Here is a 57,671-nt window from a genome sequence, read left to right as displayed (position 1 = left end):
AGTACTGCTGAAAAAGGAAATCACCGGCTTCCTGCTCAACCGCATCCAGGGTGCGGTGCTCAACGAAGCGCTGAATTTGTACGAAAACGGCTACGCCTCCGCCGAAGATTTGGACAAGGTATTAAAGGATGGTCTGGGTCTGCGCTGGTCTTTCATGGGCCCGTTCGAAACCATCGACCTCAATGCCCCTGAAGGCGTAATCGACTATGCGAAACGTTATGGCCACACCTACCGTGATGTCGCCAAGACACAGTTGCCGAATGAATGGAATGCAGAGACGCTGAAAGAGATTGAAGGAGAACGACGCGAGGTACTGCGTGCAGATCAGCTGGAAGAAAGATCGCGCTGGCGTGACAACCGCTTGATGGGATTGGTGGCGCACAAGAGGAAGCAACCGACCTAAGACAATGCAGGAGATAGTTTCGCCTGGTCACGCCGATGGATCCCAGCGTTCGTTGAGACGACAGACTAGTCAGCGACGAAAATCGTCTAACAGCGCGACGCCGAAGGCGAGCCACCCCAGGCAAAGCGAAGCGAGCCGGTCTCGAAGTCCGCTTGAGAGTAGCCGGTGACGGCAGGTGCAAATCGGAAAAAGAAGGGAAAAATGTCTGAGCGCAGCGAGTTGTTTTCCCTTCCCGATTTGTGCCTGACGGCGCCGGGAACCCCGAAGGGGCTACGACCCAGCGGCCGCCTTCTTTTGCTTACTTTTCTTGGCGGAGCAAGAAAAGTGAGCGGCTGCCGGGCCGCCCCCGGCAAAGGTTGATCGAAGAAAGAACAGAGTCAGTAATAACCAACTGCAAGCCGGAACAACGAACGCCACTGGGTCCTGACTTTCGTCAGGACGACATAGAAATAAAGAATTACAGAGATACAGACAAGCACCACAAACCAACAATCACCAGGAGAACCAAATGAGCAAACCCAAAAAAGTCATCATCACCTGCGCCGTCACCGGCGCCATCCACACCCCCTCCATGTCCCCCTACCTGCCCGTCACGCCGGACGAAATCCGCGACGCCGCACTAGGAGCAGCCGAAGCCGGCGCCGCCATCGTCCACCTGCACGCCCGCGACCCGCAAAACGGCAAGCCAACACAAGACCCGGCAGAATTCCGCAAATTCCTGCCGCAGATCAAAGCCAAATCCAACGTCGTCATCAACCTCACGACCGGCGGCGCCCCCACCATGGGCGTGGAAGAACGCCTGCAACCGGCACTGCAACTCAAGCCTGAAGTCGCCTCCCTCAACATGGGCTCGATGAACTTCGGCCTGTACGAAATGCTGCACCGTTTCAAAGACTTCAAATACGACTGGGAAAAGCCTTACCTCGCCGAATCCGACGACCGCATCTTCCGCAACACCTTCAAGGACATCGCCTACATCCTCGAATCGTGCAGCGCCAATCAGACCCGCTTCGAAATCGAATGCTATGACATCGGCCATCTCTACACCGCCGCCCACTTCATCGATCGCGGCCTGATCAAACCACCTTTCCTGATTCAGTCGGTGTTCGGCCTGCGTGGCGGCATCGGCAACGATGTGGAAGACGTGATGCACATGAAGCGCACTGCCGACCGCCTGTTCGGCGATGACTACTTCTGGTCGGTGCTGGGCGCCGGACGTGGACAAATCCCTATCGCGACGATGTCGGCTGCCATCGGCGGCCATACCCGCGTCGGCCTGGAAGATTCGCTGTGGGACGGACCGGGCAAGCTGGCGGAAAGCAACGCGGCCCAGGTCAAACGCATCCGCACCGTGATCGAAGCCCTGTCTCTTGAAGTGGCGACACCCGACGATGCCCGTGAAATGCTCAAGCTCAAGGGCGGCAATAACGTCGCGTTTTAATTGAGGTTTCACGTCCGCTTTTTTGCTGACGATCAAAACGTCCCAGATCATTTCGTCAGCGGCCTCCTACACGCCTTGTAGGAGCCATTTTCCTTTTTATCTCCCGCGGCGCTTCACGATTTTGTGAGCGCCGTTTTTTTTCATTTTCTTTCGCTGTCAGCTTTCGTTTTGATTAAAAGACGATGGTTTCAGATAGCCGTCATTTCGCTACACGTTCGGCGCCACACCGCCTGACAAGTTGTCAGGAATTAAAAACGAGTCAGCCCACCAAGCTCTTGCTTGCGGAACATCATCCGCATCTACCCTGTCGAACCTTCAGTAAAAAACATCACCTGTGTCGCCACGATCCTTCACCGGCAATCTCGGGCAACACAGGCGGACCCCAGGCAACATGGCGCCACGCCGTGTGCTAACCCAGCCCAGGTGAACAATGAAAAAAGAAAATCCGCCACCCAGCACTCCCGATGAAAAAGTAGCATCACGTCGTGGTTTCCTTTTCAAAACCATCGCCATCGTACCGGCGGCATCGGCACTGACCACCGCGAGTTTCGTTCCTGCTATCGGCCAGACACCCGCAGGCGCAGCGGCAGCATCCGGCGCGACCAATGCCAACTTTCAACCGCGTTTCTTCAACGCCGACGAATGGACGTTCATCAAGGCTGCCGTTGATCGCTTGATCCCCGCCGACAACGAAGGCCCCGGCGCACTGGAACTGAATGTGCCGGCCTTCATTGACGGTCAGATGGAGTCGGGTTTCGGCCATGCCTCCAACTGGTATATGCAAGGGCCATTCAAGGGCGATGCCTCACCACTATTCGGCTATCAGGCCAGCATGCCGCCGCGTGAGCTGTACCGCTCGGGCATTGCCGCTCTCACCGCTTACTGCCGTAAAAATTTCGCCGGCAAGACTTTCGATCAGCTTGCCCCTAACGATCAGGAGCAATTGTTCAAAGACATGGACGGCGGCAAGGTGCAGTTCGAGTCGGTGTCGGCGCAATGGTTTTTCACCTTCCTGCTGCAAAACACCAAAGAGGGCTATCTCTCCGACCCGATCCATGGCGGCAACAAGGACATGGCGGCCTGGAAGATGATCGGATTCCCCGGCGCACGCGCTGACTTTCTCGATTTTGTCGGACCGTCGGACAAGGTGTATCCCTACGGGCCAGTGAGCATCGGTGGCAAGCAAAGCTGACCAATCCAGAACGCCGGAAGAACAAAACAACATCGCAATCCGAGGAACAAGAAAATGGCTGATATCACCAAACCAAAAGTCAATGTCGTGCTGGTCGGCATGGGCTGGACCGGCTCCATCATGGGGATGGAACTGACTGACGCAGGCCTGACCGTCGTCGGCCTGGAGCGCGGCGAAAACCGTGACACCAATCCCGATTTCGCCTATCCCAAAATCGCCGACGAGCTGACCTATGCGGTGCGCTACAAGCTCATGCAGAACCTGTCGAAGGAAACCGTGACGGTGCGCCATTCGATCAACGACGACGCACTGCCGTACCGGCAACTGGGTTCCTTCCTGCTGGGCGATGGTGTCGGTGGCGCCGGTGTGCACTGGAACGGCATGACCTGGCGCGCCTATGACGCTGAACTGCAAATCCGCACTCACTACGAACAGCGCTACGGCAAACGTTTCATCCCGGTCGACATGACGATTCAGGACTGGCCGATGACCTATGCCGAGCTGGAACCGTTTTACGATCGCTTCGAATACATCGCCGGCGTCTCCGGCAAGGCAGGCAACATCAACGGCCAGATCATCGAAGGCGGCAATCCCTTTGAAGCACCGCGCAAGCGCGACTATCCGGTGCCGGCGCTGAAGGACAACGCCCCCGCCAACCTGTTCGCCAAGGCCGCGCGCGAAGTCGGCTACCATCCGTTTCCGATTCCTGCGGCCAATGCATCGCAGGCTTATCAGAACCCGTACGGCATGCAGCTCGGCCCCTGCAACTTCTGCGGTTACTGCGAACGCTTCGGCTGCTACATGTATTCCAAGGCGTCGCCTCAAACCTGTATCCTGCCGGCGCTGCTGAAGAAACCCAACTTCGAGTTGCGCGACAAATCCTATGTCACCAAGGTCAACCTCGACAGCGATGGCAAGCACGCCAGCGGCGTCACCTATATCGATGGACAAGGCCGCTCGGTCGAGCAACCTGCCGACATCGTGATCCTGTGCGCCTACCAGATGCACAACGTGCGCCTGCTGCTGTTGTCCGGCATCGGCAAACCGTATGACCCCAAGACCGGCGAAGGCGTGGTCGGCAAGAACTACGCGTACCAAAAGAACAGCTCGGTATCGGTCTTCTTCGACAAGGACGTGGCGATCAATCCGTTCATCGGTGCGGGTTCCGGCGGCCAGGTGTTCGATGACTTCAATGGTGACAACTTCGACCACGGCCCGCACAACTTCGTCGGCGGCGCCTATGTCAGCGCGATGGTCACCGGCGGCCGGCCGATCGGACAATCGATGGTGCCGGACGGCACGCCTAAGTGGGGCAGCCAATGGAAAAAAGCGCTGAAGGATAACTACCTGCATTCCTTCAATATCGGTACCGAAGGCTCGGTCATGGCCAACCGCGAAAACTATCTCGATCTCGACCCGACCTACAAGGACGTCTATGGCGTGCCGCTCTTGCGCATGACCTACGACTGGAAAGACAACGAAGTGCGCATGTCGCAGTTCGTCACCGAAAAAGCCGCACTGGTCGCCAAAGCCATGAACCCGAAAGCCTTCACGCCGCACCCGCCTAAATTCGGCGATCACTACGACGTACGACCGTACCAGACCACGCACACCACCGGCGGCGCCATCTGCGGCGACAAGCCAAGCAACAGCGTGATCAATAAATACCTGCAATGCTGGGACGTGCACAACGTCTTCGTGATGGGCGCCAGCGCCTTCCCGCAAAACTGGGCCTACAACCCGACCGGCATGGTCGGCGCACTGGCTTACTGGTCGGCTGCCGCGATCCGCGAACGCTATCTGAAAAACCCCGGCCCGCTGGTGCAAGCATGAGCGCCCGCTTCTTCGGGCAGGTGTTGTTTGCAAGCTCGGTTGCAGCAACGCTGAGCGTGTCTGGCCAAGCATCTGCGCAAACAGTCAATCCCACACCGTCGACGCCCCAGCCTGAGCAGATCCAGCGCGGCGAATATCTCGCCCGCGCCGGCGACTGCATGGCCTGTCACACGGTCAAAGGCAAGGCACCCTTCACCGGCGGGCTGGCGATGAACACGCCGTTCGGCACCATCTATTCCACCAACATCACGCCGGACAAGCAGACCGGCATCGGCAACTACAGCTACGACGATTTCTCTTCTGCACTGCGCAAGGGCAAGCGCAAGGACGGCAGCCGCCTGTATCCGGCGATGCCGTATACCTCGTTTGCCAAACTCAGCGACGAAGACGTCTCTGCGTTGTACGCCTATTTCACGCAGGGCGTGAAGCCAGTGCAGCAAGACAATCCAAAGACGGCGCTGCCCTTCCCGTTCAACATGCGCATCCTGATGGCGGGATGGGACATGCTGTTCTTCAGCGACAAACCCTTCAAGGCTGACACCACGCAGAGCGTCAACTGGAACCGCGGCGCCTATCTGGTGCAAGGCTTGGGCCACTGCGGTGCCTGCCACACGCCGCACGGACGCCTCGGTCAGGAGCAATCGCTGGACGGCGGCAGCGACAGCTTCCTCGCCGGCTACACGCTGGACAACTGGCACGCACCGAGCCTGCGCAACGACAAGGACGGACTGGGACGCTGGAGCCAGCAGCAAATCGCCACCTACCTGCGCACTGGTCGCTCAGAGGACGGCGCAGCCTTTGGCGCGATGAGCCAGGTCATCAATGACAGCACGCAGTATCTGAACACCGCCGACTTGCAGGCAATCGCTGAATATCTCAGCAGCTTGCCCGGCAAAAAGTCAGGTAATGCCATGGCCGGCAATACGAAAGCTGCCGCCGCATCCAATGCTGCCGGCGCAGATCAACCAGCCACGCTGGAACTGCGATCAGGCAAGCTGCAGACTGCCGGTGCGACGGTGTATCTCAACAACTGCAACGCCTGCCATCGCTCGGACGGTACCGGCGCAATGAAGGCCTTTCCGGCGCTGGGCAAGAACGCAGTCGTCAATGTCGACGACCCGACCTCACTGATTCATATCGTGCTGGCGGGTAGCGCGATGCCTTCCACCAAGTCGGATCCTTCGGCGATGGGGATGCCTGGATTCGGGTGGCGCCTGAGTGATCAGGAAGTTGCGGAGGTGGTGAGTTTTGTTCGTGGGAATTGGGGGAATCACGGAGGTGTTGTGACTGCTGATCAGGTGACTGCTGTGAGGAAGGCTACGCAGAAGTAAGCTTTAGTTTTTGTGTTTTGTTCCGACTTTGCTTTTCGGTTGCTTCAGCTTTTCTTTCTTCGATCACGCGTGCCGGGGGTAGCCCGGCAAGGTCGTCCGAAGAAAGAAAAGCATCAGCTACAAACAAACCGAGTCCAGCCAAGACGCCTCCCAAAAACAAAGCTGCCTCCCAAATAAGTTACAATCCCCCTCATTCCATCAGCACCAACCCCCATGCGCCAATACCTCGATTTCATGCGCCATGTCTACGAACATGGCACCGAAAAAACCGACCGCACCGGCACCGGTACCCGTTCTGTCTTCGGCCACCAGATGCGCTTCAACCTGCAGGAAGGCTTCCCCCTCCTGACCACCAAGAAGCTGCATATCAAGTCCATCGTCCATGAACTGATCTGGTTCCTGGCCGGCTCGACCAACATTGCTTATCTGAAAGAAAACGGCGTCAAGATCTGGGATGAATGGGCAGATCCGGAAGGCAATCTGGGGCCAATTTATGGCTACCAATGGCGCTCCTGGCCTGCACCGAACGGCGAGCATATCGACCAGATCGCACAAGTCGTCAGCCAGATCAAGAACAACCCGGATTCGCGCCGCCTGATCGTGTCGGCGTGGAACGTGGCCGACATCCCGCAGATGAAGTTGCCGCCTTGTCATGCGTTCTTCCAGTTTTATGTGGCCGACGGCAAGCTGTCTTGCCAACTGTATCAGCGCAGCGCCGATATCTTCCTGGGCGTGCCTTTCAATATCGCATCCTACGCGTTGCTGACGCACATGGTCGCGCAACAGACCGGCCTCGATGTGGGTGACTTTGTCTGGACCGGCGGTGACTGCCACCTTTACTCCAACCACATGGAACAGGTGCAGGAACAACTTGCCCGCACGCCAGGCCCGTTGCCAAAATTGCAAATCAATCGCAAGCCGGAAAGCATCTTCGACTATCAATTCGATGACTTTGAAATCACCGGCTATGAAGCACAGGCGCACATCAAGGCACCGGTCGCCGTCTGACGCGTTCAACTGCTCTGCCAACACGCCTGCCCGTTCGCAGGCGTTTTTTTTCGCCTGCGGAAAATATAGCAGCGGAAACTACACCCGCTGTCTTTAAATCAAATTGGTGCTTAGCTCGGGCCTGTTAACAATCAACTTGCGAGTGCGAACGCGCGGCAGGCGTTGACTGCCTAGGCGCAGCGACGCGACATAGCGGTGCTATCGAAGTTGCAAGCCCTTGGAGCTGCAACAACGGCAAGCGGTGCCTGTAGCCGTTCCCGGAGGGAACGCACCTCGCAAATTGATTGCTAACAGGCCCTAAGTTGTAATAGTTATTTCACTTACCGCAGCGCAGCATCTATAGTGCATCGAGAGACATTCAAAAGGATTCCGTCATGCGCAACCTTCCGAAATCAATTTCCTTTCTGACATCGCTCGTGGTGATTGCCGTGCTGGCGCTGCCCGGCTTACCGCAGTGGGATGCCTTTGCGTTTGCCGCAGCAGTGGCGATGGCGGGATTGGGATTGCTGTATCCGTGGGCCTTGTCCCGTGAACAAACGGAGGCCGGTCACGAGGTGCAGCGTGCTATGCAAGAGGTTGATGTCGGACCGGCCACGACTGCCATCCTGTTCTAAGCTTTTTCAGTATCGTCTGTTGCCGGTATGAGTCCCTGAATATCAGGAAGCAGCGCCAGCCTTCTCAAGCGTGCCGCCGGAACCCGTTGCCGGATTGCCGCTGGGCACATCATCTTTCCATCCTCCACCCAAGGCCTTGTAGAGCGAGACCGTTGCCTGCAGACGTTGCAACTTGATCTGCCCCAGCTGGTTCTGCGCTTCCGAGAGTATCCGTTGCGTGTCCAGCACCACCATCAAATCTTCGGCGCCGACGCGATAGCGAATTTCGGATAATTCAAACGCAAAGCGCGCCTGGTCGACTTCCTGATTTTTGAGGCGGTAGCGTTCTTCCAGACTGCGAATTGCACCCAGCGATTTTTCCACTTCCGACAAGCTGCTGACAACTGCCGAACGGTAGACCTGCACCAGCTCCTGCTTTTGAGCAATCGCCAGATCGCGCTGGCTGCTCAGGCGGCCTGCATCAAAAATCGGTGCGGTCAATGATGCCCCAAGATTGGCCAGCAGATTAGGGCCGTCGAACAATGACAACAAGGCATTGCTTTGCGCGCCGGTAGAACCGGTCAGGCGGATACTCGGAAACAAGGCTGCGCGTGCGACGGCGACGTTGGCATTGGCTTCAGCCAGACGTGCTTCGGCGCGGCGAATGTCAGGACGGCGCGTCAACAATTCTGACGGCAAACCGGGGGCGATCTTCGGCATCTGGATCGCAGCCAACCCCTTTTCATTGACGACAAAGCTTTGCGGCGGGCGACCGAGCAAGGTCGCCAATGCAGTCTGAGCGTCGCGCTCTTGCTGCATCAGATCGGGGATCGCAGCCTGTTGATTCGCCAGCGCGGAACGCTGGCGCGCAAGATCAAGCGGCGATGCAGCGCCCGCGCGGCTTTGCGACTCAACCAACTTCAACACGCGCTGGGCGTTGGCAACGTTTTGCTGGGCGATTTGCAACCGGTCACGCAGCGACAACACTTGCAGAAACGTTGAGACGATACCGCTGGTGACGGTCAGCGCGACGGTTTCGCGATCGTAGATATTGGCACGCAACGAGGCTTCGGCGGCAGCAAGGCCGGCTTTATTCTTGCCCCAGAAATCGACTTCGTAGTTGATCTCCAACATGCCGCTGGCAGAAGTCGTTGCAGTGCCACCGCTCAATGGCAGACTACGGTTGGCACTGGAGGCGATGTCGGCATCCGGCAACAGCGGCGCGCCGGCGATACGGGCGTTGGCTTCTGCCTGGCGTATGCGCGACATGGCGGCGGCGATTTCAAAATTGTTATTCTGCCCTTCGATGACCAGGCTGCTCAACTCCGCGCTGCCGAACTGCTTCCACCAATCGGCGTCGAGAGCGATCTGCTGCGCACTGTCGGCCCCGGCCGAAGATGGAGAAACGGAAGGATCGCTCCACTGCTTCGGCACGTCCACTTTTTGCACAGGCTCGACGTCCACCTGGGTCACGGCGCAACCGGCCAACATCACGGCCATGACGGCGGCGCTGATTGGCTTCATCGAATAATCACCGGAGAAAAACGCCATGAAAAACCTGTAGCAAGAATGAGAGCTATAAGAGCTGAAAAAACTAACCGGCCTTGTCGCCGGTACGTGTCGTGGATGCTGCTGCCGGTGATGCAGGCAACAATACCTGCTCCCCCTCTGCCAACCCGGAAATAACCTGCGCCTTGTCGGCGTTACGGATACCGATCCTGACATCGCGCGTTTCGAGCTTCCCGTCAGCGTGCAATATCTTCAGCTTTTGCATGCCTTTGTTGTCCGGCTTGACCACCAGCGACGCAGGAATCGTCACCGCGCGCTCCACTCTGGACAGCACGAAGAAAACATCCGCCGTCATACCCGCCATCAATTCACGGCTGGGGTTGGCGACGTCAAACAAGACCGTGTAAAACGCTTTCTTGCCTTGCCTGCCGGAATCGTCCGCGGGCAGCAGCATGATCTGCCGCAGCTTGCCTGCCCAACGTTTTCCTGGATAGCCGGGAGTGCTGAAATACGCGGTCATGCCCTTGTGCAGTTGCGTGACGTCCTCCTCAGCCACACGTGCCTGCACACTCATCTTGCTCAGATCCGAGATGCGCATGAGAACATCCTGATTTGCAGACAAGGCTTGGCCGATACGCGCCGACAAGGCCACCACAGTACCGCTGATGGGGGCGACGATCTTGGTCTGCTTTTGTACCGCTTCGTCTTCCTTCATGGTCGCATCGAGCTGTTGGATCTGTGCGTTGATGGCATCGACTTTGGCCGCGGCGGAATACATACCCATGCGGCTGGATTCGAAGGCTTCTTCGCGTGTGGCGTTCTCTGCCTTCAACTGAGTCTGACGCTGAAATTGCAACTGGGCGAAATCGAGCTGGGCATTTTGTCCCGCCAGTTCGGCCTTGAGGCGCGCCATCTGAGCACGGTTGTTTTCGGCACGGCCGGCCTGCACCACGGGCGAGATAGCAACCAGCAATTTGCCTTCCTTGACCGTTTCACCGATACCAACATAAACGTCCGAAATCTGACCGGTGACCTTGGTGCCGACGTCGACATAACTCTGCATGGCGACGTTGCCGGTGGCGTTGACGACTTGCTCGATGTCGGCGCGTTCGGCGATGACGGTTTCCAGCCTGACCGGCACCGGTTGCGGGTGACGCTGACGGTAACCGTACCAGCCCACCACACCGGCAGCCACCACCAACAATAAAGCCAGCGCGCTCCAGCCGCGGCGAATCAGCTTGCGCCGACGCTGATCGGGTACCGCCGCCGGATCGGCCAGGTGGCGATTTTCTGCGGTCATATCGGACATGTCTTCCACGTCGTCTCTCCTCATTTCGCCGCCATCCAGGATGAGTGCCGCGTCGGTTGACTCCAGACTGCCAGATGCAGCTCCGACAACAGGCGCGGATCATCCAGCAACGTGTGCTTCTGCTTCTCGGTCAAAACGCCGGGACCGCGACGCAATGCCTGCAGCACCAGCGAATCGCCCGCGCCGCGACTGACTGCCGGCATGCGCGGATGACCATGCGCGCTGGCGCACACCAGTGCATTGACGGACGGATCAACGACGGCATCGATAAAGCCCGGCAACGGCGCGGTCGCATTCAGATGCGAAACGGTGTCGCGCAACTCGCGTGGCGCATCGACTTCTTCCGGAATCGAGAACAGTTTGGAACGGCGGAACAGACGCCCGAAGGACACGCGACTCGACAGCACCGACAGCGGCACTGACAAAGCCAGCGAACCGGCGATCGGCATCAGCCACCAGATGAACGAGGGATTGAGCCAGTACACCACCGCACCCCACGCAACACCGAGTACCGAATGTACGCCGTGGCGGCGGAAGGCCTCACCCCAGCCGGTTTCATTGTCGGCGCGCGGCGGCGACTTCCAGCTCAAGGCCCAGCCGAGGAAAGCGCCAAGCACAAAGCGTGTATGGAACAGCATGCGCACCGGCGCCAGCATCATCGAGAACAGCAATTCGATGAACATGCTCAGCGTCACGCGCACGGCACCACCGTAGCCTTTTGCCCCCTTGGCGATGATGAGCAGCACGCTGAGAATCTTCGGCAGGAACAAGATCGTTGCTGTGGCCGACACCAGCGCCAGGGCCTTCTCGGGATGCCACTCAGGCCAGATTGGGAACAACTGGCGCGGCTCGACGAAGTATTGCGGATCGATCAGCGTATGGGTTGCCAGCAGCACCGTCGACAGTGCCAGGAACAAGGCCCACAACGGTGCCGACAAGTAAGCCATCACACCGGTGACAAACACGGCACGATGCACGATGTGCATGCCGCGCGCGAGGAACAGGCGGAAGTTCATCAGATTGCCCTGGCACCAGCGACGATCGCGGCTGAGCTCGTCGAGCAGGTTGGGCGGCATTTCTTCATAGCTGCCGTCGAGGTCATAAGCGATCCACACCGACCAGCCGGCGCGACGCATGAGCGAGGCTTCGACAAAGTCATGCGAGAGAATCGGCCCCGACAGATTACCGTCGCCAGGCAACGGCGCCAGCGCGCAATGCTTCATGAACGGCTCAAGGCGAATGATGGCGTTGTGGCCCCAATAATGCGACTCACCCAGCTGCCAGTAATGCAAGCCGGCAGTGAACAAGGGGCCGTAGACACGCGTCGAGAATTGCTGGATACGCGCATACAACGTATCGCGTCCGGCAGCGCGCGGCGCCGTCTGGATGATGCCCGCACTCGGATGGGTTTCCATGAGGCGCACCAGTGTCGACAGGCATTGACCGCTCATCACGCTATCGGCATCGAGTACCAGCATGTAACGATAATCAGCACCCCAGCGGCGGCAGAAGTCATCGATGTTGCCGCTCTTGCGTTTGACGCGGCGACGGCGATGACGATAAAAGATGCGGCCGAATCCGCCGACGTCCTTGCACAGATTGGCCCAGGCTTGCGTCTCGGCGGCGCAGATGTCGGACTCGCCGCTGTCGCTGAGAACGAAGAAATCGAAACGGTCGAGATCGCCGTGGCGTTCCACCGATTCATAGGTCGCACGCAAACCGGCAAACACGCGCGCCACGTCTTCGTTGCAGATCGGCATGACGATGGCGGTGCGTGCTCCCGGTGCAATCCATTTAGGCCCGGCTTGTTCGTGCGAGATCAGATAAGGATCGTCGCCGCGCATGAGCACGAGGAAACCCGTCATGGCCGTCCAGAAACCCGCCGACACCCAGCAAAACAGCAAGGCGAACAAGGCCAGCACCACCATCTCCAGCGGTTTCTCGCCGTGATAGGGCAAGACGTCGCTCATAAAATAGGTTGCCAGCGCGCTTTGCATCAGCATCAGGATCAGCAACACAATGCGGCGCACGTTGCCGCTGTGCGTCCAGTAGCCGCGTGGATCGGGTGAATCAGGCAAGTCCAGCGTGTCTTCGATGAAGACCGGTTCTTTTGGCGGCAGGCCCTTGCGACGGGCAGCGCGCTGCTCGAACTTGCGCGTGGCTTCTTCCACCCAACGTGAGAGCGGATTGAGCGTGCCCCATGGACGCGGAACCATGGATTTGCGATTGATGGGAGGTGCGACCTTGAGATCGTCGCCGGGGCCGGGGACAGCTGTGCTGTTTGCCGGGACCTTTGTGGCGATGGCATTGACAGCCGCTTGCGGGTACAGCAGTTCAAGGCGCGCAGCAACCGAGTCGTGCGCGGGATTATCGGATGCGTTTCTGGATAGATTTACAGATCGATTTACAGACGCGCCGGACAAGCCACGCTCGCCCGCCAGCAGTCCATGCAGATCGCGCATGGCGTCGCCGGAATCCAACTCGCCCGCACGGGCGGCCAGATCCTGGCGCTGCTCAGGCGTCAGCGGCAGGCGGTCGAGATAGCGCTCCAGTCGTTGCGATGTTTCAGAGGCTTGCCTCAGTTGGGGGGTAATATGTAGCTCCACGTTTCAGACAGGGTTGCGCCGGGGCCGTTTTGCGCAGCGTTCCTCAGGAATCCACGCAGTTCGACCGGCTTGTTATCTTCATTGCGGCGCAATTTCAACTCCATGCGCCAGCCGCCGGAGACGTCATTGCGGCGGGTCGTCACGCTGACCACCTTGCCGTTGCCGTCACTCTCCACTGTCCCCTCCACCCTGGCATTGGCCGGCAGTTTCTTGAGTGCCGTGCCGTCGAAGTCTATTGACATGCCTATCGTATCGTCGCTCTTGGCGCGGTAGCCGTGACCGAAGCGCGTTTGCGCAACCCAGGCCAGCGGCGGTTTCTTTTCTGCATCTTTTTGCCAGTACATCTTGTACTCGACGTTGAACGGCTGACCTTGCTTGGGCATGCTGTTCGGCATCCAGTAGGCAACGATGTTGTCGTTGGTCTCGTCCGGTGTCGGGATCTGCACCAGCTCAACCCGGCCCGCGCCCCACTTGCCCTTCGGCTCGATCCATGTGCTTGGACGCGCTTCGTAGTGATAGTCCAGATCTTCATAGCTGGAAAACTGGCGATCTCGTTGCATCAGACCGAAACCGAGCGGATTGTCGAGACTGAAGGCCGTCACCAGCAAGCGCTTCGGATTAACCAGCGGACGCCAGATCCATTCGCCGGTGCCGGACTGAATCGACAAGCCGTCGGAATCATGTACTTCCGGACGGAAATCATCCGCAGGACCGTTCTGATTCTCACCGAAGAAGAACATGCTGGTCAGCGGCGCAATGCCGAGCTTGGTGACGTTGGCGCGCAAATACAGCTGCGCCTTGACGTCGATCGTCGTGTCCACGCCGGGACGCAGAACAAAACGATAAGCGCCGGTCGCACGCGGCGAGTCCAGCAACGCATAGATCGTCAACTCCTTGTCACCCGGGTTCGGCCTGCTCAGCCAGAACTCGGTAAAGCGCGGAAACTCCTCGCCCGAATACAGCGCCGTATCGATCGCCAGACCGCGCGCCGAGATACCGTAACCCTGGCCCTTGCCCATGGCGCGGAAATAGCTCGCACCGAGGAAGGTCAGGACGTCGTCCTTTTCCTTGGCCGAATTGACCGGATAGCGGATGCGGAATCCGGCAAAGCCGATGTTGCGCACACGGCGCGCATCGATGCGCGTATGGCTGTAATCGAACAAACCCGAATTGAACGCGATCTCGCGCACGCCGCCTCCGACGATTTCATTGACGCGCACCGGCTCGACGTAAGCGCCGCCCTGATGAACAAAAGACAATTCAAACGGCAGCTTCTCTGGACGCCAATAGGCGCGGTCTTGCTTGAAATGCAGCTGATTGGCCTGCTCGTAGCTGAGATCCTTGATTTCCTTCGGCAGCTTGTCGGCGGGCTTTTTGTACGACTTGCCGGCCAGCGCCTTGGCGCGCACGGCAACGTCGTTGAAGTCGAACGCCGCTGCGTTGTTTCCATAAAAAGCCAGCAGCGCGGTCAGCGCAACCGGCAAGAGTGCTTGAACAGCCTGCCCCACGAGACGGGACGGAGACGAGATGGCAGCGGCTTTCAGAGCGCCGCGCCGATACAAAGATAAAAACATTGGATTTCCGTCTGACATGCAGTTTTTCTTATCCGATAACGCCCCTCCGGCATTTCGAAAGATGGCGTAGTTTACCCAATGTTGCGCAAGTTGGCCCAAGAGTTGAGCTGAAGAACTTTCGCTACGCCCTCTTGAAATCCTCGAAACGCCATGGCGGCGCAGCATATGACAATTTCTCGACAGTTGCTGAAAAGAACCATCGCTGGCGGAGTGCTGGCCAGGTTCTTTGCTTACCGGGGATACCTCTATAAGGGCAATTCCTTCCCAGAAAGTTCCATGACGGCCGGGCTGTCCTGTAACATGACGCCCTCAGAACCTGTTCAAGGCGGTGCGGCGCAACACGATGCCCGCCAACTTCCGGCAATCCTACACAAGTATCGGCATGTCACCTACACCTTCCGCCTCCGGCGCACTGTGCGTCATCGTCGCCACCGACAACAAACACGGCATCGGCATCAACAACACCCTGCCCTGGCATTTACCGGAAGATCTGGCGCATTTCAAGCGCACGACCTCCGGCCATCCGATCATCATGGGCCGCAAGACCTTCGACTCCATCGGACGTCCCCTGCCGAATCGCCGTAATATCGTCATCACGCGCAATCGCGAGTGGTCGCATGCCGGCGTTGAAACAGTATCATCTTTGCAAGATGCGGCGGCATTGGTGGCAGGCACTGACTCCTTCATCATCGGCGGCGCCCAGATCTACGCCGAATCGCTGCCGCTGGCCACACGCCTGATCGTCACCGAAATCGGCAAAAGCTTCGACTGCGACGCTTTCTTTCCGGCCATCGATCACCAGCTGTGGCAAGAGGTGGCGCGTGAAACCCACCGCTCCGAAAGTCAGGAATTTGACTACGCATTTGTGACATACGAAAGACGCTGAACGCGTCAGGGCAGTTTTTGTTGTTTTTCCCTGATTTTCGGCTAAATCGGTTTTAGTTTTCGCCCCATCATTTCTCGATTTCTGCGAAAATTCGGCTTCTTTTTTGGAACCTGTCTCCTCAGCTTTCTAGCCGCAATCCGGCACGACGGCTTGACTAACAGGTTCATGAAGGTTCTGCTAGGCTGGAAGCCGTATGAAATCCATCGCGCTTCCCTATTTGCAGCGACATTGTTTGACCGGCTTGTCCCGATACACTGAAGACAGCCGTCCGAGCGCGTAAGCTTTTCGCCCAGGCGCGGTGTTAACTGAACGCATGATCACCACCCCACATGCGCTCTCCTGGAGAACCTATGAAATTCCGTTTCCCCATCGTCATCATCGACGAAGATTTCCGTTCTGAAAACACTTCCGGTCTGGGCATTCGCGCCCTGGCCGACGCCATCAAGGAAGAAGGCATGGAAGTGCTGGGCGTGACCAGTTACGGCGACCTGTCGCAGTTCGCGCAGCAACAATCGCGTGCGTCCGCCTTCATCCTGTCGATCGACGATGAAGAATTCGGCGCCGGCTCGTCCGAAGAAACCGATTTCGCGCTGAAATCCCTGCGCGCCTTCGTCAGCGAAATCCGCCACAAGAACGCCGACATCCCGATTTATCTGTACGGTGAAACCCGCACCTCGCGCGATATCCCCAACGACATCCTGCGCGAACTGCACGGCTTCATCCACATGTTCGAAGACACGCCAGAATTCGTGGCGCGCCACATCATCCGCGAAGCCAAGTCTTACCTTGACGGCCTGGCGCCGCCATTCTTCCGCGCGCTGGTGCACTACGCGCAGGACGGTTCGTATTCATGGCACTGCCCGGGACACTCGGGTGGCGTGGCTTTCCTGAAGTCGCCGATCGGCCAGATGTTCCACCAATTCTTCGGTGAGAACATGTTGCGCGCCGACGTCTGCAACGCCGTGGAAGAACTCGGCCAGCTGCTCGACCACACCGGCCCGGTTGCCGATTCGGAACGCAACGCTGCGCGCATCTTCAACGCCGACCACTGCTATTTCGTCACCAACGGAACCTCGACGTCCAACAAGATGGTCTGGCACTCGACGGTTGCGCCAGGCGACATCGTGGTCGTCGATCGCAACTGCCACAAGTCCATCCTGCACTCCATCATCATGACCGGCGCGATTCCCGTCTTCCTGATGCCGACGCGTAACCACCTCGGCATCATCGGACCGATCCCGCTGGAAGAGTTCACGATGGAAAGCATCCGTCGCAAAATCGAAGCCAACCCGTTCGCGCGCGAAGCCGTGAACAAGAAGCCACGCATCCTGACCATCACGCAATCGACCTACGACGGCGTGGTCTACAACGTCGAGACTTTGAAAGAAATGCTCGACGGCGAAATCGACACCCTGCACTTCGACGAAGCCTGGCTGCCGCACGCAACTTTCCATGACTTCTACAAAGACATGCACGCCATCGGCAAGGATAGGCCGCGCGCCAAGAAGTCGATGATCTTTTCGACGCAATCGACCCACAAGCTGCTGGCCGGTTTGTCGCAGGCGTCGCAGATTCTGGTGCGCGAATCTGAAACCGTGCAGCTGGATCAGGACGCCTTCAACGAAGCCTTCCTGATGCACACCTCGACCTCGCCGCAATACTCGATCATCGCCTCGTGCGACGTTGCTGCTGCAATGATGGAAGCACCGGGCGGCACCGCGCTGGTAGAAGAAAGTATTCTGGAAGCGCTGGATTTCCGCCGCGCCATGAAGAAGATTGACCAGGAATTCGGTCAGGACTGGTGGTTCCAGGTGTGGGGCCCGAACAGCTTCTCCGCCGACGGTATCGGCGAGCGCGAAGACTGGGTCATCAAAGCGGAAGACGACTGGCACGGTTTTGGTAATCTGGCTCCAGGCTTCAACATGCTCGACCCGATCAAGGCGACCATCGTTACTCCCGGCTTGTCGCTCGACGGCAAATTCGGCGAGAACGGCATCCCTGCATCGATCGTCACCAAGTACCTGGCGGAACACGGCGTTATCGTCGAAAAATGCGGTCTGTATTCCTTCTTCATCATGTTCACTATCGGCATCACCAAGGGCCGCTGGAACACGCTGGTGACAGCGCTGCAGCAGTTCAAGGACGACTACGACAAGAACCAGCCGATCTGGCGCATCCTGCCCGAGTTCGCCGCCGCGAACCAGGGCCGCAACGCGCGCTACGAGCGTCTGGGCCTGCGCGACCTGTGCCAGCAAATCCACGAAACCTATCGTGCCTACGACGTCGCGCGTCTGACGACAGAGATGTACCTGTCCGACATGCAACCGGCGATGAAGCCATCCGATGCGTTCTCGAAAATGGCTCACCGCGAAATCGACCGCGTGCCGCTGGACGAACTCGAAGGCCGCGTCACCTCAATCCTGTTGACGCCTTACCCACCGGGCATCCCGCTGCTGATCCCGGGAGAAATCTTCAACAAGACCATCGTCGACTACCTGAAGTTTGCGCGTGATTTCAATGAGAAATTCCCGGGATTCGAAACCGACGTGCACGGCCTGGTAAAACGCGAAGTGGACGGCCGCCGCGATTATTTTGTGGATTGCGTGCGTCAATAAACGCTATTTCTGGCATGCGTAAAAAAAGCCGATCCGGAGAAAACGGATCGGCTTTTTTATTGCCGGAATGACTTCAGCAACAGTCGTGCTTTACCGCAAGAAAATCATCCCAGCCGCCGCTCCGCCGAACAACAACCACAGCGGATGAATCTTGGTCTTGATCGAGATGGCGGCTGTTGCCGCCGTAATCACAGCAAGGATGCCGTTGGTGACCGATGCGTGTGCGATCAGCGCAGCGCTGGCGGCGACCAGACCGGCCGTCACCGGCAACAGGCCGGATTGGACATGACGGCGCCATGGTTTGTCTTTGAAGCGCTCCCACACATGCAGCATCACGATGGTCACCAGCGACGAAGGGCCGAACTTGGCCAGCGTCGTCACCAGCATGCCGTAGAAACCGGCCACGTGCCAGCCGACCAGCGTCACGATCATCAGGTTGGGGCCGGGTGCTGCCTGACCCAAGGCGAACAAAGCGCTGAAATCTTCCGCCGTCATCCAGTGATGGACTTCCACCACCTGGCGTTGCATCTCAGGGAGGATAGTGTTGCCGCCGCCGAATGCCAGCACCGACAGTTCGGAAAAAATCATGGCAAGTGCAATCAGGGTTTCGCTCATTTTGCGGCTCCCTTTTCGGCGTTAGTTTTTGCGGCCTTCTTGTCTGCGAACTTCGCGGTGATGACCACGCTCACCGGCGTCATCACCAGCATGGTCCAGAGCAGAGGAATACGCAGCCAGGCGATGGCGATGAAGCAGACGGTGGCCAGCGCAGCCAGCACCAGGTTCTTGCGCAGCGGCAGTGCGATCTTGACTGCCATCTGAATCAGCAAGCCGGCAGCCGCAGCAGCCAGCCCGGCAAACAGATGTTTGATATTGGGATCGTGCTGGTAATGCTGATAGAGGATGCCGAGCATGATCACCACCATGGACGGCACGGCGATCAGGCCGAAGATAGCCGACACGGCGCCCTTGACACCCCGAAAGCGCATGCCGAGGGCCACCGACAGGTTGATGATATTGCCGCCCGGCAGGAACTGACAGAGGCCAAGCAACTCCACGAATTCGGCTTCGGTCAGCCAGCGATGGCGTTCGACGACCATGCGATGCGCCAGTGGCAACGCGCCGCCGAAGGCCGTCATGCCGAGGCCGAGAAAGCCGAGAAACAGGTCTTTCGACGTGGGGATCACCCGGCCGGAGGCACGATCGTCGTGACCATCCATGGCGCTGGTTGTAGACCTTGTTGCTGCTGTGGAATCTGGTGGAATATTTTGGTTGTGCATGATGGTTCGCCTTCGCTGCGGGGACTTGTGCCGCGACAAACGAAAGGCTACTCTTGCAGAGTTATTTTGTCTAATATATGGCAAGTACCATATCCATATTTAAATCATATGTCATCCATCGACTTGCGCCTGCTGCGCTACTTCATCGCCGTCGCCGAAGAGGGTCATCTGACCAAGGCCGCACAACGCATCGGCATCCAACAACCGCCGCTGAGCCAGCAGATACGGGCACTGGAAAATGAGCTGGGCGTGACCTTGTTCAATCGCCTGCCGCGCGGCATGGAATTGACCGAAAGCGGCCATGCCCTGCTCATCGATGCGCGCATTATTTTGTCTCAGGTCGATTCGACCGTTGCGGGCGTGCGACGGATTGCACGCGGTGAGTTGGGGCGTATCGCGGTTGGTTTTACCGAGTCAGCGTCGCTGCATCCCTTCGTACCGACCGTAATCCGCGCCTTCCGCGACGTCGCGCCTGATGTGGCGCTGACGGTGGAAGAAAGCAGCACCACCGATCTGGTGGCGCTATTGAGTCAGAACCGGATCGACGTGGCCTTCATCCGCTCCCCGGTAGGCGACGTCAGCGATATCACTATCGAAATGATGATGGTCGAACAGATGATCGTCGCCCTGCCTTCGGGACATCCGCTGGTGCGCAACAAGCGGCGCAAGAGTGTGCCACTGGCGGCACTTGCGGAAGAAATCTTCGTCCTCAACCGCCGGCCCAGCGGACCGGGCCTGTACGACACCATCATCGCGGCCTGTCGCGCCGCCGGCTTCAGTCCGCGCGTGGAGCAGGAGGCACGCAAGAACCTGTCGACGCTGAGCCTGGTGGCAGCCGGTCTCGGTATCTCCATCATCCCGGCATCGATGCGCCACGTCGAACTGGAATCCGTCGCCTACCTGAACATCGAAGATGCTCCCGACCTGAAAGCGCCATTGCATCTGGCCTATCGCGACAACGATCAGTCAGGCGCGGTAAAACGCTTTATCGGTGAAGCCAGAAAGTGTGCAAAGGCGAGCAAGAAGCTAGGTACGACCTGACAGCACGACCGGCATGCGCCAATGAAAACAGCCGCATGTCCTGAGAACATACGGCTGTTTTTTGATCGAGTCAATTCTCTGAATCGACTCAGGTCTTCGGCAAGGTCACGCCATGCTGGCCCTGGTATTTGCCGCCGCGATCCTTGTAGGAAGTCTCGCAAATCTCGTCGCTTTCGAAGAACAGCACCTGCGCGCAGCCTTCACCGGCGTAGATCTTGGCCGGCAGCGGCGTGGTGTTGGAAAACTCCAGCGTGACGTAGCCTTCCCATTCGGGTTCGAAAGGCGTGACGTTGACGATGATGCCGCAACGCGCGTAGGTCGACTTGCCAAGGCAAATGGTCAACACGCTGCGCGGGATGCGGAAGTATTCCACGGTGCGCGCCAAGGCGAACGAGTTCGGTGGAATGATGCAAACGTCGCCATGAAAATCGACGAAGGATTTTTCATCGAAATTCTTGGGATCGACAATGGTCGAGTTGATGTTGGTAAAGATCTTGAATTCGTTGGCGCAGCGAATATCGTAGCCATACGACGAGGTCCCGTAGGACACGATCTTCTGGCCATTGGCCTCACGGACCTGACCGGGTTCGAAGGGTTCGATCATGCCTTCGCTTTCCGCCATGCGACGGATCCATTTGTCGGATTTGATTGCCATTGTCTTTTTGTAAATGAATTGCGATAAAAGTGCTGCAATTTTACGCTAAATGCAGCATCGTTCCCTCAAACCTGCTGTCGGCAGGCAATATTCCGTCGCGATCCTGCCTAGCGTTGCATGGTTTCCCATACTTTTTGCAGGCGCTTGACCGAAACGGGCATTGGCGTACGCAACTCCTGCGCGTACAGCGACACCCGCAATTCTTCCAGTAACCAGCGGAATTCAAGCATCTTCGGATCGTTGGCGCCGCGATCCTTTTGCGCGCGCTGCCACGGTGCGGCGACCTGCATCCACTCGGACAGCAGACGCGTGTCGCGGGTCGGATCGGCGCGCAGTTTTTCCAGCCGGACATTGACCGCCTTCAAGTAGCGCGGGAAATGCATCAGGTTGTTGTAGTCGTTGTCTGCGATGAAGCGCTTGCCGACCAGGTTTTGCAACTGCGACTGGATGTCGGCCGAGGCCTGGGCGTGCGCCTTGATGGTTTGCAGCTTCTTCGGCAGCGTGTAGTACTCGGCCAATACCAGTCCGGCCAGCCGCGCGAGTTCATTGACCAGCAGACCAAAGCGCGCTTTGCCCTCTTCCTTGCGGCGATTGAATTCATCGGCGTTGCGCGGCAACGGCTCTTGCATGAAGGCGCGCTCCAGACCTGCGAACAGGATCTGATCGCGCAATTCTTCCTGCGAACCCAGCGCCATGAACTGCATTCCCATTTGTTGCAAGCCGGGAATGTTCTTTTCCTGATACTTGAGCTGCTCTTTCAACTGCAACGCAAACAAGCGGCGCAGGCCGGCGAAATGCTGGCGCGCGGCATCGGTGGGATCGTCGAAGACTTCAAGATCGCAATGCGTCTTCTTGTCGACCAGCGCCGGGAAGCCGATCAGCGTTTGCGACTTTCCTGGGCCACCTCGCTGAATCTCCAGCAGTTCAGGTAACTCGCCGAAGGTCCAGTTGGTGAGATTGCCGTATTCAGAGACCGACGCTGCGCCGGCACTCGAACTTGCCGTCGGCGCTGCCTTGGCAGCCGCCGGTTTGTCCGCAGCAGGCGACGCAGTAGCGGAGGCTGTCGGCGTAGCGATACCGGTAATCGCAGTCTGTTCGGCCAGCTTTTGAAACTGTTCACGCGCCTGACCGCCGAACTCGGCTTGCAGACTGCCAAGATTGCGGCCCATTTCCAGCTGACGGCCATGTTCATCGATGATCTTGAAGTTCATCGCGTGATGCGCAGGCAAGGTCTCTTGCTTGAAGTCTGTCGTCTTCACCATGATCGTGATCTGCTCGCGGATATCGGCGATCAGGGCATCGATCAAATCTCCTTTGCCGAACAGATGGCGCTCATCCATGCGCTCACAGAAACCGGCGGCGTAGTCCGGCAACGGCACGCAATGTCGGCGCAATTTTTGCGGCAGCGACTTGAGCAGAAGATGGACTTTTTCCTTGAGCATGCCGGGCACCAGCCATTCGCAGCGTGCGGCCGAGACTTGGTTCAATGCGTACAGCGGCACAGTCAGCGTGACACCGTCGCGCGGCGTGCCGGGCTCAAAATGGTAAGACAGTGCCATGCTCAAACCCGCCACCGTCATGGTCTTGGGGAATAGCTCGGTGGTCACGCCCGCGGCTTCGTGACGCATGAGGTCGTCGCGGTTCAGGAACAGCATTTTGGAATCTGCAGCAGTGGCGTCCTTGTGCCACTTCTCAAAACCAATGCCGTTGCAGACGTCTGCCGGAATCAGCTTGTCGTAGAACGCCGCGATCAGTTCGTCATCCACCAGGACGTCGAGGCGGCGCGATTTGTGTTCAAGGTTTTCGATCTCGCGTACCAGCTTCTGGTTGTGCGCAAAGAACGGCGCGCGCGTCTCGAAGTCACCGCCGACCAGCGCATCGCGGATGAAGATTTCACGTGCTTCCTGCGGATTGATCAGGCCGAAGTTGATACGGCGCTGGCTGTACACCACGAGGCCGTACAAGGTCGCACGTTCAGATGCTGTCACTTGAGCGCTGCGCTTTTCCCAGCGCGGTTCGCCCCAGGATTTCTTGAGCAGGTGACCGCCTACGCGCTCCAGCCATTCCGGTTGAATCTGCGCGACGCAACGCGCATACAGGCGCGAGGTATCAACCAGCTCAGCGGCAACGATCCACTTGCCTGCTTTTTTCTGCAGGCTGGAACCAGGCCAGATGTGGAACTTGATACCGCGCGCGCCGAGGTAGTGTGAATCCTCATCAGACTTGAAACCGACGTTGCCTAGCAAGCCGGTCAGCAAAGCGGTATGCAATTGTTCGTTGGTCGCCGGCGCTTCGTTCATGCGCCAGCCCTGCTCGCGCACGATGGTCAGCAATTGCGAATGCACATCGCGCCACTCACGCAGACGCAGCTGCGACAGGAAGTTGGCGCGGCAATGGTCTTGCAGCTGGCGATTGGATTTTTTGTGCTCGATGGCTTCTTCGAACCACTTCCAGATCTTGAGGTAACTCTGGAATTCGGATTTCTCGTCAGCGAATTTCTTGTGTGCCTGGTCGGCGGCGTTCTGCGCTTCCATCGGGCGGTCGCGCGGATCCTGTACCGATAACGCCGAGGCAATGATCAGCAATTCGGACAGACAGGCGTTCTCGCGTCCGGCCAGAATCATGCGGCCCACACGCGGATCGAGCGGCAGCTTGGCGAGCTGATTGCCCAGCGGTGTCAATTGGTTGAATTCGTCAACCGCGCCCAGTTCTTGCAGCAACTGGTAACCGTCGGCAATCGCGCGGCCCAGCGGTGGCTCAATGAAGGGGAAGGTCTCGACATCGGCAAGATGCAGCGACTTCATCCGCAGGATGACTGATGCCAACGACGAGCGGAGGATTTCCGGCTCGGTGAATTTGGGACGTTGCAGATAATCCTGCTCGTCGTACAGGCGAATACAGACGCCCGCAGCAACACGGCCGCAACGGCCGGCGCGCTGATTGGCGGCAGATTGCGCGACTGCTTCGATCTGCAGCTGCTCGACCTTGTTGCGGTAGCTGTAGCGCTTTACGCGCGCCAGACCGGCATCGACCACATAGCGGATGCCCGGTACGGTCAGCGAGGTTTCGGCGACGTTGGTCGCCAGCACGATGCGGCGCGCATTGCTGGATTTGAAGACACGCTCCTGCTCTTGCGCCGACAAGCGCGCGAACAAGGGCAGGATTTCCACATGCGGCGGATGGTGCTTGCGCAGCGCTTCGGCGGCATCGCGGATTTCACGTTCGCCGGGCAAGAACACCAGCACGTCGCCGGAGCCGATGCGCGCCAACTCGTCGACGGCGTCAACCACGGCGTCCATCAGGTCGCGCTGTTCGCGGTCCTTTTGCGCTTGCGTTGCACGGCCTTCGGCCCGTGCACGCGCGTTGACCACTTCCGGGGCAAGGTTTAGGTTGCTGCGGTCGGCATTGTCGACCGGACGATAACGAATCTCGACCGGATACAAGCGGCCCGAGACTTCAATCACCGGTGCCGGCTTGAGCTCGCCGTTGACCTCTTTGCCGAAGTGACGCGCAAAACGGTCGGCGTCAATGGTCGCCGAGGTGATGATGACCTTCAGGTCGGGACGCTTCGGCAACAGTTGCTTCAGGTAGCCGAGCAGGAAGTCGATGTTGAGGCTGCGTTCATGCGCCTCATCGATGATGATGGTGTCGTACTGGCGCAGCAGCGGATCGGTCTGCGTCTCCGCCAGCAAAATGCCGTCGGTCATCAGCTTGACCCACGCGCCCTTGGTCAGCGTGTCGTTGAAGCGCACCTTGAAGCCGACGTGTTCGCCCGGCGGTGTACCGAGTTCCTGCGCGATGCGCTTGGCAGTCGACGACGCGGCGATACGACGTGGTTGGGTGTGGCCGATCAGGCCCTTTTCGCCGCGACCGAGTTGCAGACAAATTTTTGGCAACTGCGTGGTCTTGCCGGAACCGGTCTCACCGCTGACGATGATGACCTGATTGGCTTGCAAGGCCTCGGCGATCTCCTGACGACGGCCGGAAACCGGCAGCTCTTCAGGGAAGGTAATCTCGGGCAGCGGGTTGCGCACCGGTGGTGCTGGTGGGGCAGATGGTGCAGACTGCGCGCGTTCAGGACGTTGCTGATTGCGTTGCCCTCGCTGAGCAGGCGCGCCTGGCTGGCCTTGCTGCTTAGACTGACCTTTTGGCTGCCCCTGCTCTGGCTGACCTGCAGCGCGCTCGGGGCGACGGGCTTCCTTGCTTGGCGAAGGGGACGGATTTTGGGGGGGTGGATTCGTGACTGACATGACAGGCGGGATTATACCTGCCGCAGCAGCTTCCTTGTGGCTTCGCAGCGGTGTTGCAATCCAGTCCGGGTACAGTCTGCGCCTGCATGGAGCCGCACCACATTCGTCATGGATGGTTAGAACTCATTTCATAAATAGCGGCGAGTGCGAACGATCCTGTTTGGGATGTAGTGCAAGGCGCGTCGCGCAGCCAAGGGTGGGTTCCCTTGGCAAGCGGCGCGACGCGTCACGCGCCTTGCCAGTGCCCTTTCTGGTGCAAACGCATCTCACCGCTATTTATGAAATGAGTTCTATAATGCGCAACATGGAAAATGACACCGATTACGCCAGTTTCGTGGCGTGGCTGCGCTCCGTCGCACCTTATGTACATGCTTTTCGCGGCAAGACCTTTGTGGTCGCCTTTCCGGGCGAACTGGTAACGGCAGGCGGCTTGGCCGTTCTGGCGCAAGACTTGTCGTTGCTGCATGCCCTCGGCATCCGCGTCGTCGTGGTACACGGCTCACGACCCCAGGTCGAAGAGCAACTGGCGCTGCGTAACGTGGAAGCCCGCTTCCACAACGGCCTGCGCATTACCGACCCGGCTGCGCTGGAATGCGCCAAGGAAGCCGCCGGCGAACTGCGCCTGGATATTGAAGCCGCCTTCAGCCAAGGCTTGCCGAATACGCCGATGGCGCATGCGGCTATCCGTGTCATTTCCGGCAACTTTGTGACGGCGCGTCCAATGGGCGTGATTGACGGCGCCGACCTGCAACTGACCGGCATCGTCCGTAAGGTCGCGGCCGACGCCATCCATCCGATTCTCAACGCAGGCGGCATCGTGCTGCTGTCGCCGCTGGGCTTCTCGCCGACCGGCGAAGCGTTCAATCTGGCGATGGAAGACGTGGCGGTAACAGCCGCCATCGCCCTGCGCGCCGAGAAACTGATTTTCCTGAGCGAAACACCGCTGATGCACGATGCCGCCGGCACTGACATCCGCGAGTTGTCGTCGCACCAGGCCGAAGCCGTGCTGCTGGCCAACTTCCTGCCGCCGGACGCCGCCTTCTACCTGAAGAACGCCGTCAAGGCCTGTAACGCCGGCGTGTCGCGCGCGCACATCGTGCCGTTCGCCACCGATGGATCGGTGCTGCTGGAGCTGTTTACCCATGATGGTATCGGCACCATGATCACCTATGAGAACCTCGAAAGCCTGCGCGAAGCCACGATTGAAGACGTCGGCGGCATCCTCAAGCTGATCGAACCGCTGGAAGCCGACGGCACGCTGGTCAAGCGCGGCCGCGAACTGATCGAGCGCGAGATCCATTACTTCTCGGTGATCGAGCATGACAACGTGATCTTTGGCTGTGCGGCGCTCTATCCTTTCCCGAAGGAAAGAATGGGCGAAATGGCCTGCCTCACCGTCAATCCGGAAGTCCAGGCGCAAGGCGACGGCGAGCGTATCCTCAAGCACATCGAAACGCGCGCGCGCGAGTCGGGCCTGACCAAGCTGTTCGTGCTGACCACGCGCACCTCGCACTGGTTCATGCGGCGCGGCTTCGTGCTGGCGACGGTGGACGACCTGCCCAAGGACAGACAACACATGTACAACTGGCAACGCAAGTCGCTGGTGCTGATCAAGAATCTATAATGTCGGGATCAGGACGTGAGGCTGCACGTGAAATTGACATATCGTGCACTCAACCGCTGAATCTTCTTTTGAAGCGATGCGCCTCTCATGTCTGACCTGAATACATCATCAATTTACACAAGGAATCAACATGGCACGCACGATCCATTGCATCAAACTGAACAAGGAAGCCGAAGGCCTCGACTTCCCTCCGTACCCGGGCGAACTGGGCAAGCGTATTTACGAAAGCGTGTCCAAGGAAGCCTGGGCCGGATGGCTCAAACACCAGACCATGCTGGTCAATGAAAACCGCCTGATGCTGGCTGACGCACGCGCACGCAAGTACCTGGCCGTGCAGATGGAAAAGCATTTCTTCGGCGAAGGCGCCGATGCTGCGCACGGCTACGTACCGCCGCCAAGCGAATAAGACCGGGCACGCTGCCATCAGCTACCCGTGGTTCAGGCGGATCGCTACGCCTGAACCGCCGCCTTCCTCCCTCGCTGTTCTCCCTTCCGCTTCACCACGACATTCTTTCACCGGTTCCTGAGCACCACGGATTTTTTGCGCCGTTTGCAGGTCTACTCTCGTCACGCCGCTGTAAATCCGCCGTCATGCGACAATTCACAGAATACGCATCGCTGCTAACCGCCACTAACTGCTGCTGACTTTGCGTCCTCTTTTTGTGTCCCTTGATCATTCATTCAGGAAAACATGCCTCTGCTCCGTCCCGCTTCTTTTTCCCGCCGCATTGCTCGTTACACCCTTCCGCTGCTACTGACTTTTGCTGCTGCCGCCGCTGCCCAAGCACCTGCAGCGCTTCCTTCCGGCGTCACGCAAGGGCCATCCGCCGAGGGTATCAGCGAATATCGCTTCAGCAATGGCTTCAAGCTGTTGCTCATGCCTGATGCCAGCAAACCGACGGTGACCGTCAACATGACGTATCTGGTCGGCTCGCGCCAGGAAAACTACGGCGAAACCGGTATGGCACATCTGCTGGAACACCTGATGTTCAAGGGCACACCCAAGCACAGCGCGATCCCGCAAGAGTTCAGCAAGCGCGGCATGAACTTCAACGGCACCACCTCACTGGATCGCACCAACTATTACGAATTCTTCCCTGCCGGCGACGAGAACCTGCAATGGGCCATCACCATGGAAGCCGATCGCATGCTGAACTCGTTCATCGCGCGCAAGGATCTGGACAGCGAGATGACCGTCGTACGCAATGAGTTTGAAAGCGGCGAAAACTCACCCAGCTCGGTCATGGTCAAGCGCATGCAAAGCGTCGCCTTCGACTGGCACAACTACGGCAACGCCACCATCGGCAACCGCAGCGACATCGAGCACGTCAAGATCGAGAACCTGCAAGCCTTCTACCGCACCTACTATCAACCCGACAATGCGGTACTGCTGATCGCAGGCAAGTTCGATCCGACCAAGGTATTGGAATGGGTCAATCAGAGTTTCGGCAAGATGGCGAAACCAACGCGTGCCCTGCCGGATTTCTGGACGGTGGAACCGACGCAGGACGGCGAGCGCCAGTTCACCATTCGCCGCAGCGGTGACGTGCAGCTGGTCTATGTCGGCTACAAGATTCCGGCAGGCCTGCATATCGACTCGGACGCCATCGGCGTTGCAGCGGATATCCTGGCTGACACGCCGAACGGTCGCCTGCACAAGCTGCTGGTGGAGACTGGCAAGGCCAGCGCGATCATGCAATTTCAACTGGGTGGCTATGCCCCGGGATTGCAGATCATCGGCGCTGTAGTCAAGAAAGGCGAACCGCTGGAGCCGGTGCGTCAGGCATTGACGGACGCCATCGAATCCTTTGCGACAACGCCGCCGACGGAAGCCGAAATGGCGCGCGTGCGCGTCAGCAATGCCAACGCCTACGAAAAGCTGCTGAGCGATCACCAGCGCATCGGTATCGCCCTGTCCAACGTCCTGGCGCTGGGCGACTGGCGCTTGCTGTTTGCCGGCCGCGATCAGGTTGCGGCAATGACACCACAACAAGTTGCGACGGCAGCGGCGAGTTATTTCCGCCGCGACAACCGCACTGTCGGCCTGTTCGTTCCTGAAGACCAGCCGCAACGCAGCGACATCCCGGCAGCACCAAGCATCGACAGCGCGCTGAAAAACTACCAGCCGCGCGCCGCCATCGCCACCGGCGAAGCCTTTGACTCCTCGCCGGCTAATCTGGATCTGCGTACCCAGCATATCCGTATCGGCGGGCTGAAGGTCGCATTGCTGCCGAAGAAGACGCGCGGTCAGACTGTCTCGGTCAGCATGAAGCTGGACTGGGGCGATACCCAAAGCCTGTTCGGCAAGCGGACCGTCGCCGGCATGACCGGTGAAATGCTGGGACGCGGCAGCCAATCGATGACGCGCGAACAACTGGCCGATGAATTCGCCCGGCTGAAGATCAGCGGCGGCGTCTACAACTTCCAGACCACGCGCGGCAATCTCGACGCCGCCCTGCGCCTGATGGCCGACGTGCTGCAACATCCTCGCTTCGACGCCGCCGAGTTCGAACAACTGCGCAAGCAAACCCTGGTCAGCCTGGAATCCTCGCGCAACGATCCGACCTCGCGCGCACAAGAAGCGCTGGCCAAGCACTTCGATCACTACCCCGCCGGCGACTGGCGCGCAGCACGCTCGCTGGATCTTCGTATCGCCGAAGTGCAGGCGGTGTCGCTCGACGACGTCAAGGCATTCCACCGTAATTTTTACGGCGCATCCAACGGTGAAATCGCCATCGTCGGCGACTTTGACTCAGACGCTGCGGCGCGCACCATTCAGCAAAACCTGTCGAACTGGACCAGCGCGGCGCCCTATCAACGCGTCTTGCAAGACTACGCCGACATCGCGCCTGCACGCCTGATGATCAATACCCCGGACAAGGAAAACGGCACGCTCATCGCCCGCCTCAATCTCGACATGCGCGACGAAGATCCCGACTACCCGGCACTGGTTGTCGCCAACTACCTGATCGGCGGCGCCAGCCTCAAATCACGCTTGGCCGACCGTGTGCGCCAGCGTGACGGCCTGTCGTACAGCGTCAGCTCCTTCCTGTCGGTCAGCGCCATTAGCAACGCGGCGCAAATCGGCATTGGCGCCATCGCCGCCCCGCAGAATCTGGACAAGGTCGACGCCGCCATCCGCGAAGAATTGCAGCGCATGCTCAAAGACGGCTTCACACAAGAAGAACTCGACCGCGCCAAATCCGGCATCCGCCAGCAACGCGAACAGGCTCGCGCGCAAGACGACACCATCAGCAATGGCTGGGTCAATCTGCTTGATCTGGATCGCACCTATGCCTGGGCAGCGCAACTGGATCAGCGCATTGCCGCGCTGACGCTGGATCAGATCAACGATGTGGTTCGCAAGCGTCTCACGCTCGACAAAATGAGTGTCGTGATTGCGCGAGATGAGAGCAAGGCGAAGCAGCCTTAAGATTCAAGCAATCTCATCAGCCATAAAAAAAGCCGCCCAATGACAACAAGGCGGCTTTTTTCATCGACAAAGAAAACCAGAGTTCTCAGAACTCCAGCTTCTTGACACCTTCCGGCATCCCCAGCAAACAAACATTCGCTCCCTGACGCGCAAACAAGCCAACCGTCACAACACCAACGATATTATTGATTGCCGCCTCAATCTCCGCCGGCTCGGTGATGCTCAAACCCACCGCGTCCAGAATATAGCAACCGTTATCCGTCACCAATGGTTTGCCATCCTTCATCCGCAGCTTGGCCTCACAACCCAGCGCCGACAACTTGCGTGCCGCCACGCTGCTCGCCATCGGAATCACTTCCACCGGCAGCGGGAACTTGCCCAACACGTCCACCAGCTTGGAACCGTCGGCGATACACACAAACTTCTGCGCCACCGACGCCACGATCTTCTCGCGTGTCAGCGCTGCACCGCCGCCCTTGATCATCGCGCCTGCGGCGTTGATCTCGTCGGCACCGTCGATATAGACCGGCATGGTTTCCACGTCATTGAGGTCGAAGACCTTGATGCCGTGACCGCGCAGGCGCTCTGCCGTCGCTTCCGAAGAAGCCACCGCGCCCTTGATGCGATCCTTAATCTTGGCAAGTTCATCGATGAAAAAATTGGCGGTCGAACCGGTGCCGACGCCGATGATTTCACCGTCAACCACGTATTCGATGGCAGCACGTGCTACAGCTTGTTTGAGTTCGTCTTGAGTCATGACAGAGTAAGAAAAAAGTTAAAGCGAATCGGGATGAAGCTTAGTGAGAATCTTGTGCGAAATTAATGCGAGTCCTCGGGCTTTTCGTCCAGCGTCTCGAACAGGGCAATCTGTAGTCGGGAATGCAACTTGACCAGCTTGCTCCACAACAACCACAGCAACCCCGCAGCACCCAGCAGCACGAAGGCCAGCAGGTTGAGCGGCGGCAAGATGCTGGCGCTCAGGACAAAGATCAGCAACATGATACCGACAATCGACATGACCGGTATCACTTCGGCAATCACGCGCCGCGCACCCGTGGTGTACGAACCGGCGAATTCCGGCTTGACGCCGACCTCGGCCAACAGCATCGCCAGCGCCTGCAGTTTGCGGTAAGTCGCGATCAGGAAAGGCAGCGATAATACCAGAGCACCGCCCCAGATCACGGCTTTGTGGATTTGCCGGTCACTGATCCAGGCCGACAGCCAACGGCTGATGCCGTCCACGAAAAACGCGCCGGCCAGGAAAATTGCCACCACCAGCGCGATGTTCACCAGCACCTGCAACAGAATGCGCCGGATGATTTTGCTGATTTCTGCCCGTTCGCCTTGCGGCTGCAGGCTTTCCAGCCAGCCGGAATACATGCCGAGGATGCCGGAGATTTTTTTCGGCACCAGCGAGACGGCTTTGCTCGACAAGGGATCCGCCGCCTTGATCAGATACGGTGTCAGCAACGCGGTCACCGCCGACACCGCCACCACGATCGGATAGAGGAAATCGCTGGTCACCTTCAGGCTCACGCCGAGCGCGGCAATGATGAAAGAGAACTCGCCGATCTGCGCCAGCCCCATGCCCACACGCATCGGCGTACGGCCACCGTGACCGGCCAGGAAAGTACCGATGCCGCAGCTGAACAGTTTGCCGAACACCACCGCCAGCGTGATTACCAGAATAGGCAGCCAGTATTGCGCCAACACGTTTGGATCAAACAACAAGCCGATGGCGACGAAGAAGATGGCGCTGAACATGTCACGGATCGATTCAATCAGGCGTTCGATCCGATGGATCTGGCGCGATTCCGCCATGATTGCACCGACCAGGAAGGCACCCAGCGCAACGCTGTATTGCAGCTTCATCACCAGCAGGCAGAAGCCGAACAGGATGCCCAGCACGGTGACCAGCAGCATCTCATTGCTCTTGAAGCGCGCGACGTAATTGAGCAGGCGCGGAACGACCAGGATGCCGACCACCAGCGACACGATCATGAACAGCAGCAGCTTACCGACGGTATTGACCACTTCGCCGGAATCGACCGAGCCGCTGGTAGCAATACCGGACAACAAGGCAATCATGCCGATGGCGAGGATGTCTTCGACGATCAGGATACCGAAGATGATCTGGGCGAACTTCTCGTTCTTCATGCCCAGCTCATTGAGCGCCTTGACGATGATGGTGGTCGACGATACGGCCAACATAGCGCCAAGGAAAACCGCGTCCATGGTCTTCCAGCCGAAATAGATACCGATCTCGTAACCGATCCAGATCATCAGCATGATCTCGGCAACGGCTGCGACGACGGCTGTCGCGCCAACTTTAGCGAGCTTCTTGAGACTGAACTCCAGCCCCAGCGAAAACAGCAGGAAGATCACACCCAGCTCGGACAGGATGTGGACGGTCTTGTCGTCCTGGATCAGATTGAATGGCGGCGTGTGCGGGCCGATGATGACGCCGGCCACAATATAGCCGAGCACCACCGGTTGCTTGAAGCGGTTGAACACGACGGTGACGACACCAGCGATCAGCATGATCACGGCAAGGTCCTGGATAAACAGTTCAACAGCATGCATGCGTTGTATTCCCCTTTAAGGCAGGCCGACTGGCGGCTTGGTTGACGATGTATGACTGGCTTGCGGCAATTGCCGGACCAGTTTTCGGATTGGACGCACGATGTTTGCCCTCTCTGCGGCAATACGTCGATACGAGGAATGGATGAGCCCTCTTGCCGGGCCGACCAATTGATTGGCTGATTGCCCGATTGAGTTTGCTTCGTTGGTTAGCCGACGGTGGCGATGTTTTGGCCGGTGTCAGCTTGTTTCTGCAGATTCAGCTTAGTTCGGCTCGGTCAACTTATCTTCAGCGTACTGAAAGACTAGCTGCAGCCGATAGGCTACGACGATTGGATTTGGTGCATCTGCTGAATTGCTGCACCGTATCGTCGCTGGCAGGCGCAAAGTTAGCACAGACGACATGGCGTCTGCAAATTTTATCTCGATGCGGACGCAGGAAAAATATGCGGAGATGCGCGGAGATAAGCAGCTCCGGCGAGGGAAAGCGCAATTCGGATCATTGGATCCGATCTGAATACAAGGGCAGGCACAGAAAGTGCTAATAAGCCTTCTTGTTGCTTTGCCCTACTCCGGCACACGCACCTGAATTTCAGCAGCCTTTTCGTCGAACGTGATCCGTGTGGCGAATTTTGCGCGCTTCATCGGAAAACGCGACTGGAAGTGGCGGACATTGCCGGAGCCGGAAATGACACGACGCACAAACTGATAGTACGCATCCATATCGATCACATGCACCGCCAGAAAATAGTCATATTCACCCGATACGAAATAGCACTGCATCACCTCGGCCTCTTTCGCCATGCGCTGCTCGAACTCCTGCATGTGCTCGTCGGATTGATTGTTGAGCGAGATTTCAAGGAAAGCCAGCATGCCGTAGCCAAGCGCAAAGGGGTCGACCATCGCCACTTCGGCGTTGATGATGCCGGCTTCGCGCAGCTCGCGAATACGGCGCAGACAGGTCGGTTGCGAGATGTGCAATTTCTCCGCCAGGATACGGGTCGGAATCTGATTGTCTTTCTGCAGCAAGTTCAGGAGCTTGCGGTCGACCTTATCGAGCGTATGGTATTTGGGCATAAAAACGAAAGTTCAATTTTTTTCAATCAGGCACTCAAAAAGCCTTTGCAAGCTGTTTCTTATGTTGTACCGTCTGCATTATTCGGAAAACGACGTTGAATAGTACCGTGTGTTTTATAGTCTGTGAAACGTGCTTATAAAACATCTCTACACAACGTCTCTGAATAAGCAAAAATGGGCTGTTGCAAAATCGGGAGACCGGTCGCTTCGGAGGAGAACCCAAAAGATGCGCATCGACTCGGCTTTCACCAGTCGCAAATCAGTGTCATAGCAAGCGTAGTCTATTTCAATCTACAGAGGGAATTTATGAAACTCAAGAGCACAATTATTACTGGCGCAATCGCATTGGCTTTCGCTGGCTCCGCTTATTCGCAAGAAGTCATCAAGATCGCTCACGTCGGCCCTCTCTCCGGTCCTAACGCTCACATGGGCAAGGACAATGAAAACGGCGCCCGTATGGCGATCGACGAACTGAACGCCAAGGGTTTCATGATCGGCGGCAAAAAAGTCAAATTCGAACTGGTTGGTGAAGACGATGCTTCCGATCCGAAGCAAGCGACTGCCGTCGCAACCAAGCTGGTCGACCAAAAGGTCGCAGCCGTTATCGGTCACTTGAATTCCGGCACCACCATCCCTGCTTCCAAGATTTATAACGATGCAGGCATTCCACAAGTGTCGCCATCGGCTACCAATCCCAAGTACACACAACAAGGCTTCAAGACAGCATTCCGCGTTGTCGCCAACGATGCGCAACTGGGCGCCGTGCTGGGCAAATACGCTGTGACAGCACTGAAGTCCAAGAGCGTCGCCGTGATCGATGACCGTACTGCATACGGCCAAGGCGTTGCTGAAGAATTCGCCAAGGGCGCACAAGGTGCAGGTGCAACGATCGTCGGCAAGCAATTCACCAACGACAAGGCAACCGACTTCAACGCGATCCTGACTTCGATCAAGGCCAAGAAGCCTGAAGTCGTGTTCTTCGGCGGTATGGATGCTGTCGGCGGTCCAATGCTGCGTCAGATGAAACAACTGGGCATCAATGCCAAGTTCATGGGCGGCGACGGTATCTGCACCGGCTCCCTGCCAGGTCTGGCCGGCGATGGCCTGATCGATGATCAAGTCGTTTGCGCTGAAGCAGGCGGTGTGGATGAGTCCGGCAAGAAGGGCATGGACGACTTCCGCGCAGCTTACAAGAAGAAATTCGGCATCGACGTCGTCTATAACGCTGCTTACGCTTATGACGCGACAATGACTGTTGCTGACGCAATGAAGAAGGCAAACTCGGCTGAACCAGCCAAGTACCTGCCTGAACTGGCAAAGATCAGCCACAAGGGTGTAACAGGCACTATCGCCTTTGACTCCCATGGCGATATCAAGAACGGTTCGCTGACTCTGTACACATACAAGAAGGGTGAACGTACCCTGCTGGCCGTGGTCAAGTAAGCTTCCGCTTCACCATGAAGAACGCGCCTGATGAAAGTCAGGCGCGTTTTTTATTGGCCGAAAGAACGCAGGCAACAAAAAAGCGCTCAATGAGCGCTTTTTCAATTGTGCGGCAAGGTGCTTTCGTACGATTACTTCTGCGTCAGCACCCACTTCACCAGCGTACGGGCTTCCGCTTCGGAAACCTGCGCGTTGGCCGGCATCGGGATAGCACCCCAGACTCCGGAACCGCCCTTCAGCACTTTTTGCGTCAGCTTGTCTTCGGCGTCTTTCTGGCCTTTGTACTTTGTTGCCACATCCTTGAATGCCGGACCGACGATCTTGGTCTGGACCGAGTGACAGGCCATGCAATTTTTTGACTTGGCCAGATCAGCTGGCGCTGCCTGCGCGAAAGCCTGGGCAGAAAAGCCAAATGCGCCGAATGCCAACGCAGCCGAGGCGAAGAATAAATACTGTTTCATTGTTACCCTCCAAGAAGTTCTGCGTATTCTACAACTCTTTGCGAGGTCGCTTGTATGCGCTGGCGCATATAAACATCATGTTTCCGCACAGGCATTGCAGAGATAAAAGTGAGATGCATTTACGATATTATTTACGACGATGCATGCCATAAAAAAGCCGGATCACTCCGGCTTTTTCATTACTGTCAGGCGACGGATGAATACACCGATCAACCTGTGACAGCTCCCTTGCTAGCCGTCGATGCCAGCGCGGCATATTTGGCCAGCACGCCGCGGGTATAACGCGGCGCAGGCTGCTTCCAGTTGGCGCGGCGGCGTGCGATTTCTGCATCGTCGACGTTGAGCTGGATCAGCAATTGACGAGCATCGATGGTGACCGAATCGCCCTCTTCCACCAGAGCGATGACGCCGCCGACGAAAGCTTCCGGCGCGACGTGACCAACCACCATGCCCCAGGTGCCGCCCGAGAAACGACCGTCGGTGATCAGGCCGACGGATTCACCCAGGCCTTTGCCGATCAGCGCCGAAGTCGGCGCCAGCATTTCCGGCATGCCGGGTCCGCCTTTCGGGCCCAGATAACGCATCACGAGGACGTCGCCCGGCTTGATCTTGTCGGCGAGTATCGCATCCATGGCGGTGTATTCGTCTTCGAACACGCGCGCCGGTCCGGTGATGACCGGATTCTTGAGGCCGGTGATCTTGGCGACGCAGCCTTCCGGGGCCAGATTGCCCTTGAGGATGGCCAGATGGCCCTGCTTGTACAGCGCCTTGTCGATAGGACGAATGACGTCCTGATCAGCGCGCAGGTCGGGGATGTTTTCCAGTTCTTCAGCGATGGTCTTGCCGGTGATGGTCAGGCAATCGCCATGCAGCATGCCGGCTTGATGCAGTACCTTCAGCACAGCAGGAATGCCGCCGGCCTTGTGCAGGTCGGTAGCCACATATTTACCGGATGGCTTGAGGTCGCAGATGACCGGTACTTTTTGACGGATGCGCTCGAAGTCGTCGATAGTCCATTCCACTTCCGCTGCGTGGGCAATCGCCAGGAAGTGCAATACGGCGTTGGTGGAACCGCCCGTCGCCATGATCAGCGAGACGGCATTTTCGATCGACTTGCGGGTGATGATGTCGCGCGGCTTGATGTCCTTTTTGACGGCTTCTACTAGCACGCGGGCCGACTCGGCTGCGGAACCGGTTTTTTCGTCATCAGGATTGGCCATGGTTGAGGAGTAGAACAGGCCCATGCCCAGCGCCTCAAACGCCGACGACATGGTGTTGGCGGTGTACATCCCGCCGCAGGAACCCGACGATGGACAGGCATTGCGCTCGATGCCGTCGAAGTCTTCCTGCGACATGCGTCCGGCAGAGAACTCGCCAACGGCTTCGAAGGCCGAGACGATGGTGAGATCCTTGCCCTTCCAGTTGCCCGGCTTGATGGTGCCGCCGTAGACATAAATGCCCGGCACGTTGGTGCGCGCCAGCGCGATCATGCCGCCCGGCATATTCTTGTCGCAGCCGCCGATGACGACGACGCCGTCCATCCATTGGCCGTTGACCGCGGTTTCGATACAGTCGGCAATGACTTCGCGTGAAATCAACGAGTACTTCATGCCTTCCGTACCCATCGACATCCCGTCGGAGATGGTCGGCGTGCCGAATACCTGCGGGTTGGCGCCAGCCTGTTTGATGGCTGAAATCGCCACGTCAGCCAGCTTTTGCAGACCCGAGTTGCACGGCGTGATGGTGGAATGACCGTTGGCAATGCCGATCATCGGCTTGTCGAAGTCTTCCTTTTCATAGCCCAATGCGTAATACATCGAGCGGTTCGGACTACGCGAAACGCCTTGCGTAATGTTCTTTGAGCGGCGATTGAATGGCATGCTTGTCTCCTGGTTAATTCATGGAATCCCATGCGGTCCACACCAGAAACAAAGCTGGCGTGAACCTGTCCATCGACTGCGTGGACGCGGTTCTGGCTGCGGGATAGATTGCCTTGCGCAATGCCTTCTGTCAAATATATGATTCGTCATCGATTAAGACGGATTACATATGAGTGCAGATTCCAGATTGGAGTTGCGCCAGTTGCGCTACTTCGTTGCCGTTGCCGAAGAAAAACACTTTGGCCGTGCCGCCATACGCTTGCACATGACCCAGCCGCCGTTGTCGCAAACCATACAGGCACTGGAAGAAATGCTGGGCACGCCACTGTTTGCACGCACCAAACGCAGCGTGGCGCTGACGCCGGCCGGGATGGCCTTGCTGCCGGAAGCGCAGCGCCTTCTGCAACAAGCCAGCGCGCTGCCGGATCTGGCAAGGCGCGCAGCCAGCGGTGCCTCAGGTCTGCTATCACTATCGTTCATTTCCACTGCGGATTACAGTATTCTGCCGCCACTGCTACAACAATTCCGGGCGCGCTATCCGCAAGTTCAGATCGACCTGCGGGAAGCGACCACCGACGTCCAGCTGGAAGATCTGATGCAAGGCAAGATCGACGCCGGGCTTCTGTTACCGCCCCTGCCGGACAAAGCGCAGAGCGCGCTCGATTATCTGCCGCTGCTGTCCGAGCCGCTGGTGGCGGCGATTCCGAGCGGCGTGGTGCGCGGCAAGAATGCGATTGCGCTCAGAAGCATTCGGGAACTACCGCTGATCATCTTCCCGCGCCGGATTTCTCCCGCGTTCCATGACACCATCCTGAGCTGCTTCCGCGACGCTGGCGTGACGCCGGACATCGGGCAAGAAGCGATTCAGATGCAAACTATCGTCGGCCTGGTGTCGGCTGGCATGGGTATGGCACTTGTGCCACAATCCGTGTCTAACTTGCAGCGTCCCGGCGTCGATTATCGCCCGCTGACCGGCAAGGTACCGTTGATTGAAACCGGCCTGGCCTGGCGGCGCGACAGCGCTTCGCCGGTGTTGCGCGCGTTTCTCGACATGGTGGCGACACCGCCAACGTGACGCTACCGTAGTTGCTGCAGCCCCTAACATTCGTTCTGAAAGAGTTCTCATGCTGATTCACCCGATGCCCAACCCGATCGCCTTTTCCGTCGGCCCGCTGCAGGTGCACTGGTACGGCCTGATGTATTTGCTGGCGTTCGCCCAGTTCATCGCGCTGGGCCGCCTGCGCATCAAGCAACCCCACATCGCCGCCGTCGGCTGGAAGAAAGAAGACCTCGACGACATGCTGTTCTATGGTGTGCTGGGGGTGGTGATCGGCGGTCGTCTGGGCGAAGTGCTGTTCTACAACCCGAGTTATTACTTCGCCAATCCGGCCGACATCATCGCGGTGTGGAAAGGCGGCATGTCCTTTCATGGCGGCTTTCTCGGCGTGATGATTGCGATGTACATCTGGGGCCGCAAGCGCGGTCGTCATCTGATGGACATCATGGATTTCATTGCACCGATGGTGCCGCTCGGTTATGCCGCCGGCCGTCTCGGCAACTTCATCAATGCCGAACTGCCGGGCCGCGTCGCCGATCCGTCGCTGCCGTGGGCAATGATCTGGCCTAACGTCGACAACCTGCCGCGCCATCCTTCGCCGATTTATCAGATGCTAGTGGACGGCATCCTGCTGTTCATCATCCTGTGGTTCTTTTCCCGCAAGCCGCGTCCGCGCATGGCGGTGGCCGGCATGTTCTCGATGCTGTACGGTTGCGCTCGCTTCTTCACCGAATATTTCCGCACGCCGGATTACAACGTCAGCTTCGGCGGCATCACCATCTCGGCCGGGCAGATGCTGTCAGTGCCGATGATCGTTCTGGGGATTGTGCTGTTGATCATCGCGTACAAGAAAAAGAGTGCAGCAGTTTCGACTGCCTGAGCATGCTGTTGAGCGGCGACGCTATCGCCGCTCAATCAGGAAGAACACACTACAGCGATGTCGTCAGCGTCGTGAGCCAGTCGGGCGAATGATCGAGCAGAAAAACTTCCACCGACTTGTCCCATCCCGTCAGGATGAGTAGGCCGATGGCGATGAACAACACGCCCAGCGCAGCCTTCCCCCATGAACCGGCGCCTTGCAGCCGGCCACGCATCTTTAGCATCGCCTGACGTGACAGCATACCCAGCAAGGCGATCGGCAAACCCGCGCCCAACCCGAACACCGCCATCATCGCGACGATCTGCGGCAAGTCGCGTCCCTGACTGGCGAGCGTAATCGCCGCGCCCAGCGTCGGGCCGACACAAGGACTCCAGATCAGTCCGAGCAGCAAACCCACCAAAAACTGACCGCGCAATCCACCGATATTCAGCGCCGACAATATCTTGCTGCCGGCACCGCTTGCACCTGAAGTGGCAACGGCGAAGCGCTCTTGCAATTTCTTTGACAACAGCACGACGCCGATCACGATCAGGACGATCGCAGCCACCAGTTGAAAGTCGCCCTGCCCCACACCAAGACGTGCACCGGCGCTCGCCAGCACGGTACCGATGATGGCGAACGAAGCCGACATGCCCACCGCGACGGCAAACGGGCCGTAACGATGTTCATGGACGGCCGAGCCGATAATCACCGGCAACAGCGGCAACACGCAAGGCGACAAGGTCGACAGTACGCCTGCCGCCAGAGCAATGAAGTAAGAGGTGATGCCAAATTCCATGATGCTTGCTTTCAGCTCGCGATCAGAGCGCCTTGTTGATCAGGCTGTCGATGGATGCCTTGCGGGTGTCACCGGTGGAACGCCCCACTTCCTTACCGCCCTTGAAGATGATCAGCGTGCTTTGCTGCGTGACGTTAAAAGCCTTGACGATATCTTTTTGCGCGTCGAAATCGACTTCAAGGAAACTGACGTTCTTGAACGCAGGATCCTTGATCAGCGCGGAGACGATGGGATCCTGCGCCCGGCAGGTCGGACACCAGTCCGCGTGGACGTGCACGACGACCGGCTTGCCGCTCTTGTTGAGCGCGTCGAACTGCGCCTGTGTGTAATGCTGTCCGGCAGCAAAAACGGTACTGGCGACGCCTGCTTGCAGGAGTAAAAAGACGACGAGTGTTTTGAGGATTTTCATGGTGTTTCCCTTGGTTGCCTGGATGAACATGGTGCGAAGCTTGCTGAATGCCGCTTGCTTTTTGGTCGTTCGATTCCTGGAAATCTTACAGTTTGTTTGCCTGTCGTGTTTTTACGCCGCAAAAAACAAAAAAAGCACATGCATCGGATAGTCGATACATGTGCTTCCATGTTGATGTTGCGGCACTGCTTCTGATGAGAAGTCGTGCCGCTTGCCTGCTCTGGTTTAAGAACGCAGCGCGCTGGCAGCTTTGGCCAGTGCCGTAATCTTGTCCCAATCACCGGCTTCAATGGCTGCCTTCGGCGTCAGCCACGAACCGCCGACGCAGGCGACGTTCTTGCAGGCCAGAAATTGTGGTGCGGTTTCTTGCGAGATGCCACCGGTCGGGCAGAAGGTCACATCCGCCAGCGGACCGGCGATTGCATTGAGCATGCCAACACCGCCTGCAGGTACCGCCGGGAACAGTTTCAATTGACGGAAACCGGCTTCGCGCGCAGCCATCACTTCCGATGGCGTCATCACGCCCGGCAGCAACGGCAAGCCGCTGGATTTGGCAGCCGCGATCAACGCCGCTGTCAGGCCCGGCGAAACACCGAACACGGCACCCGCGTCACGCGAGGCGGCAAATTCTTCCGGGCTGGTCAAGGTGCCGACACCGACGATGGCACCCGGTACTTGCTCGGCAATCGCGCGGATTGCAGGCAGACCATGCTCAGTGCGCAGCGTCACTTCCAGCACACGGATGCCGCCGGCGACCAGCGCCTTGGCCAGCGGCACGGCGTGTTCCAGTTTGTCGATGGCGATCACAGGGATGACCGCCGAAGTACGCATGATTTCCAGGATATTCATACTGTCGCTTTCTCATTTTCCAAAACCGGCGGCAAGCCAAAGCTGGTCCCGCCCTCTTCTGCCGCACTCACATTGGCGCGGAAGACACTGAACAATTCACGGCCCATGCCGGTCTGGTTGCCCGCCAGATCGGCGGTATCCGATGTACGGGCAGCCCATTCGGCTTCCGACACCAGTGCTTCCAGGATGCCGGCCTCGGCGTCCAGACGAATCATATCGCCTGTACGCACAAAACCCAACGGTCCGCCTGCCAATACTTCCGGCGTCACGTGGATCGCTGCCGGCACCTTGCCGGATGCACCCGACATGCGGCCATCGGTTACCAAGGCGACGTGACGGCCCTTGTCTTGCAGGATACCCAGTGCCGGTGTCAGGGCGTGCAGCTCCGGCATGCCATTGGCACGCGGCCCCTGGAAGGTCAATACCGCAACGAAATCCTTGTCGAGTTCGCCTGCCTTGAAGGCCTTCATGAAAGCTTCCTGCGAGTGGAACACAATCGCCGGCGCCTGTACGGCACGATGCTCATGCTTGACGGCAGAAACCTTGATGACCGAGCGGCCCAGATTGCCTTGCAGCAGCTTGAGACCGCCGTCGGCGGAGAATGGGTTGGCAGCCGTACGCAGGACGGTGTCGTCGCCGCTATCCTTCGGCGTCGCTTTCCAGGTGACCTTGCCGTCTTCCATCAGCGGCTCAGTGCAATGTGCACGCAGGCTCTGACCCAAAATGGTCATGACGTCATCGTGCATCAAGCCTGCATCAATCAGCTCACGCAGCACGAAACCGGTGCCGCCGGCAGCATGGAAGTGATTCACGTCAGCAGTGCCGTTCGGATAAATGCGTGTGACCAGCGGAACCACCGACGACAGCTTGGAGAAATCATCCCAGTCAACGATCAGACCGGCAGCCTTGGCGATGGCGACCAGATGCAGGGTGTGGTTGGTAGAACCGCCCGTTGCCAGCAAGGCAACGATGGCATTGACGATGGATTTCTCATCAACCAGGCGGCCGACCGGTGTGTATTGCTGGCCTTGCGCCGTGATCTTCAGCGCCTGCTTGGCGGCGGCGGCGGTCAACACGTCGCGCATCGGCGTATTTGGCGTGATGAAAGCAGCGCCCGGCAGATGCAAGCCCATTGCTTCCATCAACATCTGGTTGCTGTTGGCGGTGCCGTAGAAGGTGCACGTGCCGGCATCGTGATAGGACTTGGATTCGGCTTCGAGCAATTCAGCGCGACCGATCTTGCCTTCGGTGTAGAGCTGGCGGATTTTGACCTTTTCGCTGTTGCTCATGCCACTGGTCATCGGACCTGCGGGAACAAACACGGCTGGAATGTGGCCGAAGTGCAAAGCACCGATCAGCAGACCGGGAACAATCTTGTCGCACACGCCCAGATAGAGTGCCGCGTCGAACATATTGTGCGACAGCGCTACGGCGGTGCCCATGGCAATGGCGTCGCGCGAGAACAGCGACAACTCCATGCCTGTCTGGCCCTGGGTAATACCGTCGCACATGGCCGGCACGCCACCGGCGAATTGCGCTACACCGCCCTCTTCGCGAATGGCGTCCTTGATGATCTGCGGGAAACGTTCAAAAGGTTGATGCGCCGACAACATGTCGTTGTAGGACGAGACGATCGCCACCGAAGGCGCACGATCCTGTTTCAGTTTCAGTTTGTCGTTGGCAGGGAATGCGGCGAAGCCGTGGGCAAGATTGGTACAGGATAGTGCACCGCGTTGCACCCCTTCATGACGCGCAGCATCGAGGCGCGCCAGATAGGCAGTTCGATAAGGCCGACTACGTTCGGCGATGCGTCGTGTGACGCTGGCTAAGGTAGCGTTGAGAGACATGTTGGGTTCCTGATAGCGTTAACAAATGTAATTTTACTACAAAACTTCAAATAAAACTCCGTCTTTTACCCGTTTTGTTGAGGTGCACTACAAATGAAACCAATTGCTTATTTTTCTTACCAACCTATGACAGCTGCGTTACAAGTCGATTTCAAACGCGAATGTGGCGAATCGTATTGTAGTGAAATTACCATAAAAGTAGTAATTCATGTATAGTAAAGATTCTTCCCGACCGACCCCACTTTAGCCAAGATTGCAGAACATGCCGCACACAGCACTCACAGCGACCGCAGCCTTCCAAGCACTTTTGTCTCACCACGCCGATGTCCGCGACCGGCACATGCGCGACCTGTTCGCCGCCGATACCAAACGCTTCGACCACATGACCGTGAAGGCCGCCGGCATCCTGTTCGATTATTCCAAGAACCGCGTCGACAATACTACGCTCAAGTTATTGTTTGAGCTGGCGCGTGAACGCGGTGTAGAAACGCAGCGTGCTGCCATGTTCAGCGGCGACAAGATCAATTTCACAGAACACCGCGCCGTACTGCACACGGCTTTGCGCGCACCGCGCGGCCAAAGCCTGCAAGTAGATGGACAGCACATCGGCGAGGACGTTCATGCCGTTTTGGATCGCATTCACGGCTTTGTCGAGCGCGTGCGCGACGGTCAGTGGCTGGGCCGCAGCGGCAAACCGATCACCGACATCGTCAATATCGGCATCGGCGGCTCGCATCTGGGGCCGCAAATGGCCTGCACGGCGTTGCGCACTTTTGCCCATCCGCGCCTGACCATGCACTTCGTCTCCAACGTCGATGGTCACGATCTGGACGAAGTGCTGCAACAAGTTGACGTCGATACAACACTGTTCATCGTCGCGTCCAAAACTTTCACCACGCAGGAAACCATGATGAACGCGACGTCGGCGCGCAACTGGTTCCTCCAGCGTGCAGGCGAATCCGATCTGGCGAAGCATTTCGTCGCGGTATCGACCAACACCGACGCCGTGCGCGCTTTCGGTATCGATCCTGAGAACATGTTCCCTTTCTGGGACTGGGTCGGCGGGCGCTACTCGATGTGGTCGTCCATCGGTTTGTCGATTGCGCTGGCAATCGGCTTCAAGAATTTCAGCGACTTGCTGGCGGGCGCACACGCGATGGACAAGCATTTCTGCGAAGCGCCGCTGGATCAGAATATGCCGGTCATCCAGGCACTGATCGGCATCTGGAACCGTAATTGCTTCAACAGCGAATCGCTGTCGATTGCACCGTATCATCACGATCTGCGCCACTTCCCGGCATACCTGCAACAGCTGGAGATGGAGAGCAACGGCAAGCGCATCACCCGCGACGGTACGGCTGTCGGCGTGGCGACCTGTCCATTCATCTGGGGTGATGTCGGCACCAACGGCCAGCACGCTTTCTTCCAGTTGCTGCATCAGGGCACCGACATCACGCCGATCGACTTTATCGCCGTACTCAAACCGACCCACGACCTGCCCGGCCACCATGCCGTGCTGCTGGCCAATTGCTTTGCGCAATCGGAAGCCTTCATGCGCGGCAAACAAGCGGAAGAAGTGCGCGAAGATCTGCGCAAGCAAGGCGTCGACGAGGACGAAATCAATTTCCTGTTGCCACACAAAACCTTCAACGGCAATCGTCCGAGCAACACGCTGTTACTCGAAGAATTGACGCCGGCAACGCTGGGGGCGCTGATCGCCCTGTATGAGCACAAGACCTTCGTGCAAGGCACGATCTGGGGCGTTAACAGCTTCGATCAATGGGGCGTGGAATTGGGCAAGGTATTGGCCAAGACTATCCAGTCCGAGCTGTCCGGTGAAGCCGTGCCGGCGCGCCACGATTGCTCGACCAATGCCCTGATCGCGCTGGCCAAGCAAGCCCTGTCCTGAAGCGGAAATCGCAACTGACCGGCAACTAATTATTTACCGAACAACTGACTGAGACAAGAAGACTGCTATGGCTATTTCCGATTTTGACCTGGTTTTATTCGGCGGCACCGGTGATCTGGCAATGCGCAAACTGCTGCCTGCGCTGTATGCGCGGGATCGTGCACGCGATCTGGTGCCAAGTGCACGCATCGTCTGCATTGGGCGTGACAACAAGACCAATGAAGAGTTTTTGCAAATCGTCGAGCAAAACTCCAAACCGCATATCAGCAGCGCAACCATGGATGCCGATGTCTGGCAACGCTTTTGCGGCCGCATCCAGTATGTGTCGCTGAACGCAAAAGAGCCGGCAACTTATCAGAATCTGGTCGCCGCCCTGCGCAACGATCCGGCCATCTCACACGTGTTTTATCTGGCGACGCCGCCGACCTTGTTCTCCATGATCTGCGACAACCTGTCGCAAGCCGGTCTGGCAACGCCGAACGCACGCGTGGTGCTTGAGAAGCCTCTCGGCCATGATCTGGAAAGCGCTAAGGACATCAACGCACAAGTCGGCCGCTACTTCAGCGAATCGCAGATCTTCCGTATCGATCACTATCTCGGAAAAGAAGCAGTGCAAAATCTGCTGGCGCTGCGCTTCGGCAATGTGCTGTTCGAGCCGCTGTGGCGCCGTGAATGGATTTCCGATGTACAGATCACCATCGCTGAAGAACTTGGCGTGGGTGGTCGTTTCGACTACTACGACACGTCCGGCGCACTGCGCGACATGTTGCAAAATCACTTGCTGCAACTGCTGTGTATCGTCGCGATGGAACCGCCGGTATCCAACTCGGCCGACTCCGTGCGCGATGAAAAACTGAAAGTCCTGCGCTCCCTCAAACGCTTCACGCCAGCTACGCTGGCGATGAATGTCGTACGCGGCCAATACCGCGCCGGCCACGTCAATGGCGTGGCGGTGCCCGGCTATCGCAAGGAAGAAGACGCCAATCCGGATTCGCGTACCGAGACTTTCGTGGCCGTCAAAGCAGAAATCGATACTTGGCGCTGGGCCGGCGTGCCTTTCTATCTGCGTACCGGCAAACGCATGGCCGACAGTCTTGCTGAAATCGTGGTGCGCTTCAAGAGCGTGCCGCATTCGATCTTCGCGCAGAGCAACGCCACACCGAACTGCCTGGTAATTCGCCTGCAACCGGACGAAGGCCTGCACATGAATCTGATGGCCAAGACCCCCGGCGATGGCATGCGTCTGAAGCCGGTCGAGCTGGAACTGGATTTCCGCGAAAAATTCAAGACGCCGCGCATGGAAGCCTATGAACGCCTGCTGCTCGACGTGTTGCGCGGCCAGCTGACGCTGTTCATGCGCAGCGATGAGTTGGAAGCGGCGTGGGAATGGGTTGAACCCATCCTCGAACATTGGGATCAGGAAGAAAGCGATCCGATTCCTTACAGCGCCGGCACCTGGGGCCCAGCAGCGGCAAGCGCGCTGATCGGCCGCGACGGTTTGCAATGGCGTGAAGAAGCGCTGCCGGAAGTTTAATTTAAAGACTGAACAGAAGCTCCATGCTACTCGACTCCATCCGCACGCATATCAATTCGCTCTCCAAATCGGAGAAGAAGGTCGCGGCGGCCATCCTCGCCAATCCTCAGCTTGCGCTGCAAGAGAACCTGACGGCGCTGGCCAAGAATGCCGAAGTGTCGGAGCCGACCGTGATCCGCTTTTGCCGCGCCATCGGCTACGAAGGCTGGCATGACTTCAAACTCAAGCTGGCGCAAAGCCTGGCGCTTGCCCTCCCCGGCGCCAATGAATCGCTGGGGCAGGACGATCTCGCCGTGGATCTCGTCAACAAGATCTGCAGCCGCTCGATCAACACGTTGCTCGACTTGCGCAATCACCTCGACCCGGACGCCATCCAACTGGCGCTTGATGTCCTGACGCGCGCCAGCAAGATCGAGTTCTACGGCCAGGGCACTTCCGGCATTGTCGCCAACGATGCCCAGCACAAGTTCTTTCGTTCGGGCGTGCCGACCGTGGCCTACTCCGACCCGCACATCCACAGTATCGCGGCGTCGCTGCTCCAACCCGGCGACGCAGTTGTGGCAATCTCGCAGCGCGGCGGCAATGCGGCCTTGCTGCGCAGCGTACAGCTGGCACGCAAGGGTGGAGCCGATATCATCGTACTGGGACCGAGCGGCACGCCGCTGGCGGAACTGGCAACCGTGCTGGTGCCGATTGATCTGAGTTTTAACATCGACCCTTACACGCCGATTTCCGCGCGTCTGGCGCATCTGGTGGTGATCGATATTCTGGCAGTTGGCCTTGCGCTGCGACGCGGCCCGGAATTCCGCAAGAAGATGCAGAACGCGCAGAAATCCCTGCAAAAATTCGATATGCAGTTCGACTCCTTCTTCCGCTGATCGCGTCTTTCCTTTACTCTGGAGAGCAGCACTTTTGCCCTCCACACATAATCATCCGCAACCATTCGTTGAGTTTTTCCCATGACATCAGCAACGACACCGACAGCATCCTTTCGCACTCCGGCCTTCCTGCACCAGCGCCTGCAACGCGATATCGATTTCTTCACGAAACACGCGTTCGATCCGGCCGGCGGCTTCTTCCATTACCTCAATGACGACGGCAGCGTCTATGACACCAGCCGCCACTTGGTCAACAGCACGCGCATGGTGTTTTGCCATGCGCTGGCGTACCGCGCTACCGGCAAGGAAACGCATCGCGAGGCTGTACGCCACGGCCTGAAGTTTTTGCAGGAACAACACTGGCAGCCAAGCTACGGCGGCTATGCCTGGGTCCTCAAGGACGGCGTGCCGGTGGATACCACACAACATTGCTATGGCCTGGCGTTCGTGCTGCTGGCATATGCACATGCCTACGACATCGGTGTGGAAGAAGCGCGCACGCACATCGACGCGACCTTCGATCACATGGAAAAGCTGTTCTGGTCTGAACAGCACGGTCTCTACGCCGATGAAGCGACGCCCGAAGGCGTGGTCTCATCCTATCGCGGCCAGAACGCCAACATGCATAGCTGCGAAGCGCTGCTGGCGGCCTATGAGGCCACGGGCGACATCCGCTTCCTGCATCGCGCTGAGCGCCTGGCACGCAACATCACGGTGCGCCAGGCTGCGCTTGCCAACGGCTGGATCTGGGAACACTACGCCGCCGACTGGAAGATCGACTGGGAATATAACAAACACGACAACACCAACATGTTCCGCCCTTGGGGATACCAGCCCGGCCACATGACGGAATGGTCCAAGTTGCTGCTGATCCTCGAACGCCATGCGGAACATTTGCAAGACGATGCCAGCTGGCTGGCGCCGCGCGCACGCGCCTTGTTCGACGTGACTATCCCCGTCGCCTGGGATGAGGAAAACGGCGGCCTGTTCTACAGCATTGCGCCCGACAACAGCGTGTGCGACGGCGACAAGTATTTCTGGGTGCAGGCCGAATCGCTGGCCACCGCCGCCCTGCTGGCACAGCGCACCGGCGAGGCGATCTACTGGGAAGTCTACGACCAGCTCTGGTACTACAGCATGCAGCATCTGATCGATCAGGAACGCGGCGGCTGGTATCGCATCCTGCAACGCGACAACACGCGCTACGGCCCCGAAAAGCCACCGCACGGCAAAACCGACTTCTACCATCCGCTCGGCGCGTATCTGGAGTCGCTGAACGCCGTCGGTGCTCCGCTGCCGAAAAAGCGATAGCGCCCGAAAACTTACGTAAAATGCCATTTGGCCCATTCACAAGAGATCGCTTGCCATGAACCAGTTAGAACAGCTCAAGCAGTACACCACCGTCGTTGCCGACACCGGCGATTTCGAATCCATGAGGGCATTTGCTCCGCGTGACGCGACTACCAATCCTTCACTGATCCTGAAAGCGGTGAAGAAAGACGAGTACAAGCCACTGCTGGAAAAGGCCGTACATGACAACCGCTGGAATCAGCATGAGATCATGGACCACCTGCTGGTGGCTTTCGGCGCAGAGATTCTGAAGATCGTTCCTGGCCGCGTTTCTACTGAAGTCGATGCCGGCTTGTCGTTCGATACGCAAGCCACCATCGACAAAGGCCGCGCGCTCATCGATCTGTATTCCCGTGCCCGCATCCCCAGAGAACGTATCCTGATCAAGATCGCCTCCACCTGGGAAGGCATCCGCGCGGCTGAAGTACTGGAACGCGAAGGCATTCGCTGCAATATGACCTTGCTGTTTTCGCTACCGCAGGCAATCGCTTGCGCAGAAGCCAATGTCCGCCTGATTTCACCATTTGTCGGCCGTATCTACGACTGGTACAAGAAAGCAGAAGGCACGGAATTCACCGGCGCCAACGATCCTGGCGTGCAGTCGGTGCGCAGCATTTACGACTACTACAGCTATTTCGGTTACAAGACTGAAGTGATGGGCGCCAGCTTCCGCAATACATCACAGATCATCGAACTGGCGGGCTGCGACCTGCTGACCATCAGCCCCGATCTGTTGAAAAAACTCACCGAAAGCGACGAGCCGGTGACACGCAAGCTGACCCGCGAAGCGACGCAAGAGCAGGCTAGCCCTCCTCCGCGAACCTCGGAAAAGGATTTCCGCTTCCAGTTGAACGCGAGCGCCATGGCGACGGAAAAACTGGCGGAAGGCATCCGCCTGTTCTGCGCAGACACCCACACGCTGAATCAAATGATTGAAGAGACGCGCTCTGCCATGTGACGCATTCACGTCCGGCAATCAATACAATAGAAAAGAGGCGCAACAGCGCCTCTTTTCTATTGTCCGACACAATCTCTCTTTAGTGCTTCAGCTCGTCCGGAACCTTGCCGCCATTTTCAGCCACCTTAGTCATGACCTTTTTGTGCAGCCAGACATTCATCGCCGCTGAATCGTTCATATCACCCTGATACAGCAACTCCGTTGCCAGTTCCTTGCGTGCTGCCAGGCTGCTGTCCAGATCAAGCAGTTTCATCAGGTCGACAATAGATGTTTGCCAGTTCAGTTTCTGTGGATTCTTTTCGGCCATGTCGTTCAGGATGGACTCTACGTCCACTAACGGTGTCACCTGCCCGGCGACAACACCGGTATCCGATGCAGGCGCGGTGGTATTAGCGGCGTCATTCTGGGTGGGATGAGACGAAGGAAAAATCTTGCTGAAAATGTTGCTCAGAATGCCCATGGCGTTCTCCTGAAAGGGAATAAACAAAGCTGTTGCGGGAAAGAAGCAACAGCCAGCTGAGAAAACCCTGGACAGGTGAAGTTCCTGCGCATTTTGTAACGCGGTGACAAGTCATCGGCTTACCGAAAAGCTTCGATCGTTATTGCAGCTTTTCACGAAACATAAATGAAAAGAGGCGGAATATCCGCCTCTTTTCATTCATCGCATTTTTTGCCGCATTGCTGCTCGCCAAGCGCGAGCCAAGATTACATTTTTTCAGTCTCGCCGGATTTCGGCTGCCACTTCATCAGACGCTTTTCGATCACACCGACCGCCACATCCAGCACCAGCGCAAACGCCGTCAGCACAACAATCCCGGCAAATACGGTATTGATGTCAAAGCTGCCTTCCGCCTGCAAAATCAGATAGCCGACGCCACGTGCCGAGCCGAGGTACTCGCCCACCACGGCGCCGACGAACGCCAGGCCGATAGAAGTATGCAAGCTGGAAAACACCCACGATGTTGCCGACGGCAGATACACCGTACGCAACAATTGACGTGCATTGGCACCGAGCATGCGCGCATTGGCCAGCACCACGGGGCTGACTTCCTTCACGCCCTGATAGACGTTGAAGAACACGATGAAGAACACCAGCGTCACCGCCAAGGCGACCTTGGACCAGATGCCCAGACCGAACCACATCGCAAAGATCGGCGCCAGAATCACGCGCGGCATCGAGTTGGCGGCCTTGACATAAGGATCGAGGATGGCCGACGCCACCGGCGACAGCGCCAGCCAGAGGCCGACACCGAGGCCGAGCACGGTGCCGATGCCGAAGGCCAGCACGGTTTCCGTCAAGGTGACCAGCAAGTGCGAATAAATCTCGGCAGGGAAAGTCAGCGTAAAGAACGTGGTGTCGCCGAAGCCGACTTCCAGCGAGCCGCTGCCGACGGTGAACCATTGCCAGATACGCACGGCGACTTTCAGCGGTTCGCCGAAGAAGAAGGCAGTTTGCTCATTGCGTGTGGCGATGTGCCAGACGCCGAGCACGACGACCAGCACCAGCAATTGCCAGAAGCGCAGATTTTTATGACTTGGTTTGAGGAGTTTCCACATGATGATTCTTTGTTCAGTTTTCTATGTCGACCGGCTGAGGACTCAGGCCGCGGTTTTTTGTTGCTGATATCCCTTGAGCACTTCATCGCGCAAGACCGACCAGATTTGCTGATGCAACTCGACAAAACGGGGATGCGTGCGAATTTCGGCAACGTCGCGCGGACGCGGCAGGTCAATCGTGAACTCGCCGATAGGATGCGTCGCCGGGCCGGCCGACAATACAACTACGCGATCGGACATGGCGATGGCTTCATCAAGATCGTGGGTGATGAATAGTACGGCCTTCTTCTTGGCGTTCCACAAATCCAGCACTTCGTTTTCCATCAGCTGGCGCGTCTGGATGTCGAGCGCGGAGAACGGTTCATCCATCAGGATGATGTCCGGATCCATGATCAGCGTTTGCGCCAGCGCCACGCGTTTGCGCATGCCGCCTGACAGTTGATGCGGATAGCGGTCGCCGAAACCTTTGAGGCCGACGCGCGCCAACCATTGTTCTCCGAGCTCCCTTGCTTCACGATCATCGAGGCCGCGGTATTGCAGGCCGGCGATGACGTTCTCCAGCGCGCTGCGCCATGGCATCAGTGCTTCAGCCTGGAACATGTAGCCGGCGCGCTTGTTGATTCCCTCGAGTTCTTCACCGAATACCTTGATGCTGCCAGACGAGGGTTGCAGCAAGCCTGCACCGACGTTGAGCAAAGTCGATTTGCCGCAGCCGGTCGGCCCCACGACCGAAACAAATTCGCCCGGCGCAATCGCCAGCGTGGTGTTGGCGACGGCGGTATAGCGTTGTGTGCGGTCATCCTTGGAAACAAAAGTGCAGGTAATGTCGTCGAGAAAAAGTGCTGGCGTCATAGCTAGGATTCTCCGGCCAGGCCGAATGTTGGTGCGTTGAGAGAGACCATCAAAAGAAACATGATGAATACAAAAAATACGGGACTACAAATTGCAGACGGGCACCCAAAGGCGCCCGTGTGTTATGGCTGATGAAGATCGCTTACTTGTACTTGGCGTTGGCCTTCTTGACGAAGTCGTTGGTGTAAGTCTTGGACAGATCGATCTTCTTGCTGGCCAGATCCGGTTCAAAAGCTTGCAGCGTCTTCAGTGCAATCGCAGGGCCTGCGTCCGGGAAGGTGCCATCCGGCGAGATCGCTTCACGCACCTTCAGGAAGGCGGCGATGTACAGCGCGCGGTCGCCCAGCAGATAGCTTTCAGGAACGGCCTTGATGATGTCGGAAGGACCTGCTTTCTGGATCCATTTCAGCGCGCGCACCATGGCGTTGGTCAGCGCTTGGGTGGTGTTCGGATATTTCTTGATGAAGGCTTCGGGTGCGTACAAGGTCGCTGCAGGCATCGGGCCGCCGAAGACGTCATTGGTGTCTTTCAGCGTACGCGTGTCGGCGATGGTCTTGATTTCGCCCTTTTGTTCCAGCATGGCGATCACAGGATCCAGATTGGCGATTGCATCGATCTGACCGGAACGGATTGCCGACAAGGCGCCTGCCGCTGCACCGACGCCGATGAAGGACACGTCAGTCGGCTTCAGTCCGGCCTTGGCGAGAACGAAGCTGGCCATGACGCTGGTCGAGGAACCCGGTGCGGTCACGCCGATCTTCTTGCCCTTCAGGTCAGCGATGGTCTTGTAGTTCGGCATGGTCTTGTTGTTGACCGCAAACACGATTTGCGGTGCACGGCCTTGCAGCACGAAAGCGACGATGGCCTGATTCTTGGCCTGCATGTTGATGGTGTGCTCATACGCGCCGGAAACCACGTCTGCGCTGCCGCCCACCATGGCTTGCAGAGCCTTGGCGCCACCGGCGAAGTCGGAGATTTCGACTTGCAGGCCTTCATCCTTGAAGTAGCCCAGTTGCTCGGCGACGGTCAAAGGCAGGTAGTAAAACAGGTTCTTGCCGCCGACGGCGATGGACACCTTCGGTTTTTCCAGCGTCTGCGCGAACAGATTGGTATTGAATGTCACATAACCGGCCAGGAACAGGGCCAGAGCGATCGCGAATTGCTTCAGGTTGAATTTCATGTGGTCTCCTCCTATGAGCGTACTTATTTGTGCTTACTTTTGTGCTTACTTGCCGGGCAGTTCCGGGAATGACTGCCTTCAGATGACTTTATCTTGCCGCAACTGTGCAATTTGTGCGTCATCATACCCCAGCGAACGCAAGATTTCATCGTTATGCTCGCCGAGGCCCGGGCCGATCCATTTTGTGCCGCCCGGCGTCTCCGACAATTTGGGTGTGACGGCAGGCAATTTGATCGGCGTGCCGTCGGCAAATGTATGTTGTTCGAACATGTTGCGGGCCAGGAATTGCGGATCGGTCATCATGTCGCGCACTGAAAAAATCTTGCCGACCGGGACGTCTGCCGCCTGAAGAATGGCGAGCGCGTCATCAATAGTGCGCGTGCTGCACCAGGCCTGAATGGCCAGATCGATCTCTTCCGTACGCGGCACCCGGCCGTCGTTGCGCGCCAGTTGCGGATCGTTTGCCATGTCACTGCGATCGATGGCGATCATGAGGCGCTTGAAAATGGCGTCGCCATTGCCTGCGATGACGATGTTCTTGCCGTCGGCGGTGGTGTAGGTGTTGGAAGGCACGATGCCTGGCAAAGCGCCGCCGGTACGCTCACGCACGACGCCGGCCTGGTCGAATTCCGGCACCAGCGATTCCATCATGTTGAAGACGGACTCATACAAGGCGACGTCCACCATCTGGCCCTGCCCTGCCGCACACAATTCTCCTTCTTTGCCGTTCCAGCGGCCACCGGTGACATCGCGATGGCGCAAAGCCATCATTGCGCCGATGACGCCGTGCAAAGCGGCAACCGAGTCGCCGATGGAAATGCCGATACGTACCGGTGGGCGATCGGTGTGGCCGGAGACATAGCGAATGCCTCCCATCGATTCGCCGATGGCGCCAAAGCCCGGCAAATCCTTCAATGGGCCAGTCTGGCCATAGCCGGAAAGGCGCACCATGATGGTGGCGGGATTGATTTTCTTGAGTGCTTCGTAACCGATATTCCACTTTTCCAGCACGCCGGGACGGTAGTTTTCGATAATGATGTCGGCGTCCAGCGCGAGGCGGCGGGCGATGTCCTGCGCCTGCGGATCCTTCATGTTCAGCGTGAGGCTTTTTTTATTGCGTGCCTGCACTGACCACCACAGCGAGGTGCCGTCCTTGAGAACGCGCCATTGGCGCAGGGGATCGCCTACTTCGGGCGCTTCGACCTTGATGACGTCGGCGCCGAATTCAGCCAGCATGCGCGAGCAGAACGGTCCGGCGATCAGCGTGCCGAGTTCGAGTACTTTGATGCCGGCCAGGGGGCCGGTAGTTTGTTTCTTTTCCATACGATTGTTATCGGGACAGTCGCTGCGGCTAACTCAGACTGACGTATCAACTTAAGTCGGTTTCGTTTGCCTCATGCGTTGGTCGCGCATGCCCCGAATCTCCTCTCCTGCTTTGTTGTGTTTTGCCCTGATTTCTTGGCTATATTTTTTTGACTGCTTCGGACTTGTGCTGACTAGGTTGCGCGCCGGTCCAGCATGGCGCGGGCAATCGTGCCTGCGTCGACATATTCCAATTCACCGCCCACCGGCACACCACGCGCCAAACGGCTGACCCTGAGGCCGCGCGCCTTGAGCGTTTCACTGATGTAGTGGGCCGTGGCTTCGCCTTCGTTGGTGAAGTTGGTGGCCAGCACCACTTCGGACACGACACCGTCGGTGGCGCGTGTAATCAACTTTTCCAGATGAATGTCCTTGGGGCCGATGCCATCAAGCGGAGACAGACGTCCCATGAGCACGAAATACAAACCCTTGAAGGTCAGCGTCTGCTCAATCATCAGTTGATCGCTGGGCGTCTCGACCACGCAGAGAACGGTGGTATCACGCTCGCCATCCTGGCAGGTGTCGCAAATGACTTGTTCGGTGAACGTATTGCACAGCGCGCAGTGGCGGATAGTTTCGGCAGCCTGAGCAAGTGCACGGCTCAGTTGCAAAGCGCCGTCACGGTCATGCTGCAGCAGATGGTAAGCCATGCGCTGCGCAGATTTGGGACCGATGCCGGGAAGAGTACGCAGGGATTCCGTAAGCAAGGTAAGACTGGACGGGGTTTTCAATTTCGATCTGAGGTATGCCGAAAGACGGAAAGCGCTTCGGCCGTCATGGATGGAACGAACTCGGTAATTTCATATTCTGCAACGCCGCCGATGTAAAACGGGTCGGTTTCGATAATGGCTTCGACTTCGGCACGGTCAGCGGCATCGGCAATGATGATGCCGCCGCTGCGAGGGACCTTGCGGCCCGACATCAGGAATATGCCGTCGGCATATTGTTCGTTCAGGAATTGCTTATGCGCAGTCAGCAATGCGTCTATTTCGCCAGCCGACTTGGTATAGGTAATCGAGATAACGAACATGATGCCTCCCTCAGAATGCAGTCGCTGCCGACTCGACAGCGCACTGCCACATCATACCGGCACATACTGACACTACCGACACATCGCTTAGAACGGCATCTTGAATCCCGGCGGCAACGGCATACCGGCGGTCATGCCTGACATCTTTTCTTGTGATGTCGCTTCCGCCTTGCGGACTGCGTCATTGAAAGCGGCAGCAACGAGATCTTCCAGCATGTCCTTGTCGTCAGCCAGCAGCGACGGATCAATAGAGACACGCTTGACGTCATTCTTACAGGTCATCACGACTTTGACCAGTCCTGCGCCGGACTGACCTTCAACTTCGATCAATGCAAGTTGCTCTTGCATTTTCTTCATGTTGTCTTGCATCGCTTGAGCTTGCTTCATCAAGCCTGCCAGTTGGCCTTTCATCATGGTCGTACTCCTTGGTAGCTAAGGTAACTAAGTTGATTCATCTTTTTTGATGCCGTGGCAAAAATGGCACATCGGCAATGTTGGTATCTCTGCGAAAGTCTATAACGGCCGAACCGAGCCCGGCACGATGGATGCGCCAAACTCGCGCATCATGACTTGTATAAAAGGGTCGTTTTTCACGGTTTGCTCCGCTTCGCGTTGCCGTTCGGCACGATCAGCTTCCGCCTTGGCATTGGCGGTGAGCGCCACCATGCCGATTTCGGTTTCTACCCTGACGGTTCTACCAAAACGTTCACTCAACACGGCGGTCAGTTTGTCGACATTCCCGGAGGCGCGTAAGGTTTCTACCGGAATGCGCAAATGGAAACAGATGGCGTTGCCGACTTGTTCGCACCGCACCAGTTCGCTCTGCTGAGCCATCTGCTGCACCATACCGCGTAGCGGCAACTCGGCAGCCAGGTGCGGCCAATTGCCGTCCCAGCCAAGCTCCGCGGCAACTTGTGCCGTCTGCGCCTGCATTGCAGGTGTAACGGTGCTGACAGCTATCGTGGGCGGTGCGACAACAATCGGATCTTCGACATTATCGAGTACAGCGTGGCTTACGGCTTCGTTAGCGCTGGCTGCTGAATACTGCTCAGTTTTTTTTTGAGCGTCGGCACCAGCCGGCTCTTCATCCCACGGCGGCGGAATGTCATCGAACGCCTCGGGCAGCGAAGGTGCAGGTGCAGGCACAGGGGCAGCTTGAACCTGTGCAGGAACTGGAGCAGGTGCCGGAGCAGCGACAGCAGGACGCGGAGAACTCTTGC

The 57,671-nt window shown here is 57.9% G+C and carries 47 protein-coding genes (2 of these 47 running past the window's edge); 21 read left to right on the top strand and 26 right to left on the bottom strand.

The window, feature by feature from the left end; genetic code table 11:
* From PQR63_RS06230 to PQR63_RS06200, 7 genes are all read left to right on the top strand, one after another.
* A protein-coding gene (locus PQR63_RS06230; protein WP_408166548.1) for a 3-hydroxyacyl-CoA dehydrogenase crosses the window boundary here: on the top strand, positions 1–403 show its 3' portion. 530 nt of this gene lie to the left of the window's left edge; only the last 403 of its 933 coding nucleotides appear in the window; its start codon lies beyond the left edge, outside the window; the stop codon is at positions 401–403.
* Positions 404–911: 508 nt separating this feature from the next.
* The gene (kce, locus tag PQR63_RS06225; protein WP_408166546.1) at positions 912–1,844 is read left to right on the top strand and encodes a 3,5-dioxohexanoate:acetyl-CoA acetone transferase; all 933 of its coding nucleotides are present in this window, start codon (positions 912–914) and stop codon (positions 1,842–1,844) included.
* 430 nt (positions 1,845–2,274) lie between these two features.
* The gene (locus tag PQR63_RS06220; RefSeq protein ID WP_408166544.1) at positions 2,275–3,036 is read left to right on the top strand and encodes a gluconate 2-dehydrogenase subunit 3 family protein; all 762 of its coding nucleotides are present in this window, start codon (positions 2,275–2,277) and stop codon (positions 3,034–3,036) included.
* A 54-nt stretch (positions 3,037–3,090) separates the two neighbouring features.
* Positions 3,091–4,869: a GMC family oxidoreductase gene (locus PQR63_RS06215; protein ID WP_408166542.1), complete on the top strand. Its 1,779-nt coding sequence runs from the start codon at positions 3,091–3,093 to the stop codon at positions 4,867–4,869.
* Complete coding sequence (locus tag PQR63_RS06210; RefSeq protein WP_408166540.1) at positions 4,866–6,200, top strand: c-type cytochrome; 1,335 nt, start codon at positions 4,866–4,868, stop codon at positions 6,198–6,200. Before PQR63_RS06215 ends, PQR63_RS06210 begins: the two co-directional genes overlap by 4 nt.
* A gap of 213 nt (positions 6,201–6,413) precedes the next feature.
* Positions 6,414–7,208, top strand: a complete 795-nt coding sequence (locus PQR63_RS06205) for a thymidylate synthase (RefSeq protein ID WP_094564895.1) — start codon at positions 6,414–6,416, stop codon at positions 7,206–7,208.
* A gap of 374 nt (positions 7,209–7,582) precedes the next feature.
* Positions 7,583–7,822: a hypothetical protein gene (locus PQR63_RS06200; protein WP_408166538.1), complete on the top strand. Its 240-nt coding sequence runs from the start codon at positions 7,583–7,585 to the stop codon at positions 7,820–7,822.
* Between the two features lie 42 nt (positions 7,823–7,864).
* Here the strand turns inward: PQR63_RS06200 and PQR63_RS06195 are convergent, their stop codons facing one another.
* From PQR63_RS06195 to PQR63_RS06180, 4 genes are read right to left on the bottom strand one after another with little or no spacing between them, the layout of a single operon-like run.
* A complete protein-coding gene (locus PQR63_RS06195) occupies positions 7,865–9,352 on the bottom strand; it encodes an efflux transporter outer membrane subunit (protein ID WP_408166536.1) in 1,488 nt (495 codons plus the stop codon).
* Positions 9,353–9,395: 43 nt separating this feature from the next.
* Positions 9,396–10,643 carry an efflux RND transporter periplasmic adaptor subunit gene (locus PQR63_RS06190; RefSeq protein WP_408166534.1) on the bottom strand — a complete coding sequence of 416 codons (1,248 nt, stop codon included), beginning with the start codon at positions 10,641–10,643 and terminating at the stop codon, positions 9,396–9,398.
* The gene (gene mdoH, locus PQR63_RS06185; RefSeq protein WP_408166532.1) at positions 10,640–13,225 is read right to left on the bottom strand and encodes a glucans biosynthesis glucosyltransferase MdoH; all 2,586 of its coding nucleotides are present in this window, start codon (positions 13,223–13,225) and stop codon (positions 10,640–10,642) included. The genes PQR63_RS06190 and mdoH overlap by 4 nt, the downstream gene beginning before the upstream one ends.
* Entirely contained in the window at positions 13,198–14,799 is a 1,602-nt protein-coding gene (locus PQR63_RS06180) for a glucan biosynthesis protein G (protein ID WP_408166530.1), read from the bottom strand. Before PQR63_RS06180 ends, mdoH begins: the two co-directional genes overlap by 28 nt.
* Before the next feature lie 382 nt (positions 14,800–15,181).
* On the opposite strand from PQR63_RS06180, the gene PQR63_RS06175 reads away from it, so the two are divergent.
* Positions 15,182–15,685, top strand: a complete 504-nt coding sequence (locus PQR63_RS06175) for a dihydrofolate reductase (protein WP_408166528.1) — start codon at positions 15,182–15,184, stop codon at positions 15,683–15,685.
* Between the two features lie 350 nt (positions 15,686–16,035).
* Complete coding sequence (locus PQR63_RS06170; RefSeq protein WP_144969731.1) at positions 16,036–18,300, top strand: arginine/lysine/ornithine decarboxylase; 2,265 nt, start codon at positions 16,036–16,038, stop codon at positions 18,298–18,300.
* Between the two features lie 90 nt (positions 18,301–18,390).
* On the opposite strand, the gene PQR63_RS06165 is transcribed toward PQR63_RS06170, so the two are convergent.
* Together PQR63_RS06165 and PQR63_RS06160 are read right to left on the bottom strand one after the other, a co-directional pair.
* Positions 18,391–18,915 carry a chromate transporter gene (locus PQR63_RS06165; RefSeq protein ID WP_408166526.1) on the bottom strand — a complete coding sequence of 175 codons (525 nt, stop codon included), beginning with the start codon at positions 18,913–18,915 and terminating at the stop codon, positions 18,391–18,393.
* Complete coding sequence (locus PQR63_RS06160; RefSeq protein WP_408166786.1) at positions 18,912–19,517, bottom strand: chromate transporter; 606 nt, start codon at positions 19,515–19,517, stop codon at positions 18,912–18,914. Before PQR63_RS06160 ends, PQR63_RS06165 begins: the two co-directional genes overlap by 4 nt.
* Before the next feature lie 168 nt (positions 19,518–19,685).
* Here PQR63_RS06160 and PQR63_RS06155 point away from each other — a divergent pair, with 168 nt between their 5' ends.
* Positions 19,686–20,618, top strand: a complete 933-nt coding sequence (locus PQR63_RS06155; protein ID WP_408166524.1) for a LysR family transcriptional regulator — start codon at positions 19,686–19,688, stop codon at positions 20,616–20,618.
* 88 nt (positions 20,619–20,706) lie between these two features.
* On the opposite strand, the gene dcd is transcribed toward PQR63_RS06155, so the two are convergent.
* The gene (gene dcd, locus PQR63_RS06150) at positions 20,707–21,273 is read right to left on the bottom strand and encodes a dCTP deaminase (RefSeq protein ID WP_016833037.1); all 567 of its coding nucleotides are present in this window, start codon (positions 21,271–21,273) and stop codon (positions 20,707–20,709) included.
* A 107-nt stretch (positions 21,274–21,380) separates the two neighbouring features.
* Entirely contained in the window at positions 21,381–25,523 is a 4,143-nt protein-coding gene (gene hrpA, locus PQR63_RS06145) for an ATP-dependent RNA helicase HrpA (RefSeq protein ID WP_408166522.1), read from the bottom strand.
* Positions 25,524–25,818: 295 nt separating this feature from the next.
* On the opposite strand from hrpA, the gene argA reads away from it, so the two are divergent.
* From argA to PQR63_RS06130, 3 genes are all read left to right on the top strand, one after another.
* Positions 25,819–27,147, top strand: coding sequence for an amino-acid N-acetyltransferase (gene argA, locus PQR63_RS06140; protein WP_157050740.1), 1,329 nt, complete (start codon positions 25,819–25,821; stop codon positions 27,145–27,147).
* A 130-nt stretch (positions 27,148–27,277) separates the two neighbouring features.
* Positions 27,278–27,553: an oxidative damage protection protein gene (locus tag PQR63_RS06135; protein WP_408166520.1), complete on the top strand. Its 276-nt coding sequence runs from the start codon at positions 27,278–27,280 to the stop codon at positions 27,551–27,553.
* 285 nt (positions 27,554–27,838) lie between these two features.
* Positions 27,839–30,580 (top strand): M16 family metallopeptidase, encoded by a 2,742-nt coding sequence (locus tag PQR63_RS06130; RefSeq protein WP_408166518.1) that lies wholly within the window; start codon positions 27,839–27,841, stop codon positions 30,578–30,580.
* Positions 30,581–30,665: 85 nt separating this feature from the next.
* On the opposite strand, the gene rpiA is transcribed toward PQR63_RS06130, so the two are convergent.
* The 3 genes from rpiA to PQR63_RS06115 form a co-directional block, all read right to left on the bottom strand.
* Positions 30,666–31,337 (bottom strand): ribose-5-phosphate isomerase RpiA, encoded by a 672-nt coding sequence (gene rpiA / locus PQR63_RS06125; RefSeq protein WP_408166516.1) that lies wholly within the window; start codon positions 31,335–31,337, stop codon positions 30,666–30,668.
* 62 nt (positions 31,338–31,399) lie between these two features.
* Entirely contained in the window at positions 31,400–33,163 is a 1,764-nt protein-coding gene (locus PQR63_RS06120) for a cation:proton antiporter (RefSeq protein ID WP_408166514.1), read from the bottom strand.
* A gap of 564 nt (positions 33,164–33,727) precedes the next feature.
* Positions 33,728–34,237 carry an Lrp/AsnC family transcriptional regulator gene (locus PQR63_RS06115; RefSeq protein WP_007876291.1) on the bottom strand — a complete coding sequence of 170 codons (510 nt, stop codon included), beginning with the start codon at positions 34,235–34,237 and terminating at the stop codon, positions 33,728–33,730.
* 306 nt (positions 34,238–34,543) lie between these two features.
* On the opposite strand from PQR63_RS06115, the gene PQR63_RS06110 reads away from it, so the two are divergent.
* Entirely contained in the window at positions 34,544–35,680 is a 1,137-nt protein-coding gene (locus PQR63_RS06110; protein ID WP_408166512.1) for a branched-chain amino acid ABC transporter substrate-binding protein, read from the top strand.
* A 131-nt stretch (positions 35,681–35,811) separates the two neighbouring features.
* On the opposite strand, the gene PQR63_RS06105 is transcribed toward PQR63_RS06110, so the two are convergent.
* The gene (locus PQR63_RS06105) at positions 35,812–36,141 is read right to left on the bottom strand and encodes a c-type cytochrome (protein ID WP_408166510.1); all 330 of its coding nucleotides are present in this window, start codon (positions 36,139–36,141) and stop codon (positions 35,812–35,814) included.
* A 209-nt stretch (positions 36,142–36,350) separates the two neighbouring features.
* Positions 36,351–38,021 carry a dihydroxy-acid dehydratase gene (ilvD, locus tag PQR63_RS06100; RefSeq protein WP_408166508.1) on the bottom strand — a complete coding sequence of 557 codons (1,671 nt, stop codon included), beginning with the start codon at positions 38,019–38,021 and terminating at the stop codon, positions 36,351–36,353.
* A 169-nt stretch (positions 38,022–38,190) separates the two neighbouring features.
* On the opposite strand from ilvD, the gene PQR63_RS06095 reads away from it, so the two are divergent.
* The gene (locus tag PQR63_RS06095) at positions 38,191–39,096 is read left to right on the top strand and encodes a LysR family transcriptional regulator (RefSeq protein WP_408166506.1); all 906 of its coding nucleotides are present in this window, start codon (positions 38,191–38,193) and stop codon (positions 39,094–39,096) included.
* A 49-nt stretch (positions 39,097–39,145) separates the two neighbouring features.
* Positions 39,146–39,958: a prolipoprotein diacylglyceryl transferase gene (gene lgt / locus PQR63_RS06090; RefSeq protein ID WP_408166504.1), complete on the top strand. Its 813-nt coding sequence runs from the start codon at positions 39,146–39,148 to the stop codon at positions 39,956–39,958.
* A 49-nt stretch (positions 39,959–40,007) separates the two neighbouring features.
* Here lgt and PQR63_RS06085 read toward each other — a convergent pair whose 3' ends face one another.
* The 4 genes from PQR63_RS06085 to edd form a co-directional block, all read right to left on the bottom strand.
* Complete coding sequence (locus PQR63_RS06085) at positions 40,008–40,736, bottom strand: cytochrome c biogenesis CcdA family protein (RefSeq protein ID WP_408166502.1); 729 nt, start codon at positions 40,734–40,736, stop codon at positions 40,008–40,010.
* A 22-nt stretch (positions 40,737–40,758) separates the two neighbouring features.
* A complete protein-coding gene (locus tag PQR63_RS06080) occupies positions 40,759–41,145 on the bottom strand; it encodes a thioredoxin family protein (RefSeq protein WP_408166500.1) in 387 nt (128 codons plus the stop codon).
* A gap of 225 nt (positions 41,146–41,370) precedes the next feature.
* Complete coding sequence (locus PQR63_RS06075) at positions 41,371–41,994, bottom strand: bifunctional 4-hydroxy-2-oxoglutarate aldolase/2-dehydro-3-deoxy-phosphogluconate aldolase (RefSeq protein ID WP_408166498.1); 624 nt, start codon at positions 41,992–41,994, stop codon at positions 41,371–41,373.
* Complete coding sequence (gene edd / locus PQR63_RS06070) at positions 41,991–43,841, bottom strand: phosphogluconate dehydratase (RefSeq protein WP_408166497.1); 1,851 nt, start codon at positions 43,839–43,841, stop codon at positions 41,991–41,993. The genes PQR63_RS06075 and edd overlap by 4 nt, the downstream gene beginning before the upstream one ends.
* 262 nt (positions 43,842–44,103) lie before the next feature.
* Here edd and pgi point away from each other — a divergent pair, with 262 nt between their 5' ends.
* The 5 genes from pgi (at position 44,104) to tal (ending at position 50,470) form a co-directional block, all read left to right on the top strand.
* The gene (pgi, locus tag PQR63_RS06065) at positions 44,104–45,750 is read left to right on the top strand and encodes a glucose-6-phosphate isomerase (protein WP_408166495.1); all 1,647 of its coding nucleotides are present in this window, start codon (positions 44,104–44,106) and stop codon (positions 45,748–45,750) included.
* Between the two features lie 67 nt (positions 45,751–45,817).
* Positions 45,818–47,284: a glucose-6-phosphate dehydrogenase gene (gene zwf / locus PQR63_RS06060; RefSeq protein WP_408166493.1), complete on the top strand. Its 1,467-nt coding sequence runs from the start codon at positions 45,818–45,820 to the stop codon at positions 47,282–47,284.
* A gap of 23 nt (positions 47,285–47,307) precedes the next feature.
* A complete protein-coding gene (locus PQR63_RS06055; protein ID WP_408166491.1) occupies positions 47,308–48,162 on the top strand; it encodes an SIS domain-containing protein in 855 nt (284 codons plus the stop codon).
* An 81-nt stretch (positions 48,163–48,243) separates the two neighbouring features.
* Complete coding sequence (locus PQR63_RS06050; protein WP_408166489.1) at positions 48,244–49,473, top strand: AGE family epimerase/isomerase; 1,230 nt, start codon at positions 48,244–48,246, stop codon at positions 49,471–49,473.
* Between the two features lie 55 nt (positions 49,474–49,528).
* Positions 49,529–50,470, top strand: a complete 942-nt coding sequence (gene tal, locus PQR63_RS06045; protein WP_408166487.1) for a transaldolase — start codon at positions 49,529–49,531, stop codon at positions 50,468–50,470.
* Between the two features lie 79 nt (positions 50,471–50,549).
* Here the strand turns inward: tal and PQR63_RS06040 are convergent, their stop codons facing one another.
* From PQR63_RS06040 to PQR63_RS06000, 9 genes are all read right to left on the bottom strand, one after another.
* Positions 50,550–50,930: a DUF3597 domain-containing protein gene (locus tag PQR63_RS06040; protein ID WP_408166485.1), complete on the bottom strand. Its 381-nt coding sequence runs from the start codon at positions 50,928–50,930 to the stop codon at positions 50,550–50,552.
* 245 nt (positions 50,931–51,175) lie between these two features.
* Entirely contained in the window at positions 51,176–52,027 is an 852-nt protein-coding gene (locus PQR63_RS06035) for an ABC transporter permease (protein WP_094564926.1), read from the bottom strand.
* Positions 52,028–52,069: 42 nt separating this feature from the next.
* Positions 52,070–52,879 carry an ABC transporter ATP-binding protein gene (locus PQR63_RS06030; RefSeq protein ID WP_408166483.1) on the bottom strand — a complete coding sequence of 270 codons (810 nt, stop codon included), beginning with the start codon at positions 52,877–52,879 and terminating at the stop codon, positions 52,070–52,072.
* A 142-nt stretch (positions 52,880–53,021) separates the two neighbouring features.
* Positions 53,022–54,059 carry an ABC transporter substrate-binding protein gene (locus PQR63_RS06025; protein ID WP_094564928.1) on the bottom strand — a complete coding sequence of 346 codons (1,038 nt, stop codon included), beginning with the start codon at positions 54,057–54,059 and terminating at the stop codon, positions 53,022–53,024.
* A 78-nt stretch (positions 54,060–54,137) separates the two neighbouring features.
* The gene (locus PQR63_RS06020; RefSeq protein WP_408166480.1) at positions 54,138–55,382 is read right to left on the bottom strand and encodes a CaiB/BaiF CoA transferase family protein; all 1,245 of its coding nucleotides are present in this window, start codon (positions 55,380–55,382) and stop codon (positions 54,138–54,140) included.
* 173 nt (positions 55,383–55,555) lie between these two features.
* A complete protein-coding gene (recR, locus tag PQR63_RS06015; protein WP_050479443.1) occupies positions 55,556–56,152 on the bottom strand; it encodes a recombination mediator RecR in 597 nt (198 codons plus the stop codon).
* Positions 56,149–56,451, bottom strand: a complete 303-nt coding sequence (locus tag PQR63_RS06010; RefSeq protein WP_094564931.1) for a YciI family protein — start codon at positions 56,449–56,451, stop codon at positions 56,149–56,151. Before PQR63_RS06010 ends, recR begins: the two co-directional genes overlap by 4 nt.
* A gap of 87 nt (positions 56,452–56,538) precedes the next feature.
* Positions 56,539–56,865 (bottom strand): YbaB/EbfC family nucleoid-associated protein, encoded by a 327-nt coding sequence (locus PQR63_RS06005; RefSeq protein WP_094564932.1) that lies wholly within the window; start codon positions 56,863–56,865, stop codon positions 56,539–56,541.
* A 99-nt stretch (positions 56,866–56,964) separates the two neighbouring features.
* Positions 56,965–57,671, bottom strand: partial view of a DNA polymerase III subunit gamma/tau gene (locus PQR63_RS06000; protein WP_408166477.1) — the 3' end only. The gene runs 1,327 nt beyond the window's last position; the window shows 707 of its 2,034 coding nt (coding positions 1,328–2,034); its start codon lies beyond the right edge, outside the window — the gene reads right to left on this strand; its stop codon occupies positions 56,965–56,967.

The organism is Herbaspirillum rhizosphaerae, assembly GCF_046025915.1.
Taxonomy (GTDB): domain Bacteria; phylum Pseudomonadota; class Gammaproteobacteria; order Burkholderiales; family Burkholderiaceae_D; genus Herbaspirillum; species Herbaspirillum rhizosphaerae_A.
The sequence above is the reverse complement of the archived record's forward strand: the minus strand, read 5'-3'. Positions and strand labels throughout refer to the sequence as shown.

Bases quoted from the DNA above. Each gene is read 5' to 3' on its own strand.
- PQR63_RS06035 (WP_094564926.1), bottom strand. From the start codon at position 52,027: ATGTGGAAACTCCTCAAACCAAGTCATAAAAATCTGCGCTTCTGGCAA.
- PQR63_RS06095 (WP_408166506.1), top strand. From the start codon at position 38,191: ATGAGTGCAGATTCCAGATTGGAGTTGCGCCAGTTGCGCTACTTCGTT.
- PQR63_RS06025 (WP_094564928.1), bottom strand. From the start codon at position 54,059: ATGAAATTCAACCTGAAGCAATTCGCGATCGCTCTGGCCCTGTTCCTG.
- PQR63_RS06050 (WP_408166489.1), top strand. From the start codon at position 48,244: ATGACATCAGCAACGACACCGACAGCATCCTTTCGCACTCCGGCCTTC.
- PQR63_RS06200 (WP_408166538.1), top strand. From the start codon at position 7,583: ATGCGCAACCTTCCGAAATCAATTTCCTTTCTGACATCGCTCGTGGTG.
- tal (WP_408166487.1), top strand. From the start codon at position 49,529: ATGAACCAGTTAGAACAGCTCAAGCAGTACACCACCGTCGTTGCCGAC.
- zwf (WP_408166493.1), top strand. From the start codon at position 45,818: ATGGCTATTTCCGATTTTGACCTGGTTTTATTCGGCGGCACCGGTGAT.
- PQR63_RS06165 (WP_408166526.1), bottom strand. From the start codon at position 18,915: ATGAGCGAAACCCTGATTGCACTTGCCATGATTTTTTCCGAACTGTCG.
- PQR63_RS06205 (WP_094564895.1), top strand. From the start codon at position 6,414: ATGCGCCAATACCTCGATTTCATGCGCCATGTCTACGAACATGGCACC.
- kce (WP_408166546.1), top strand. From the start codon at position 912: ATGAGCAAACCCAAAAAAGTCATCATCACCTGCGCCGTCACCGGCGCC.
- PQR63_RS06215 (WP_408166542.1), top strand. From the start codon at position 3,091: ATGGCTGATATCACCAAACCAAAAGTCAATGTCGTGCTGGTCGGCATG.
- PQR63_RS06005 (WP_094564932.1), bottom strand. From the start codon at position 56,865: ATGATGAAAGGCCAACTGGCAGGCTTGATGAAGCAAGCTCAAGCGATG.
- PQR63_RS06210 (WP_408166540.1), top strand. From the start codon at position 4,866: ATGAGCGCCCGCTTCTTCGGGCAGGTGTTGTTTGCAAGCTCGGTTGCA.
- PQR63_RS06160 (WP_408166786.1), bottom strand. From the start codon at position 19,517: ATGGATGGTCACGACGATCGTGCCTCCGGCCGGGTGATCCCCACGTCG.
- PQR63_RS06040 (WP_408166485.1), bottom strand. From the start codon at position 50,930: ATGGGCATTCTGAGCAACATTTTCAGCAAGATTTTTCCTTCGTCTCAT.
- PQR63_RS06155 (WP_408166524.1), top strand. From the start codon at position 19,686: ATGTCATCCATCGACTTGCGCCTGCTGCGCTACTTCATCGCCGTCGCC.
- PQR63_RS06110 (WP_408166512.1), top strand. From the start codon at position 34,544: ATGAAACTCAAGAGCACAATTATTACTGGCGCAATCGCATTGGCTTTC.
- PQR63_RS06010 (WP_094564931.1), bottom strand. From the start codon at position 56,451: ATGTTCGTTATCTCGATTACCTATACCAAGTCGGCTGGCGAAATAGAC.
- ilvD (WP_408166508.1), bottom strand. From the start codon at position 38,021: ATGCCATTCAATCGCCGCTCAAAGAACATTACGCAAGGCGTTTCGCGT.
- PQR63_RS06175 (WP_408166528.1), top strand. From the start codon at position 15,182: ATGTCACCTACACCTTCCGCCTCCGGCGCACTGTGCGTCATCGTCGCC.
- PQR63_RS06115 (WP_007876291.1), bottom strand. From the start codon at position 34,237: ATGCCCAAATACCATACGCTCGATAAGGTCGACCGCAAGCTCCTGAAC.
- PQR63_RS06190 (WP_408166534.1), bottom strand. From the start codon at position 10,643: ATGAGGAGAGACGACGTGGAAGACATGTCCGATATGACCGCAGAAAAT.
- PQR63_RS06120 (WP_408166514.1), bottom strand. From the start codon at position 33,163: ATGCATGCTGTTGAACTGTTTATCCAGGACCTTGCCGTGATCATGCTG.
- argA (WP_157050740.1), top strand. From the start codon at position 25,819: ATGCGCAACATGGAAAATGACACCGATTACGCCAGTTTCGTGGCGTGG.
- hrpA (WP_408166522.1), bottom strand. From the start codon at position 25,523: ATGTCAGTCACGAATCCACCCCCCCAAAATCCGTCCCCTTCGCCAAGC.
- PQR63_RS06220 (WP_408166544.1), top strand. From the start codon at position 2,275: ATGAAAAAAGAAAATCCGCCACCCAGCACTCCCGATGAAAAAGTAGCA.
- PQR63_RS06030 (WP_408166483.1), bottom strand. From the start codon at position 52,879: ATGACGCCAGCACTTTTTCTCGACGACATTACCTGCACTTTTGTTTCC.
- PQR63_RS06170 (WP_144969731.1), top strand. From the start codon at position 16,036: ATGAAATTCCGTTTCCCCATCGTCATCATCGACGAAGATTTCCGTTCT.
- PQR63_RS06080 (WP_408166500.1), bottom strand. From the start codon at position 41,145: ATGAAAATCCTCAAAACACTCGTCGTCTTTTTACTCCTGCAAGCAGGC.
- PQR63_RS06180 (WP_408166530.1), bottom strand. From the start codon at position 14,799: ATGTTTTTATCTTTGTATCGGCGCGGCGCTCTGAAAGCCGCTGCCATC.
- PQR63_RS06195 (WP_408166536.1), bottom strand. From the start codon at position 9,352: ATGGCGTTTTTCTCCGGTGATTATTCGATGAAGCCAATCAGCGCCGCC.
- pgi (WP_408166495.1), top strand. From the start codon at position 44,104: ATGCCGCACACAGCACTCACAGCGACCGCAGCCTTCCAAGCACTTTTG.
- PQR63_RS06135 (WP_408166520.1), top strand. From the start codon at position 27,278: ATGGCACGCACGATCCATTGCATCAAACTGAACAAGGAAGCCGAAGGC.
- edd (WP_408166497.1), bottom strand. From the start codon at position 43,841: ATGTCTCTCAACGCTACCTTAGCCAGCGTCACACGACGCATCGCCGAA.
- rpiA (WP_408166516.1), bottom strand. From the start codon at position 31,337: ATGACTCAAGACGAACTCAAACAAGCTGTAGCACGTGCTGCCATCGAA.
- dcd (WP_016833037.1), bottom strand. From the start codon at position 21,273: ATGGCAATCAAATCCGACAAATGGATCCGTCGCATGGCGGAAAGCGAA.
- PQR63_RS06085 (WP_408166502.1), bottom strand. From the start codon at position 40,736: ATGGAATTTGGCATCACCTCTTACTTCATTGCTCTGGCGGCAGGCGTA.
- lgt (WP_408166504.1), top strand. From the start codon at position 39,146: ATGCTGATTCACCCGATGCCCAACCCGATCGCCTTTTCCGTCGGCCCG.
- PQR63_RS06075 (WP_408166498.1), bottom strand. From the start codon at position 41,994: ATGAATATCCTGGAAATCATGCGTACTTCGGCGGTCATCCCTGTGATC.
- PQR63_RS06105 (WP_408166510.1), bottom strand. From the start codon at position 36,141: ATGAAACAGTATTTATTCTTCGCCTCGGCTGCGTTGGCATTCGGCGCA.
- PQR63_RS06020 (WP_408166480.1), bottom strand. From the start codon at position 55,382: ATGGAAAAGAAACAAACTACCGGCCCCCTGGCCGGCATCAAAGTACTC.
- PQR63_RS06055 (WP_408166491.1), top strand. From the start codon at position 47,308: ATGCTACTCGACTCCATCCGCACGCATATCAATTCGCTCTCCAAATCG.
- PQR63_RS06130 (WP_408166518.1), top strand. From the start codon at position 27,839: ATGCCTCTGCTCCGTCCCGCTTCTTTTTCCCGCCGCATTGCTCGTTAC.